This window comes from Pseudomonas viridiflava, assembly GCF_001642795.1.
Classification (GTDB): domain Bacteria; phylum Pseudomonadota; class Gammaproteobacteria; order Pseudomonadales; family Pseudomonadaceae; genus Aquipseudomonas; species Aquipseudomonas viridiflava.
The window spans coordinates 97,806-154,265 of sequence record NZ_LKEH01000043.1 but is presented as its reverse complement, the minus strand read 5'-3'; the positions used below and the strand labels follow the sequence as shown (position 1 = coordinate 154,265).

At 61.3% G+C, this 56,460-nt stretch carries 53 protein-coding genes (1 of these 53 cut by a window edge); 28 read left to right on the top strand and 25 right to left on the bottom strand.

Annotated features, from left to right (window positions below; all coding sequences use genetic code 11):
* A protein-coding gene (gene fliK, locus AO065_RS21055) for a flagellar hook-length control protein FliK (RefSeq protein WP_004888137.1) crosses the window boundary here: on the bottom strand, positions 1–521 show its 5' end (the start). 1,099 nt of this gene lie to the left of the window's left edge; 521 of the gene's 1,620 nt are visible here — the first part of the coding sequence; its start codon is at positions 519–521; its stop codon lies beyond the left edge, outside the window.
* Between the two features lie 190 nt (positions 522–711).
* On the opposite strand from fliK, the gene ccmA reads away from it, so the two are divergent.
* The 10 genes from ccmA to AO065_RS21005 are packed head-to-tail and all read left to right on the top strand — an operon-like array spanning position 712 to position 8,115.
* The gene (gene ccmA, locus AO065_RS21050) at positions 712–1,353 is read left to right on the top strand and encodes a cytochrome c biogenesis heme-transporting ATPase CcmA (protein ID WP_004888138.1); all 642 of its coding nucleotides are present in this window, start codon (positions 712–714) and stop codon (positions 1,351–1,353) included.
* Positions 1,350–2,021: a heme exporter protein CcmB gene (ccmB, locus tag AO065_RS21045; RefSeq protein ID WP_004888140.1), complete on the top strand. Its 672-nt coding sequence runs from the start codon at positions 1,350–1,352 to the stop codon at positions 2,019–2,021. Before ccmA ends, ccmB begins: the two co-directional genes overlap by 4 nt.
* Positions 2,022–2,076: 55 nt before the next feature.
* Positions 2,077–2,871, top strand: a complete 795-nt coding sequence (locus AO065_RS21040) for a heme ABC transporter permease (RefSeq protein ID WP_004888142.1) — start codon at positions 2,077–2,079, stop codon at positions 2,869–2,871.
* The gene (gene ccmD, locus AO065_RS21035) at positions 2,868–3,044 is read left to right on the top strand and encodes a heme exporter protein CcmD (protein WP_004888143.1); all 177 of its coding nucleotides are present in this window, start codon (positions 2,868–2,870) and stop codon (positions 3,042–3,044) included. The genes AO065_RS21040 and ccmD overlap by 4 nt, the downstream gene beginning before the upstream one ends.
* Positions 3,041–3,511 (top strand): cytochrome c maturation protein CcmE, encoded by a 471-nt coding sequence (gene ccmE / locus AO065_RS21030; protein ID WP_004888145.1) that lies wholly within the window; start codon positions 3,041–3,043, stop codon positions 3,509–3,511. Before ccmD ends, ccmE begins: the two co-directional genes overlap by 4 nt.
* On the top strand, positions 3,511–5,484 hold the full coding sequence (locus AO065_RS21025; RefSeq protein ID WP_004888146.1) for a heme lyase CcmF/NrfE family subunit: 1,974 nt from the start codon (positions 3,511–3,513) through the stop codon (positions 5,482–5,484). Before ccmE ends, AO065_RS21025 begins: the two co-directional genes overlap by 1 nt.
* Positions 5,481–6,017 (top strand): DsbE family thiol:disulfide interchange protein, encoded by a 537-nt coding sequence (locus tag AO065_RS21020; protein WP_004888148.1) that lies wholly within the window; start codon positions 5,481–5,483, stop codon positions 6,015–6,017. The genes AO065_RS21025 and AO065_RS21020 overlap by 4 nt, the downstream gene beginning before the upstream one ends.
* Positions 6,014–6,490 carry a cytochrome c-type biogenesis protein gene (locus AO065_RS21015; protein WP_004888150.1) on the top strand — a complete coding sequence of 159 codons (477 nt, stop codon included), beginning with the start codon at positions 6,014–6,016 and terminating at the stop codon, positions 6,488–6,490. The genes AO065_RS21020 and AO065_RS21015 overlap by 4 nt, the downstream gene beginning before the upstream one ends.
* Entirely contained in the window at positions 6,487–7,680 is a 1,194-nt protein-coding gene (ccmI, locus tag AO065_RS21010; protein WP_004888151.1) for a c-type cytochrome biogenesis protein CcmI, read from the top strand. The genes AO065_RS21015 and ccmI overlap by 4 nt, the downstream gene beginning before the upstream one ends.
* Before the next feature lie 27 nt (positions 7,681–7,707).
* Positions 7,708–8,115 (top strand): hypothetical protein, encoded by a 408-nt coding sequence (locus AO065_RS21005; RefSeq protein ID WP_004888154.1) that lies wholly within the window; start codon positions 7,708–7,710, stop codon positions 8,113–8,115.
* A gap of 58 nt (positions 8,116–8,173) precedes the next feature.
* Here AO065_RS21005 and AO065_RS21000 read toward each other — a convergent pair whose 3' ends face one another.
* The 7 genes from AO065_RS21000 to AO065_RS20970 all read right to left on the bottom strand — a co-directional run bounded on the left by AO065_RS21000 (position 8,174) and on the right by AO065_RS20970 (position 15,514).
* Entirely contained in the window at positions 8,174–9,172 is a 999-nt protein-coding gene (locus tag AO065_RS21000) for a sulfate ABC transporter substrate-binding protein (protein WP_004888155.1), read from the bottom strand.
* 100 nt (positions 9,173–9,272) lie between these two features.
* Positions 9,273–10,106 carry an ion transporter gene (locus AO065_RS20995; protein ID WP_004888158.1) on the bottom strand — a complete coding sequence of 278 codons (834 nt, stop codon included), beginning with the start codon at positions 10,104–10,106 and terminating at the stop codon, positions 9,273–9,275.
* A 354-nt stretch (positions 10,107–10,460) separates the two neighbouring features.
* On the bottom strand, positions 10,461–11,894 hold the full coding sequence (locus AO065_RS20990; RefSeq protein WP_004883851.1) for an efflux transporter outer membrane subunit: 1,434 nt from the start codon (positions 11,892–11,894) through the stop codon (positions 10,461–10,463).
* Complete coding sequence (locus AO065_RS20985; RefSeq protein WP_004883850.1) at positions 11,891–12,775, bottom strand: efflux RND transporter periplasmic adaptor subunit; 885 nt, start codon at positions 12,773–12,775, stop codon at positions 11,891–11,893. Before AO065_RS20985 ends, AO065_RS20990 begins: the two co-directional genes overlap by 4 nt.
* Positions 12,772–12,981: a DUF1656 domain-containing protein gene (locus AO065_RS20980; protein WP_003378219.1), complete on the bottom strand. Its 210-nt coding sequence runs from the start codon at positions 12,979–12,981 to the stop codon at positions 12,772–12,774. The genes AO065_RS20985 and AO065_RS20980 overlap by 4 nt, the downstream gene beginning before the upstream one ends.
* Positions 12,978–15,065 carry an FUSC family protein gene (locus AO065_RS20975; RefSeq protein WP_004883849.1) on the bottom strand — a complete coding sequence of 696 codons (2,088 nt, stop codon included), beginning with the start codon at positions 15,063–15,065 and terminating at the stop codon, positions 12,978–12,980. Before AO065_RS20975 ends, AO065_RS20980 begins: the two co-directional genes overlap by 4 nt.
* Positions 15,062–15,514: a MarR family winged helix-turn-helix transcriptional regulator gene (locus AO065_RS20970; protein WP_004883848.1), complete on the bottom strand. Its 453-nt coding sequence runs from the start codon at positions 15,512–15,514 to the stop codon at positions 15,062–15,064. The genes AO065_RS20975 and AO065_RS20970 overlap by 4 nt, the downstream gene beginning before the upstream one ends.
* Before the next feature lie 543 nt (positions 15,515–16,057).
* Between AO065_RS20970 and AO065_RS20965 the strand changes: the two genes are divergently transcribed.
* The gene (locus AO065_RS20965) at positions 16,058–16,723 is read left to right on the top strand and encodes a polysaccharide lyase family 7 protein (RefSeq protein WP_032651577.1); all 666 of its coding nucleotides are present in this window, start codon (positions 16,058–16,060) and stop codon (positions 16,721–16,723) included.
* Positions 16,724–16,741: 18 nt separating this feature from the next.
* Here the strand turns inward: AO065_RS20965 and AO065_RS20960 are convergent, their stop codons facing one another.
* Positions 16,742–18,136, bottom strand: a complete 1,395-nt coding sequence (locus AO065_RS20960) for a heavy metal sensor histidine kinase (protein WP_004883846.1) — start codon at positions 18,134–18,136, stop codon at positions 16,742–16,744.
* Entirely contained in the window at positions 18,109–18,804 is a 696-nt protein-coding gene (locus AO065_RS20955; RefSeq protein WP_004883845.1) for a heavy metal response regulator transcription factor, read from the bottom strand. Before AO065_RS20955 ends, AO065_RS20960 begins: the two co-directional genes overlap by 28 nt.
* 167 nt (positions 18,805–18,971) lie before the next feature.
* Here AO065_RS20955 and AO065_RS20950 point away from each other — a divergent pair, with 167 nt between their 5' ends.
* From AO065_RS20950 to AO065_RS20940, 3 genes are all read left to right on the top strand, one after another.
* On the top strand, positions 18,972–19,577 hold the full coding sequence (locus AO065_RS20950) for a hypothetical protein (RefSeq protein WP_004883844.1): 606 nt from the start codon (positions 18,972–18,974) through the stop codon (positions 19,575–19,577).
* A gap of 86 nt (positions 19,578–19,663) precedes the next feature.
* Positions 19,664–20,284: a cytochrome b/b6 domain-containing protein gene (locus AO065_RS20945; RefSeq protein WP_004883843.1), complete on the top strand. Its 621-nt coding sequence runs from the start codon at positions 19,664–19,666 to the stop codon at positions 20,282–20,284.
* Positions 20,281–21,051, top strand: coding sequence for a molybdopterin-dependent oxidoreductase (locus tag AO065_RS20940; RefSeq protein WP_004883842.1), 771 nt, complete (start codon positions 20,281–20,283; stop codon positions 21,049–21,051). The genes AO065_RS20945 and AO065_RS20940 overlap by 4 nt, the downstream gene beginning before the upstream one ends.
* Before the next feature lie 175 nt (positions 21,052–21,226).
* On the opposite strand, the gene efeO (AO065_RS20935) is transcribed toward AO065_RS20940, so the two are convergent.
* Genes efeO (AO065_RS20935) through efeU form a run of 4 tightly spaced genes read right to left on the bottom strand, consistent with a single transcriptional unit; the run spans position 21,227 to position 25,503 of the window.
* Positions 21,227–22,051, bottom strand: a complete 825-nt coding sequence (gene efeO, locus AO065_RS20935; protein WP_004883841.1) for an iron uptake system protein EfeO — start codon at positions 22,049–22,051, stop codon at positions 21,227–21,229.
* A gap of 29 nt (positions 22,052–22,080) precedes the next feature.
* Positions 22,081–23,391 carry an iron uptake transporter deferrochelatase/peroxidase subunit gene (gene efeB / locus AO065_RS20930; RefSeq protein ID WP_004883840.1) on the bottom strand — a complete coding sequence of 437 codons (1,311 nt, stop codon included), beginning with the start codon at positions 23,389–23,391 and terminating at the stop codon, positions 22,081–22,083.
* Between the two features lie 40 nt (positions 23,392–23,431).
* A complete protein-coding gene (gene efeO / locus AO065_RS20925; RefSeq protein WP_032651565.1) occupies positions 23,432–24,640 on the bottom strand; it encodes an iron uptake system protein EfeO in 1,209 nt (402 codons plus the stop codon).
* A gap of 8 nt (positions 24,641–24,648) precedes the next feature.
* Complete coding sequence (gene efeU / locus AO065_RS20920) at positions 24,649–25,503, bottom strand: iron uptake transporter permease EfeU (RefSeq protein ID WP_004883838.1); 855 nt, start codon at positions 25,501–25,503, stop codon at positions 24,649–24,651.
* Between the two features lie 318 nt (positions 25,504–25,821).
* On the opposite strand from efeU, the gene AO065_RS20915 reads away from it, so the two are divergent.
* Positions 25,822–26,439 carry a DNA-3-methyladenine glycosylase family protein gene (locus AO065_RS20915; protein ID WP_100225934.1) on the top strand — a complete coding sequence of 206 codons (618 nt, stop codon included), beginning with the start codon at positions 25,822–25,824 and terminating at the stop codon, positions 26,437–26,439.
* Here the strand turns inward: AO065_RS20915 and ampC are convergent.
* Together ampC and AO065_RS20905 are read right to left on the bottom strand one after the other, a co-directional pair.
* Complete coding sequence (ampC, locus tag AO065_RS20910; RefSeq protein ID WP_004883836.1) at positions 26,436–27,614, bottom strand: class C beta-lactamase; 1,179 nt, start codon at positions 27,612–27,614, stop codon at positions 26,436–26,438. The genes AO065_RS20915 and ampC overlap by 4 nt on opposite strands.
* A 107-nt stretch (positions 27,615–27,721) precedes the next feature.
* Positions 27,722–28,615, bottom strand: a complete 894-nt coding sequence (locus AO065_RS20905; RefSeq protein WP_032651573.1) for a LysR family transcriptional regulator — start codon at positions 28,613–28,615, stop codon at positions 27,722–27,724.
* A 9-nt stretch (positions 28,616–28,624) separates the two neighbouring features.
* Between AO065_RS20905 and AO065_RS20900 the strand changes: the two genes are divergently transcribed.
* From AO065_RS20900 to zapE, 5 genes are all read left to right on the top strand, one after another.
* Entirely contained in the window at positions 28,625–30,061 is a 1,437-nt protein-coding gene (locus AO065_RS20900) for a CitMHS family transporter (RefSeq protein ID WP_338012473.1), read from the top strand.
* Complete coding sequence (locus AO065_RS20895) at positions 30,062–31,420, top strand: acyclic terpene utilization AtuA family protein (protein WP_004883833.1); 1,359 nt, start codon at positions 30,062–30,064, stop codon at positions 31,418–31,420.
* A complete protein-coding gene (locus tag AO065_RS20890) occupies positions 31,417–31,740 on the top strand; it encodes an AtuA-related protein (RefSeq protein ID WP_004883832.1) in 324 nt (107 codons plus the stop codon). The genes AO065_RS20895 and AO065_RS20890 overlap by 4 nt, the downstream gene beginning before the upstream one ends.
* A gap of 124 nt (positions 31,741–31,864) precedes the next feature.
* Complete coding sequence (locus AO065_RS20885; RefSeq protein ID WP_004883831.1) at positions 31,865–33,310, top strand: SulP family inorganic anion transporter; 1,446 nt, start codon at positions 31,865–31,867, stop codon at positions 33,308–33,310.
* A 47-nt stretch (positions 33,311–33,357) separates the two neighbouring features.
* Positions 33,358–34,473, top strand: a complete 1,116-nt coding sequence (zapE, locus tag AO065_RS20880; RefSeq protein ID WP_004883830.1) for a cell division protein ZapE — start codon at positions 33,358–33,360, stop codon at positions 34,471–34,473.
* Between the two features lie 3 nt (positions 34,474–34,476).
* Here the strand turns inward: zapE and rarD are convergent, their stop codons facing one another.
* Both rarD and nudK read right to left on the bottom strand, forming a co-directional pair.
* Positions 34,477–35,361 (bottom strand): EamA family transporter RarD, encoded by an 885-nt coding sequence (gene rarD / locus AO065_RS20875; protein WP_004883829.1) that lies wholly within the window; start codon positions 35,359–35,361, stop codon positions 34,477–34,479.
* Between the two features lie 130 nt (positions 35,362–35,491).
* Complete coding sequence (gene nudK / locus AO065_RS20870) at positions 35,492–36,088, bottom strand: GDP-mannose pyrophosphatase NudK (RefSeq protein WP_004883828.1); 597 nt, start codon at positions 36,086–36,088, stop codon at positions 35,492–35,494.
* A gap of 392 nt (positions 36,089–36,480) precedes the next feature.
* On the opposite strand from nudK, the gene AO065_RS20865 reads away from it, so the two are divergent.
* Positions 36,481–37,632 carry an MFS transporter gene (locus AO065_RS20865; RefSeq protein WP_004883827.1) on the top strand — a complete coding sequence of 384 codons (1,152 nt, stop codon included), beginning with the start codon at positions 36,481–36,483 and terminating at the stop codon, positions 37,630–37,632.
* A gap of 3 nt (positions 37,633–37,635) precedes the next feature.
* Here the strand turns inward: AO065_RS20865 and AO065_RS20860 are convergent, their stop codons facing one another.
* Both AO065_RS20860 and AO065_RS20855 read right to left on the bottom strand, forming a co-directional pair.
* Positions 37,636–38,469, bottom strand: coding sequence for a PhzF family phenazine biosynthesis protein (locus tag AO065_RS20860; protein WP_004883826.1), 834 nt, complete (start codon positions 38,467–38,469; stop codon positions 37,636–37,638).
* A 114-nt stretch (positions 38,470–38,583) separates the two neighbouring features.
* Positions 38,584–39,066 (bottom strand): multidrug/biocide efflux PACE transporter, encoded by a 483-nt coding sequence (locus AO065_RS20855; protein WP_004883825.1) that lies wholly within the window; start codon positions 39,064–39,066, stop codon positions 38,584–38,586.
* A gap of 99 nt (positions 39,067–39,165) precedes the next feature.
* Between AO065_RS20855 and AO065_RS20850 the strand changes: the two genes are divergently transcribed.
* The 5 genes from AO065_RS20850 (at position 39,166) to pvdP (ending at position 44,612) form a co-directional block, all read left to right on the top strand.
* Positions 39,166–40,050: a LysR family transcriptional regulator gene (locus tag AO065_RS20850; protein WP_004883824.1), complete on the top strand. Its 885-nt coding sequence runs from the start codon at positions 39,166–39,168 to the stop codon at positions 40,048–40,050.
* Between the two features lie 120 nt (positions 40,051–40,170).
* Positions 40,171–41,322, top strand: a complete 1,152-nt coding sequence (locus AO065_RS20845; RefSeq protein WP_004883823.1) for a polymorphic toxin type 44 domain-containing protein — start codon at positions 40,171–40,173, stop codon at positions 41,320–41,322.
* Positions 41,323–41,867: 545 nt separating this feature from the next.
* Positions 41,868–42,245: a hypothetical protein gene (locus tag AO065_RS20835; protein WP_032651567.1), complete on the top strand. Its 378-nt coding sequence runs from the start codon at positions 41,868–41,870 to the stop codon at positions 42,243–42,245.
* A gap of 208 nt (positions 42,246–42,453) precedes the next feature.
* The gene (locus AO065_RS20830) at positions 42,454–42,669 is read left to right on the top strand and encodes a DUF6434 domain-containing protein (RefSeq protein WP_004883820.1); all 216 of its coding nucleotides are present in this window, start codon (positions 42,454–42,456) and stop codon (positions 42,667–42,669) included.
* A gap of 308 nt (positions 42,670–42,977) precedes the next feature.
* Positions 42,978–44,612 carry a pyoverdine maturation tyrosinase PvdP gene (gene pvdP, locus AO065_RS20825; protein ID WP_032651562.1) on the top strand — a complete coding sequence of 545 codons (1,635 nt, stop codon included), beginning with the start codon at positions 42,978–42,980 and terminating at the stop codon, positions 44,610–44,612.
* A 271-nt stretch (positions 44,613–44,883) separates the two neighbouring features.
* On the opposite strand, the gene AO065_RS20820 is transcribed toward pvdP, so the two are convergent.
* Genes AO065_RS20820 through AO065_RS20810 form a run of 3 tightly spaced genes read right to left on the bottom strand, consistent with a single transcriptional unit; the run spans position 44,884 to position 49,424 of the window.
* Positions 44,884–46,272 (bottom strand): efflux transporter outer membrane subunit, encoded by a 1,389-nt coding sequence (locus tag AO065_RS20820; RefSeq protein ID WP_004883818.1) that lies wholly within the window; start codon positions 46,270–46,272, stop codon positions 44,884–44,886.
* Between the two features lie 11 nt (positions 46,273–46,283).
* Positions 46,284–48,251, bottom strand: coding sequence for a MacB family efflux pump subunit (locus tag AO065_RS20815; protein ID WP_004883817.1), 1,968 nt, complete (start codon positions 48,249–48,251; stop codon positions 46,284–46,286).
* A complete protein-coding gene (locus AO065_RS20810; protein ID WP_004883816.1) occupies positions 48,252–49,424 on the bottom strand; it encodes an efflux RND transporter periplasmic adaptor subunit in 1,173 nt (390 codons plus the stop codon). It abuts the gene before it with no gap.
* Positions 49,425–49,621: 197 nt separating this feature from the next.
* On the opposite strand from AO065_RS20810, the gene pvdQ reads away from it, so the two are divergent.
* Positions 49,622–51,970, top strand: coding sequence for a bifunctional acylase PvdQ (gene pvdQ / locus AO065_RS20805; protein WP_004883815.1), 2,349 nt, complete (start codon positions 49,622–49,624; stop codon positions 51,968–51,970).
* 57 nt (positions 51,971–52,027) lie between these two features.
* Here the strand turns inward: pvdQ and AO065_RS20800 are convergent, their stop codons facing one another.
* Positions 52,028–52,330, bottom strand: coding sequence for a hypothetical protein (locus tag AO065_RS20800; RefSeq protein WP_032651559.1), 303 nt, complete (start codon positions 52,328–52,330; stop codon positions 52,028–52,030).
* A gap of 317 nt (positions 52,331–52,647) precedes the next feature.
* Positions 52,648–53,844, bottom strand: coding sequence for an amino acid aminotransferase (locus AO065_RS20795; RefSeq protein WP_004883813.1), 1,197 nt, complete (start codon positions 53,842–53,844; stop codon positions 52,648–52,650).
* Positions 53,845–54,229: 385 nt separating this feature from the next.
* Between AO065_RS20795 and uvrB the strand changes: the two genes are divergently transcribed.
* Entirely contained in the window at positions 54,230–56,245 is a 2,016-nt protein-coding gene (uvrB, locus tag AO065_RS20790; protein WP_004883812.1) for an excinuclease ABC subunit UvrB, read from the top strand.
* Positions 56,246–56,460: the final 215 nt, after the last annotated feature.

The following is a 56,460-nucleotide window of genomic DNA, read 5'->3' as shown; positions in this document are numbered from 1 at the left end:
CTGGCGCCTGCCTGTACGGTGTTCAGCAGCATCACGATCGAGCGATAAGTGGCTGGCGCAGCGGCTGCGGTGGTCGCGGGCATGTTGGCCAGTTGGCTGACCGCCTGAGCGATGACCTGAGTGGTCAACACCTTGCCCTGCAATAGCGTGCCGACCGGCAGTTGTCGGGTGTCGATACTGGTCAGCGAATTTTTCAGAGCGCTGTTGAGCTGCTGCAAAGTCAGTGTCAATTCGTTGGGCGAGGCCTGTGTCAGTTGTAACAGGCTGCCGGGCGTGAACGGCACGGCGCTGCTGACGGGCAGGTTGGTCTGGGTGCCGTTGGCGAGGATCAGTTTGAGCAGCAACTGGAAATTCTGGTCGACTTGCTTGAGGGTCAGCACTTCGGCTTCGGCGGTCTGGCCTTCGGGTATCAGCTGGGCCGACGCCTGCAGCAATGTCAGGACCTGTGCCTGGGTGATGTTGGCGCGTAGCTGTGCAGTCGTCGGGACCGCTGCGGGAACGCTGGTGATATCGCCTGTCATTGAATATCCGACCTGAGGAAATTGCCCCTTGGGTGTCAGGACTCGTATGTATAATACCGACCCAAAGCGGTCTGGCCGTCATTAAGTTCCCTTCATGTAACGGCCGCTTCATGCTCGACTTGAACTGCCATTTCCTCCGTTTGTGCTGTTATCGGCGCATTTCGAGACAACGCGATACTGGAAGCGCTCGATGACTGCTGTGACTCCACTTCTGCACGCCACTGCGCTGACTTGCGAGCGCGACGGACGGCTGTTGTTCGAGAACCTTGATCTCGCGCTGAAGGCTGGCGACCTGTTGCAGGTCAGCGGTCCCAATGGCAGCGGCAAGACCAGCCTGTTGCGCATGCTGTGCGGGCTGATGCAGCCCACAGAGGGGCAGGTGATGTTCAACGGCCATGCGCTGGGCCGTCAGCGTCCGCAGCTGACCGGTCTGTTGGTGTGGATCGGCCATGCGTCAGGGCTCAAGGAATTGCTGACGCCGCTGGAAAACCTGTCCTGGCTGTATGCGTTGCAGGGGAATGGCGAGCCTGCCGATTTCGAGCAGGCGCTGGAGACGGTCGGGTTGAGCGGTTTTGAAGACGTGCCTTGCCACGCCTTGTCGGCCGGACAGCAGCGTCGCGTTGCACTGGCTCGCCTTTATTTGCCGGGTCCTCCGATCTGGATACTCGACGAACCCTTCACTGCGCTGGACCAGCAGGGCATCAGTCAGCTGGAAGCCTGTCTGACTGAACACTGTGCGCGGGGCGGCGTCGTGGTGCTGACCACTCATCATGTGCTGGGCCTAAAGCCTGCCGGTTATCGACAACTGGATCTGGGAAACAGACCGGCATGAGCAATGTGTTCATTCTGTTGCTGCAGCGCGAGGCACTACTGTTGGCGCGGCGTCCGGCAGAGCTGGCCAATCCGCTGGTGTTCTTTGCCATCGTGATTGCGTTGTTCCCGCTGGCCGTCGGGCCGGAGACGCAATTGTTGCAAACCTTGTCGCCGGGGCTGGTCTGGGTAGCGGCGCTGTTAGCCGTGCTGCTCTCGCTGGACGGGCTGTTTCGCAGTGATTTCGAGGACGGATCGCTGGAACAGTGGGTCCTTTCGCCGCACCCTCTGGCCCTTCTGGTTCTGGTCAAGGTACTGGCACACTGGGTCTTTTCCGGGCTGGCGCTGGTGCTGGTGGCGCCCGTGTTGGCCTTGATGCTGGGGTTGCCGGGACACTGCGTGCCGGTGCTGATGCTGTCGCTGCTGCTGGGCACGCCGGTGTTGAGCCTGCTGGGTGCGGTGGGTGCCGCGCTGACCGTCGGGCTCAAGCGTGGCGGACTGTTGCTGGCGCTGCTGATTCTGCCGCTGTACATCCCGGTGCTGATTCTGGGCAGCGGGGCGTTGCAGGCGGCCTTGCAAGGTATGCCCGCGACCGGTCATCTGCTGTGGTTGGGCAGCCTGACGGCACTTGCGGTTACCCTGACACCCTTTGCGATAGCCGCTGGCCTGAAGATCAGTGTCGGCGAATAATTGAGGTTCCGGGGCCTGCCCGTCAGGCGCCCGGTAAAACCCTGGATGCACCGTGATGAAAAGCGCTTCCCTCAAAAAGAGCAGCATCGGTTGGGCCTGGTTGCACCGGCTCGGCTCGCCGAAAGTTTTCTACGGCCTCAGCACGCGCCTGTTGCCGTGGCTGAGCATCGCGGCGCTGTTGCTGATCGGCATCGGAGTGGTCTGGGGACTGGCGTTCGCGCCGCCGGACTATCAGCAGGGCAACAGCTTTCGCATCATCTATATCCACGTGCCTGCGGCGATGCTGGCGCAATCCTGTTACGTGATGCTGGCGATCTGTGGCGTGATCGGGCTGGTGTGGAAGATCAAACTGGCGGACGTCGCGCTGCAGTCGGCCGCGCCTATCGGCGCATGGATGACCGCTTTGGCGCTGGCGACCGGTGCGATCTGGGGCAAACCGACCTGGGGCGCCTGGTGGGTGTGGGATGCTCGCCTGACATCCATGCTGATTCTGCTGTTTCTGTATTTCGGGCTCATTGCCTTGGGCAACGCGATCAATAACCGTGACAGCGCGGCCAAGGCCTGTGCGGTGCTGGCGATTGTCGGGGTGGTGAACATCCCGATCATCAAATATTCGGTCGAATGGTGGAACACGCTGCATCAGGGCGCGACGTTCAGCTTCACTGAAAAGCCGGCCATGCCCGCCGAAATGTGGCTGCCGCTGCTGCTCACCGTCTTGGGTTTCTATTGCTTCTTTGGTGCGGTACTGCTCATGCGCATGCGCCTTGAAGTGTTGAAGCGCGAGTCGCGAACTCAGTGGGTGCAGGCCGAAGTCCTGCGTAGCCTGGGTCCGTCGGAGCGCCTTTCATGAGTTTTGATTCGTTCGGCGATTTCCTGGCGATGGGCCGCCATGGACTGTTCGTCTGGTCGGCGTATGGCCTCTGTGTGCTGGTGCTGCTCGTCAACGTCGCGCTGCCGGTGGCGGCGCGTCGTCGCTATCTGCAACAGGAGGCGCGTCGTATGCGTCGGGAGAAACGCACGTGAATCCGCTGCGCAGAAAGCGTCTGTTGATCATCCTGGCCATCGTGGCGGGGATAGGCCTGGCCCTGACGCTGGCCCTCAGCGCGCTGCAGGAAAACATCAATTTGTTCTACACCCCGAGCCAGATTGCCAACGGCGAAGCGCCTGTCGATACCCGCATTCGGGCGGGTGGCATGGTCGAGAAGGGCTCGTTGCAACGCTCGGCGGACTCGCTCGACGTACGCTTCGTCGTCACCGACTTCAACAAGTCGGTGACCATCACCTACCGGGGCATCCTGCCGGACCTGTTCCGTGAAGGGCAGGGCATCGTCGCGCTGGGCAGGCTGAACGCACGAGGCGAGGTGGTGGCCGATGAAGTGCTGGCCAAGCACGACGAGAAGTACATGCCGCCGGAAGTGACCAAAGCGTTGCGCGACAGCGGCCAGGCCGCACCGGCTGCGTCTTCCACCTCATCGAAGCAGGTTGACTGATGATTCCCGAACTCGGCCATCTGGCCATGATTCTGGCGCTGTGCTTTGCCCTTGTGCAGAGCAGCGTGCCGCTGATCGGTGCCTGGCGCGGTGATCCACTGTGGATGAGTCTGGCGCGTCCTGCGGCGTGGGGCCAGTTCAGCTTTCTGATCTTTGCCTTCGGTTGTCTGACTTACGCCTTCATGATCGACGACTTCTCGGTCGCTTACGTTGCACAGAACTCCAACACGGCGCTGCCCTGGTTCTACAAATTCAGTGCCGTGTGGGGCGCGCATGAAGGCTCGCTGCTGCTCTGGGCGCTGATCCTGGGCGGCTGGACCTTTGCCGTATCGGTATTTTCCCGACAATTGCCACAAGTGATGCTGGCGCGAGTGCTGGCAGTGATGGGCATGATCAGCCTCGGCTTTCTGTCGTTCCTGATCCTCACCTCCAACCCGTTTGCGCGAATCCTGCCGCAGATGCCTGTCAACGGTCGCGATCTCAACCCGTTGTTGCAGGACATCGGCCTGATCGTGCACCCGCCGATGCTCTACATGGGCTACGTCGGTTTTTCCGTGGCCTTCGCCTTTGCCATCGCCGCCTTGCTCGGCGGGCGACTGGATGCCGCCTGGGCGCGCTGGTCGCGACCCTGGACGCTGGTGGCCTGGGCGTTTCTCGGCGTCGGCATCACCCTGGGTTCGTGGTGGGCCTACTACGAGCTGGGCTGGGGCGGCTGGTGGTTCTGGGACCCGGTGGAAAACGCCTCGTTCATGCCCTGGCTGGTGGGCACTGCCTTGATCCACTCGCTGGCGGTCACGGAAAAGCGCGGCGTGTTCAAGAGCTGGACCGTGCTGCTGGCCATCGCGGCGTTTTCCCTGAGCCTGTTGGGGACCTTTCTGGTGCGCTCCGGGGTGTTGACCTCGGTGCATGCGTTTGCCTCCGATCCGGCACGTGGCGTGTTCATCCTGATCTTCCTGTTGATGGTTGTCGGCGGCTCGCTGACCTTGTTCGCCATCCGCGCACCCGTGGTGAAAAGTCAGGTCGGCTTTGGTCTGTGGTCGCGGGAGACGCTGCTGCTGGGCAACAATCTGGTGCTGGTGGTCGCGGCGTCGATGATTCTGCTCGGCACGCTGTACCCGCTGGTGGTCGATGCCATGAGCGGCGCGAAGATGTCGGTAGGGCCGCCGTATTTCAATGCGCTGTTCGTGCCGTTGATGGCCCTGCTGATGGTGGTGATGGCGGTGGGGGTGCTGGTGCGCTGGAAAGATACGCCGGTCAAATGGCTGCTGGGCATGCTGACCCCGGTATTGATCGGCAGCGCGGTACTGGCGGTGATCGCCGGGCTGGCGCTGGGTGATTTCCAGTGGGCGGTGCTGGCCACCTTCATGCTGGCGGCCTGGGTGCTGCTGGCCGGGGTGCGAGATCTGCTGGACAAGACGCGTCACAAGGGCCTGATCAATGGCGCACGCGGCCTGCATCGCAGTTACTGGGGCATGCAACTGGCGCACCTCGGCATTGCCGTGTGCGCGCTGGGTGTGGTGCTGTCGAGCCAGAACAGTGCCGAGCGCGACCTGCGCCTTGCACCCGGCCAGTCCGTCGAGTTGGGTGGCTACGTATTCGTGTTCGAAGGCGCAAAGCACCATGAGGGGCCGAATTTCACCTCGGATCGCGGCACGATCCGGGTTTTGCGGGATGGCGAACAGGTCACGGAGTTGCACCCGGAGAAACGCCTGTACACCGTGCAGCAATCGGTGATGACTGAGGCGGGTATCGATGCCGGTTTCAGCCGTGACCTTTACGTTGCGCTGGGCGAGCCGCTGGCCGATGGCGCGTGGGCGGTGCGGGTGCATGTGAAACCCTTCGTGCGCTGGATCTGGTTCGGCGGCCTGTTGACCGGATTGGGCGGCGTGCTGGCGGCCACTGATCGGCGTTATCGCGTCAAAGTCAAAGGCCGGGTGCGTGACGCGCTGGGCCTGTCGGAGGCCGCCGCATGAGGCGCTGGATCATGGTGTTGCCGCTGGTGGTCTTTCTCGGCGTGGCAGCCGTTCTGTTTCGAGGCTTGTACCTGGACCCTGCCGAGTTGCCATCGGCGCTGATCGACAAGCCGTTCCCCGACTTCACCCTGCGTGAAGTACAAAGCGAACGCACGTTGACCCGCGCCGACCTGCTGGGCAAACCCGCGCTGGTCAACGTCTGGGCGACCTGGTGCATCGCCTGTCGCGTGGAGCATCCGGTGCTCAATCGGCTGGCGCAGCAGGGCGTGCTGATCTACGGCGTCAACTACAAGGACACCAACGCCGACGCGCTGAAATGGCTGAAGGATTTTCATGATCCTTATCGCCTCAATATCCGCGACGACGAAGGCTCGCTGGGCTTGAACCTTGGCGTGTACGGCGCGCCGGAAACCTTTCTGATCGATGCCAAGGGTGTCATTCGTCACAAGTACGTCGGCGTAATCGATGACACGGTCTGGCGCGAGCAACTGGCCGGGCTGTATCAGGCGCTGGTGGACGAGGCCAGACCATGAACCGCTCATTAAGCGCTGTGCTGTTGGTGCTTGGCCTTGCGATCAGTGGTCTCGCTCACGCTGCCATTGACGCCTATACCTTTCGCGACGAAGCCGAGCGCGCCCGCTATGCCGAACTGACCCGCGAGTTGCGTTGCCCCAAGTGCCAGAATCAGGACATCGCCGATTCCAACGCGCCGATCGCCGCAGACCTGCGCAAGGAAATCTACCGCATGCTGGGGGAGGGCCGGAGCAATCAGCAGATCATCGATTTCATGGTGGATCGCTATGGCGACTTCGTGCGCTATAAACCGGCGCTGACCGCCAGAACTTGGTTGTTGTGGTTCGGTCCGGCAGGCTTGCTGCTTGGAGGGCTGGTGGTGATGGCGGTGATCGTCAGACGACGTCGCAACCTGACTGCCGGGCAGGTCGATACGCTGTCCGATGAGGAGCGGCAACGCCTCGCCCATTTGCTGGATGAACACCGAAAATGATCGATTTCTGGATGGCGACCGGACTCTTGCTACTGGTGGCGCTGGGCTTCCTGCTGATCCCGGTGTTGCGCGGTCAGCGTGCGCAGCGCGAGGAAGACCGCACGGCGCTGAACGTTGCCCTGTATCAGGAACGGCTCAGCGAGCTGCAAGGCCAGCAGGAAGAAGGCGTTCTTTCAGCGATGCAGATCCAGAGCGCCCGTGACGAAGCGGCGCGGGAGTTGCTGGCTGACACCGAGGGGGCTGAAAAGGCCCGAATCGCGCGGCTTGGCAAACCCTGGCTGTTGCTGGCGGCAGTGCTGGTTCCGGTGTTGGGCATGGGGGCTTATCTGCAGCTTGGCGCCAGCGACAAGGTCGAACTGAGTCGCGAATTCTCTCAACCGCCCACCTCGCTCGCCGACATGACCCAGCGTCTGGAGCGAACCGTACAGGCTCAGCCCGATTCGTCCGAAAGCCTGTATTTTCTGGCGCGCAGCTATATGGCGCAGAATCGTCCGGGCGATGCGGCGCAGATGTTCGAGCGTGCTGCTGGCCTCGCCGGGCGTCCACCGGAACTGCTCGGACAATGGGCGCAGGCGTTGTACTTCGCCAGCGACAAGCATTTCACGCCGCAGGTGCAGGCCCTGACCGACGAAGCGCTGAAGGCCGATCCCAAAGAAGTCACCAGCCTGGGCTTGCTGGGCATCGCGGCATTTGAAACCGAGCGCTATCAGGCGGCAGTCGATTACTGGACCCGGCTTCTTAACGTACTGCCTGCGCAGGACCCGTCGCGCTCGGCACTGGAAGGCGGCATCGCCCGTGCCAGGGAAAACCTGAAAACCGGCGCGAAACCGGCGCTGGCTGCAAGCAGGGCTGCTTCTATAAAAGTACGGGTCGATCTGGCGCCTGCCTTGAAAGACAAGGTCCAGCCACGTGACAGCGTGTTCATTTTCGCCCGTGCTGTCGATGGCCCGCCCGCGCCGCTGGCGGTCAAGCGCATCACGGTTGCCGAGCTGCCCGCCGAGGTCGAACTCAGCGATGCCGACGCAATGATGCCGCAGCTGAAACTGTCGAACTTTCCGCAAGTCCAACTGGTAGCTCGCGTGTCCCGCGCAGGGCAACCGACCACCGGTGAGTGGGTCGGCCGCAGCCAGCCCTTGGCCAGCGACAGCGGGACGCAGCAGGCGTTGATCATCGACAGCCCTGATAAATAGACAGCCAGAGAAGAAGAGAGCCCGCTTATGTACCGCACTGCACGTATCACGTTGTTGGGTCTGGCCCTGGGCTTGAGCGCCTGTGCGGTTCAGCCACCGGCGCCGACGAGTCAGGAACCGATTCAGTCATTGCCCGGTGGCCAGCAGCCCGGCGCTCCGCGTCCCGCGCCGACACCGAACAAGCCACCCGTCAAGGCGCCGTCCAGCGGTCCGAAAACCTCGGCCAGCTTCGCGCCACCACCGGGCGGCAACAGCCATTGGGATGCGCGCATGGGCGTGTATGTGATGGATGACCAGAGCAACACGTTCTATCGCCAGCGTACCTATTACCAGTGGAACAACGGCTGGAGCTGGGCGACCAGCCCGAACGGACCGTGGCAGCCGACCGATGCCAGCGGCGTGCCGGCAGGGCTGGGGCGTCAGTTCAGCAACTGAGTTCCGCAAATGAAAACGGCGACCCTGAGGGTCGCCGTTTTGTTTCGCATGGGACGGGTTATTTGCCCGAATAGATCTGGTCGAACACGCCGCCGTCGATGAAGTGGGTCTTCTGCACGGTGCGCCAGTCACCGAAGGTTTTCTCCACCGACAGGAAATCGACCTTCGGGAAGCGGTCCTTGTACTTGGCCAGAATCGCCGGGTCACGCGGACGCAGGTAGTTGTTGGCGGCGATTTCCTGGCCTTCTGGCGACCAGAGGTACTTCAGGTATTCTTCGGCCAGAACGCGCGACTTCTTGCGGTCCACGACCTTGTCCACCACGCTCACCGGCGGCTCGGCTTCTGCCGATACGGACGGGTAGACCACTTCGAATTGATCACGGCCGAACTCGCGGGCGATCATCTCGGCCTCGTTTTCAAAGGTCACCAGTACATCGCCGATCTGATTGGTCATGAAGGTCGTCGTTGCGCCACGGCCACCGGTGTCGAGTACCGGCACATGCTTGAACAGCTTGCCGACAAAGTCTTTTGCAGCTGCTTCATCGCCACCGTTTTTCAGGGTGTAACCCCACGCCGACAGGTAGGTGTAACGGCCGTTACCCGAGGTCTTGGGGTTGGGCACGATGACTTCCACGCCGTCCTTGATCAGGTCCGGCCAGTCTTTCAGCGCTTTCGGGTTGCCCTTGCGCACGATGAACACCGTGGCGGAAGTGAAGGGTGCGCTGTTGTTCGGCAGACGGCTGACCCAGTCCTTGGGCACCAGCTCACCGTTGTCAGCCAGGGCATTGATGTCGGTGGCCATGTTCATGGTAATCACGTCAGCCGGCAGGCCGTCGATGACCGAACGCGCCTGCTTGCTCGATCCGCCGAAGGACATCTGCACCGTCACGTCTTCGTTTTTCTCGGCTTTCCAGTGCTTCTGGAAGGCGCTGTTGTAGTCCTTGTAGAAGTCGCGCATCACGTCATAGGAGACGTTGAGCAGCGTCGGTGCAGCCTGGGCGGCGCTGGAAAGGGCCAGGCCTGCAGCCAGTAGCGAAGCGGCGAAAAGTCTGTTCACTGCAAATTCCTTTGAGGGTGGATCATTGTTGTCTGATGGCTTAATGCCGCGACACTAGCAGTCGCGCATCGCTGAGCCTAAATACCAAAAACGTCTGTGCTTATGCCTGATTTACTTCCCTGGGGAACAGCTGATTGCCGCACCGTGAGCAGAACGCGGCGCCATGCTCGTGGAATTTCTTCGCGCACACCGGGCAGTCATGCTTGAGTTGCTCGCCGCGCATGGCATTGGCCAGCTCGGCCGTGAATATACCGGTGGGCACAGCGATGATCGAGTAACCGGTGATCATCACCAGCGAAGAGAGCATCTGACCGACCGGCGTCTTGGGCACGATATCGCCGAAGCCTACGGTCGTCAGGGTGACGATAGCCCAGTAGATGCCCTTGGGAATGCTGGTAAAGCCGTGTTCCGGGCCTTCGATCACATACATCAGGGTGCCGAATACTGTGACCAGCGTCGAAACCGTCACCAGAAACACGATGATCTTCTGTTTGCTGCCGCGCAACGCCGCCAGCAGGTAGTTGGCCTGACGCAGGTACGTACCGAGCTTCAAGACCCTGAAGATTCGCAGCATGCGCACGATCCGCACGATCAGCAGGTACTGCGCATCGCTGTAATAGATCGCCAGCACGCCCGGCACGATGGCCAGCAGGTCCACCAGCCCGTAGAAGCTGAACGCGTACTTGAGCGGTCGCGGCGAGCAGTACAGCCGCAGAATGTACTCAATGGCAAAAATCGCGGTGAAGCCCCATTCCACCCAGGCAAACACCTGCGAGTAATCGCGGTGAATGCTCTCGATGCTGTCAATGATCGTGACCAGCAGACTGAGCAGGATGAGGACCAGCAAGACCTTGTCGAAGCGCCGCCCGGCAGGCGTGTCAGCCTCGAAAATAACGATATGCAGCCGCTCGCGGCGGCTGAGAGAGGCGTCCATGGTGCATTCCGAGTCTGAAGATCGGGTGAGCCTAGGAGCATTGGGGGTTGGAGTGCAAGCTGTGGTGTCAGATGACTGATTTGCGTCGCACTCTGGAGCTTCCTGAGAGGCGTTACCACGCTGGAGTATGGGAACGATCGGTGGTCTCAAGCACACTGATCGTGTTCATCGCTCCTCGCTCATCGTTATACACAAGTCATCTGGCTATCCAGAGAGACAGCGGCACTGGNCGGAACCGGAGCAGCGGGCTTTGCCTACTTTGGCCCCTCAAAGTAGGTCGCCGAGGGGCGAAAAGGTGACTTAAGCCATGCGCTCGGCTCACTGAGTCCGCAATCTGCGTCACATTCTCACAGGTTATTTGCCTGCCACTTGATCCTTCTCCCAACCCCCACCCAGCGCCAGGAACAGGTTGATCTGGCCCATGGCGACCTGGGTGTTGGCTTCGGCCAGTTGGGCACGGACATCGGTGTAGGTGCGGGTGGCCTGCAGGTCGGCCAGGAATGATGCGCGGCCGGCCTGGTAGAAACGGTGGGTCTGGTCGGCGGCCTCCTTGGCCGATTGCTCGGCGTCTTTCAGGGCGTCGCGGCGGTCGAGCAGGGCGGTGTACTGGGCCAGGCCGGTCTGGGTTTCGCGGATGGCGTTGAGCACCACGCCGTCAAAGCGGGCCAATGACGCTTGTGCCGAGGCTTCAGCCTGATGGATGCGGGCGCGTGAGCCGTTGGACGGGATGGTCCAGCTCAGCAGCGGCCCGAAGCCCCAGCGATTGGCCGCCGGTTTGCCCAGGTTCTCGATCATGCCCACGGTGCCGATATTCGCGCCGATGCTGATGTCCGGGTACAGCTCGCCCGTCGCAACGCCGATCTGTGCGGTGGACATCGCCAGATGCCGTTCCGCCTGACGAATATCCGGGCGGCGCTTGAGCAGCGCGGCGCCATCGCCTACCGGCATGACCTGTGCGATGTGCGGCAACTCATTGCAGGTGCTGACGCCCGCAGGCAACTGCTCGACAGGCCGGGCCAGCAGCATCGACAGACGGAACAGCGCCGCCTGACGCTGCGCTTCGTAGCGCGGCAGTTCGGCGCGCAGGGACTTGAACTGGGTCTGGGAGCGGGTGACCTGGGTTTCATCGCCACGCCCGGCATCGCGCAGGCGCTGGTTCAGCTTCACGCTCTGCTGTTGCAGGTCCAGCGACTCGCGGGCGATGTCGTGCTCTTCATTGGCGGCGCACACCTGCGTATAGGCGCGCACCACGTCGGCGACCACGGTGATGCGGGCGGTATCTGCCGCCGCCTGAGTGGCATCGATGTTGGCCTGCGCGGCTTCGATGCCACGCTGCAGGGTGCCGAACAGGTCGAACTGATAGGACGTGGTCAGGCCGATATCGCCGACATTGGCCACCGGCACTTTGTCGGGCAGCAGAAAGGCTTCTCCCGACTCCTGCAAACGCTGTGCGCCGATCTTGGCGCTGTTGGTAAAGCCCCCTGCGGCGTCAGCTTCGGCACCCTGATAGCGCGAGCGTTGCAGGTTGGCGGCGGCAATGCGCAGGTCGGTGTTCGACGCCATGGCCTGACGCACCAGCTCATCCAGTTTCGGGTCCTGATACAGCCGCCACCAGTGCGCAGGCACCGGTGCCGACACGCTGTTCACCGACTGGCCTGCCAGTTGGCCCTGCAAGTCCGGGCGGTTGATCGCGCTGTCTTTCGGCAACTCATAGTCTGGCCCGACCATCTGGCAGGCCGACAGCAGGGCGCTGAAACCCAGCACCATCAGGCGAGGAGCCCGTTTCATCGTGTGGCCTCCGGAGTGTCTTCGATGATCGACACGGTCGCCGTCCGCCCGGCGATCATGCGGAAATCCCTGGGCACATCGTCAAAGGCAATCCGCACCGGAATGCGCTGGGCCAGTCGCACCCAACTGAACGCCGGGTTGACGTTGGGCAGCAGGTTCGAGCCGCTGGTGCGGTCGCGGTCTTCGATGCCCGCGACGATGCTGACCACGTGCCCGGTCAGCCGCGCGTTGTCGCCGATGACCCGAATATCCACGCCCTGGCCGACATGAATGCCGTCCAGTTTGGTTTCTTCGAAATAGCCGTCGATGTGGAACGACGCAGCATCGACCACCGACAGCACCGGGCGTCCGGCGCTGACGAACTCGTGTTCGCGAGGTGCGCGGTCGTTGAGGTAGCCGTCCACCGGGCTCTTGATCACCGAGCGATCCAGGTTCAGTTGCGCGGCGTCGACCGCCACGCGTGCTTCGCCCAGTGCTGACAATGCGCGTGCTTCGCGGGACTGGCTTTCTTCCAGTTGCTCGCGTGCCACCAGATTGCCGAGACCACGGTTGCGTTTGTTCTCGCGGCGCGCCTGTTCCCAGGTTTCCTGACGTTCGGCGACAGTGGCCTGGGCCTGACGCAAGGCCAGGCGGAAGCGGTCCTGGTCGATGGTGAACAGCACCTGGCCTTTGTGCACCGGCTGGTTGTCGGTGACCTCGACCTTCTGGATCAGCCCGGACACGTCCGGAGCGATTTGCACGATGTCAGCGCGAATGTGACCGTCGCGGGTCCAGGGTGCGTACATGTAGTACATCACCATGCGCCAGACGACGACGGCAGCCAGAATCACCACCAGCAGGGTCAGGACCACGCGGCCCAGAGTCAGTATCGGTTTTTTCATGTCATCAGGTATCGACTGAGAGTATCCACGGCGCCGAGCAACAAAGCGTATAGACCTACGTTGAACAAAGCCCGGTGCCAGACCAGACGGTAGAAGTGGGCGCGCGACAGTACGGCATGCACGCCGAGAAACAGCAGATAGGCGATGCCCATCATGGCCAGAAAAGTGGGGATGAAGATCCCGCTGATGTCCAGATCGCCGATCATAAAGGCGCTCCATCGATGTTATGCGGCAGTTGTTCGGTCAGCTCGTCGGCCACGGTGACGATCTCCACGCCCGGCAGCAGGGCCAGACGCAGACCGCTGAGCGCGTGCAGCAGGTGGACGCGGGCCGGGTTGTCGCCCATGTCCTGATCGGTCAGCGAACGGCGTGCGCGGTCCATGAGTATCAACAGGCCCCGTGGTGCAGGCAGACGCTCACCGGCCTTGGTGCAGTGTCGGAAATAGCCGCTGACTTCGTCGATGACCTGGCGCAGCAGCACCTGAGCCTGCGGTGTCGCGCGGCGGGTGTAGGCGAGCAGGTCGAGCATGTTCAGCGCGACGCGCAGTTCACGCAGGGCGATGCCGGTGTCCTGCGCGGTCAGGGTCAGGCGCGGCAGTTGCTGCATCAGACGATCAAGCATTTGCACGCCCATGCGCCGGTGTTCGGCCAGGGTCGAGTCTTCGCTGAGGCTGGCGATGTCGCGCCAGCTGAAGCGGGTCAGGCGCTTGACTGCGAGGTCCACACCGAACGGACGGAACACCAGGGTCCAGATAAACGCAAACAGCAGACCCGCCGGTCCGGCCAGATTGGAGTTGAGGAAGTTCAGGAAGTCCGCATCGTAGGCGCTCTGGATGCTGATGAATGACGAGGTGTTGACGATGGTCAGCAGCGTGCCCAGAAAGAAGCGTGGCTGTACGGTCAGCGTGCCGACGCAGATGAAGGGCACCGAAAACGCCAGCACCAGCATCGGAAAGTCATGCAGGTTGGGCAGCACCACGAACAGGTACAGGCTGGCGAACACTACCGACAGCATGGTCCAGAAAAAGAAACGATAGATCTGCGGCGCAGGGTCGTCCATGGCGGCAAAGAAGCTGCACGACACGGCGGCCAGCGCCACGGCACTCGCGCCATCCTTCCAGCCCAGCAGAATCCACAGCACCGACGCGACGATGATCGCCAGCACGGTCGAGGCCACTGAATAGAGCATCAGGCCACGATCCAGAAAGGGTGTCAGCCGACCCAGACGCCAGTGGCGATAAACCGCACGCCATTGCGACTGATCGTCGGTCTTGATCGCGTATTGCAAGGTGCGGCAGTCCTGCCACAGGTCAATCCATTCGCCCAGCCGGAACAGCACATTGGACAGCAGCAGTTGATCACGGTCGTCCAGTTGCGCTGAGTCCGGTTGCAGTCGCTCCATGGATCGATGCAACTGCTGCCATTGTTCCTGTTGCGGACCGTTGGCGGTGTTTTCCAGCCAGTTGCGGGTTTCCAGCAGCAGCGGCGACAGGCTGGCGAGCAGTTCCGGCGTGCGCCGTTCCAGCGCCCACAGCGCATCGTCGAGGGCGTCGATGACCGGCAGCAAGTGAATCATGCGGCCGCGCAATTCGTGGGCATTGCGCACGGTCTGTTTGCGAGCACCTTCGTGGCTCAACTGGCCGATCATCATTTCCAGCGAGTTGAAGCTGCCGACCATCGAATTGCGCAGGGTGCCGATCTCTTCAGGCTCGCAGGTGCGGCTCAGGAAACGTTCGCTATAGCTCGCAGCATCGCTGAACCACTTTTCCGTGGTCGCCTGAAACACCGGTGCCAGGCGTCTGGGCCAGAACATGGCACCAACCACGGCGGCGCAGATGATGCCCAGAAAGATCTCTTCGGTACGCGACACCGCGATCTCGAACACCGCTTGCGGGTTGTCCACCACGGGTAACGAGATCAACGGCATGGTGTAGCCCGCCAGCATCAGCGCGTAACTGTTGGCGGTGCGCAGGTGCAGCGACAGAAACAGCAGCGTGCCGGTCCATAGCCCGACCACCACCGCGAGCAGAAAAGGCGTCTGCACGAACATCGGCACCAGCAGCACCGACGCCGCAGCACCTGCCAGCGTACCGGCAGCGCGGTACAGCGCCTTGGAGCTGGTCGGACCCACGAACGGGCTGGACACGATGTAGACGGTGGCCATGGCCCAGTAGGGGCGTGGCATTTCCATCAGGAACGCAATGTAGAGCGCCAGCATCGAGGCGCCGAAGGTGCGCACGCCATAAAACCAGTCGCGTGCCGGCGGCACACTGGAGAAAAAGCCCTTCATGACTGTGCCCCGTGATCAGCGCCTGCCGCCTCGGAAAACGCTTGGAACACACGCAACGCAGCGTCAAGGTCTTCAGGGTCGAGATTCTTCAGTACGTCGGCACGCAAACGCGTCAGCTCGGTTTCAATCGAACCAGCCAGTTCGCGGCCCTTGTCGGTGAGGCTCAAGGCCTTGGCGCGACGGTCGTTGGGGTCTTCAGTGCGGCAGACGATACCGGCCTTGCACAACTGATCCAGCAGGCGGACCAGGGTCGGGCTCTCCATTCCGGCGGCGTGCGCCACTTTGACCTGATGCACGCCGTCTCCCAGCCGCGCAATGGCCAGCAACGGCCCCGCGCAGGCTTCGGAAATACCGTAGGTGACCAGCGTGGTCTGGCAGTTGCGTCGCCAGTGGCGTGATGCCGCAACCAGACCGCTGCTGATCGCCCTGTGAAGCGCATCGACAGACATGGAAAACAACCTGAAATTTAGTTAGGAGCGATATTGTTAGCAAGGATATTAGTAGCTTGCTAACTAATATCCCGTAACAACTTGTTTCAGTCAACCTCGGATCGCTCAACGGTGTTTTTCAGATAACGGAGGAATCGGGGATGTGATGTCGACCGTAATACCTCGATAAACGGTCGTGCGTAGTAAGCCAAAACCAGGAAAAGTTCCTTGCCATCGAAAATAATCGATACCGTTCGTCGGTAAATGGCGCTTCAAATCATCAATTTTCGGGGTCTTCTTTCAAAAAAATGACGCCATGCCGAAATGACAAGGTCCGCTCAGACCGATGCGTTCAGGTCAAAGCTGGCAAATGGCTTTCTTTCAGAAATTGACATCAAAATAGTGGCTTTGACCCCTGAATGACGTTTTGTTGGCGCCAATGCTTTGTCGAGCCTGTTTAAAAAATAAACGATTCAGCCGATAGTCTGGATGAACCGAACGGGCCAGGGCGCCCGTTCCAGAGCCCTTCTGCTGATGCGCGACGCGCACCTTGCGAGCAACGCCATGATCGATCTTGCCACTTGGAATCTGTCCGTCCCTGTCGGGACGCCTGCGACCATCATCGAAACCCCGAAATTGATGAAGGGCTATCAGGACGGTTATTTTCGCTCCGGCGATACGCTGTTCTTCTGGGCGCCCGTGACCGGTTCCACCACCGAGAACGCCAAGTACCCCCGTTCTGAGCTGCGTGAAACGACGGCCGACGGCAGGGCGTTCAACTGGAACTACTCAAGCGCCGACAATTTCCTGCGTGCCACACTGGAAGTGGACCAGGTGCCGTCCAGCGGCAAGATCGTGATCGGTCAGATTCACTGCTACCAGAGCACCGAGCCATTGCTGAAGGTGGAGTATCAGTACAAGGAAAAATTGCAGACCGGCAACATCGTCGCCAAGTTTCGACGGACCCCGGATTCGGAAATCGAGGTCATCACTATTGCCCAGGGCGTGCCACTCAATCAGCGTTTCAATTATGCGATCAACCTGTCGCCTTCAGGTGATCTGACGGTCAACGCCTATGATGCCGTCTGGGTGGCCAAGCTCGATTCAGCGTGGAGCACCAAGCTGTTCTACTTCAAGGCCGGGGTCTACACCCAGGACAATACCGGCTACACCACCGAAGGGGGTTCGGCGACGTTCTACAAGCTGGCCATCGCTCACGAGAAGAAATGATCCAGCCTGCGGGTCCAGTCACGTTGCCGGGAATATCAGGCTGAAACAGATACGCCCGGCGGCGGGTTGCGCGACCTCGACCCGCCCGCCGTGCAGGTGCATGATTGCGGCCACAATGGCCAGCCCCAGGCCGTTGGAGTCCGAGCGTTGATGGCGTGAGGCATCGCCACGGTAGAAGCGGTCGAACAGGCGCGACAGACTGGCTTGCGGCAATTGCGGCCCCTGATTTTCCACATCGATTTTCCATTCCCCGTCCAGCGCAGCAACGCGCATCAGGACCTCGCTGTTCTCGTCGGCATAGCGGATGGCATTGGCGACCAGATTGCTCAACGCACGGCGCAGCAGAATCGGGTCGGCCTGAACGGTGCCCTGGCCGCTGGGGACCAGGGTCATGTTGCGTTCTTCGGCCAGTCCTTCGAAATAACCGGCCACTCGGTGCAGTTCTTCGTTCAGGTCCAGCGATTTGCGCTCCAGCGCAGACTGGGCTTCGTCGGCACGGGCCAGAAACAGAATGCTTTCCACCAGCCGGGAAATCCGCTCCAGTTCTTCCAGGTTCGAGGCCAGCAATGCCTGATAGTCGTCGGCGCTGCGGTTCTGGCGCAGTGCGACCTGACAATGCCCCATCAGCGAGCCCACCGGCGTGCGGATCTCGTGTGCCAGGTCGGCGGAAAACTGGGTCAGGCGACGATAGCCGTCATCCAGCCGGTCGAGCATGGCGTTGAAGGCGTCGCTCAACTGTTGCAACTCGACGGGGGTGTCCTGGCTGTCCAGTCGACTGTGCAGGCTGGCTGGCGTGATGGCGGCCGCATGGGCTGCCATACGGCGCAGTGGCCGCAGACCCCGCCGAAGCAGCAGGTAGCCGAGCAGGGCCGTGACCAGAAAGGCCAGCGCCATTGCTGCGTAGATACGCTCGCGGAAGGTCGCAAGCATGGCCATTTCCTTGACCATCAGGTGCGCGGCCTGCAAACGCACTTCGACCCCGTTGGACATCACTTGCACGGCCGCCGCACGCAGAGGCACACCCTGCAGGCTCAGGCCGCTGCGCAGGTCTTCGACGCGCAGGGCTTGATCCTGGGCAACGGTTGGCAGCTCCGGTAAAGGCGCTCGTTGCGGGTTGACCGAGATCACCGGCGTCTTGCCGGGTTCGCCAATGATGAAAATGTCTTCCTCGCTGTCGAGCATGTTCTCGAACAGTTGCGGGCTGCCCTTGAGGTTGTCCATGGTCAGGTCGTAGCGCAGCAGCTTGCGAAAATGATCCAGGCGCGCCAGCACCGCGTGGTCGGAGCGCTGCATCACGGTCTGCTCGATGGATTGATACAGATAAAGTCCGGCACCGCCGACCGTGAGCATCGCCACCAGCGCGAACGCCAGGGTCGAGCGCAGCGTCAGGGAAGGTTGGCGTCTGCGCTGCATGGCCGCACCTCGCACACGTAACCGATGCCGCGCACGGTGTGGATGAGCTTGACCGGGTAGGGCAGGTCAATCTTGCTGCGCAGGCGTTTGATGGCGACATCCACCACGTTGGTATCGCTGTCGAAATTCATGTCCCAGACTTCGGAGGCGATCTGGGTGCGCGACAGCACATCGCCTTCGCGGCGCAGGAACAGGTGCAGCAGGGCGAACTCCTTGTTGGTCAGCACGATCACCTGTTGCTGACGCGTGACCCGACGACGCAGCAGGTCCAGTTCGAGGTCGGCCAGGTGGAAATGATCGGCCTCACGCACCACGCCACGGCGCAGGATGGTGCGAATGCGCAGCAGCAGTTCGGTGAACGAGAACGGCTTGACCAGATAGTCGTCGGCACCCAGTTCCAGTCCGCGAATGCGGTCCTGCAACTGATCGCGGGCGGTCAGAAACAGCACCGGCACGTCCTGCCGGGCGCGCAGCACTTCGATGATCTGCCAGCCGTCGATGCCGGGCAGCATCACGTCGAGCACGATCAGGTCGTAGCGGTTTTCCAGCGCAAGGTGCAGGCCGTCGGCACCGTGCTGGGTCCAGTCGACCTTATAACCGGATTCGCCCAGGCCCTTCTTCAGGTACTCCCCGGTCTTGGTGTCGTCTTCGATCAGAAGGATATGCATCTCAATGTCCGCTACGCTCTGCAGGCGCCCTCAGCGCGCCGATGCCGAAGTCTAACCAGTTGCCGGGAAGGTGTCCGGCGAATGACAAAAATGTCATTGCCCGGTCATTCTGCGGTGCCGGTAGCGGTGTAAAGATGCGTCCAGACCCCTCTGCCAAGGAATTACCGATGAAGACTGCACTGTCCACTACGTTCGGCCTGTTGCTGCTCAGCGCCGCTGTCATGACTCAGGCCGCCGACATGCCGGTGGTCAAGCCGATGCGCGGCACCGTCGACAGCCTCCAGGCCGATACGCTGAATTTCACCACCCGCGCCGGTCAGCATCAGAGCATCCAGTTGACCGACAAGACCGGCATCCGCCTGGTCTCCAAGGCTGATCTGGAAAGCATCAAGGCTGACAGCTTTGTCGGCTCGGCAGCCATTCCTCAGGCTGACGGCACGCTGAAAGCACTGGAAGTGACCGTCTTCGAAGCCAGCCTCAAAGGCAGCGGCGAAGGTCACTACGGTTGGGAAAACGCCGACGGCAGCACCGGCACCATGACCAACGGCACCGTCGGCACGCTGTCCAAGGCCAATGGCCGCACGCTGACCGTTCAGTACAAGGGCGGCGAGAAGCAACTGGTGGTGCCGGAAGACGTGCCGATCGCCTACGTTGAACCGGGCCAGCGCAGCGAGCTGAAAGCCGGTGCCAAGGTTGTGCTGTTCCCGGCCGATGACGGCAAATCCGCACGCGGCGTCGCGGTGGGCAAGGACGGGTTCACGCCTCCTATGTAATCGCCTTTGACGAGCACGACGGCAGGCGACTTCGGTCGCCTGTCTGCCTTGTCGTTCTGCATCGCCTCATGTCGAGGAACACTGATATGAAAACCCGCCCGATCCATCCCTGGCCGGTGCGCCTCACGCACTGGGTCAACGCCGTGGGCATGGTCTGCATGTTCATGAGCGGCTGGGCCATCTACAACGCGGCACCGCTGATGCCGTTCACCTTTCCCAAATCCCTGACCCTCGGCGGATGGCTGGGCGGTTCCATTGCCTGGCATTTCGCGGTGATGTGGCTGTTGGTCATCAACGGTCTGATCTACGTGCTGTATGGCCTGTTCAGTCGGCACTTCAAGCGCGACCTGCTGCCGGTACGTCCCAGCGAAGTGAAGCGCGACGTAGTGGACGCCTTGCGTTTCAAGCTGGCGCACATCAAAGGTCAATACAACGCCGTGCAACGCCTGATGTACTGGCTGGTGCTGGCCATGGGTGTGCTGGTGGTGGTGTCGGGTCTGGCGCTGTGGAAACCGGTGCAGTTTCAGGAACTGGCCAATCTGCTGGGCGGTTATGACTTTGCCCGCTGGGTGCACTTCGGTGCCATGACGGCGATCGGCGCGTTTGTCGTCGTCCACCTGGCGCTGGTGTTGCTGGTGCCGCGAACCCTGTTGCCGATGATCACCGGCGGCCGCCAGCCGAACGAAGACGGAACTGCCAAACCATGAACGAGCCACGCAAACGCATGACCCAACGCATCCGGCTGGAGCCTGCGCAACAGACGCAATTGATCGACATACAGCGCCGTTCCTTTCTGCGTGCCGGTCTGACCGTGGGTGCCATGTCGATGCTGACTGGCTGCAACCTGCAGGACGGCGATCAGGTCGACAAGGCGCTGTGGGCCATGTCGCGCTGGAACGACCGGGTCCAGGCCTGGCTGTTCAACGGCCAGAAACTGGCGCCGACCTACAGCAAGGCGCAGTTGACCAATCCGTTTCCGTTCAATGCGTTTTACCCCGAATACAACGTGCCCGAGCTTGATCTGGCCGACTACCGTCTCGCGGTGTCCGGGCTGGTGCGCGACAAGCAGCCGTGGACGATCGAAGCCTTGCGCAAGTTGCCGCAACGCACGGACATCACCCGGTTGATCTGCATTGAAGGCTGGAGCGCGATAGGGCAGTGGGGCGGCGTGCCGCTGAAGACCTTTCTGGAGTACATCGGCGCAGACACCACTGCGCGGTTTGTCGGCTTCAAGTGCGCCGACCGCTACTACTCGAGCCTGGACATGCCGACTGCATTGCACCCGCAGACGTTGCTGGCGCTGGACTTTGGTGACGTGGCCCTTTCACCTGATTACGGCTACCCGTTGCGCGTGCGGGTGCCGACCAAGCTGGGCTTCAAGAACCCCAAACACATCGTCGAGATCTTCGTCAGCAACGAGAACCCCGGCGGGTATTGGGAAGATCAGGGGTACAACTGGTTCAGCGGGATCTGAGGATTAGCGCGATGTGAGCAGGTGCTGCGTTCGCGTGAAAATGTGACGCGGAGCGTCACGGGCTGCATGCCCACGCGGAGCATGGGCACGATCGGTGTCGAGGCAGACGCTGATGATCGTTCCCACGCTCTGCGTGGGAATGCCTCTCAGGACGCTCCGCGTCCGCAGCTGAATGTCAGTTCAGCCCCAGTTTGCCGCGCAGGGTGGAAAGGTCTTCGGCCAGGGTGTTGACCGGGCCGACCAGGGCCTTGCGGTCGTTCTCCTTGACCTTGTCGTAGGTTTCAAAGCCGCCGTCCTTGGTCTTGTACTTGGCCAGGATCTTCTCCACGGTGGCGAAGTTCTTGTCGACCTTGCCGGCGAATGCCTTGTCCTGCTGTTCGATCTGCGGGCGGAACAGGTCGACGATTTTCTTCGCGCCGTCGATGTTGCCCTGGAAGTCATACAGGTCGGTGTGGCTGTAACGGTCTTCTTCGCCGGAAATCTTCGTTGCCGCCACTTCTTCCAGCAGCGCTGCTGCACCACCGACCACTTTTTCAGGCGGGAAGGTCAGGTCGGCCACGCGCTTTTCCAGGTCCTTGACGTCGCTCATCAGCTTGTCCGCGATAGGGCCCTGGTCTTTGGTGGTGTTCTGCGAGAACAGCGCGTATTCCAGACGATGGAAACCGGTGAAGTCTTCAGCCGTCACGCCTTGCTCGTGGTCGTCGACGCGTGAGTCGATGGACGCGTCCAGGTCGCTGAACAGCTCGGCAATCGGCTCGACGGATTCGTAGAACACACGCGTCGGTGCATACAGCTTCCTGGCAGTCGCCAGATCGCCTTTCTTCACCGCGTCGGTGAATTTCTGTGTGTGGCTGACCAGTTCATCGATGTTCTCGGTGACGTAGATCTTGTAATCCGAAACCGGGCCGACCAGATCCAGCGGCGCCGTGGCAGCGAAGGCGGCCAGCGGAGTCTGGAGCAGGCCAAGGGTCAGCAGCAAAGCCAGAGGCGTCTTTTTCATGGTGCTCTTCCGGGTGAGGAGGTTGAAGGTCATGCGGTTTGGGTTTTCGATACGGCCGCAAGCAAGGAGCGTCCGATGAAGTCTTTGTCGTCGGTCACGCCCGGCAGGGTGAAGAAATAGCCACCACCGACCGGCTTGAGGTATTCCTCGAGAGGCTCGCCGTTGAGGCGGTTCTGCACGGTGATGAAGCCTTTTTCCAGGTCCGCCTGATAGCAGATGAACAGCAACCCCATGTCCAGCTGACCGTTCTTGTTCACGCCGTTGGAATAGTTGAACGGGCGACGCAGGATCAGGTTGCGCTGGGTCTCTGCGGTGCGTGGGTTTGCCAGACGGATGTGTGAATCCAGACGGGTCTTCTTGCCTTCCGGGTCTGCGGCATAGTTGGGCACGTCGGTTTCGACCTTGCCGTCCATGGGCGCGCCAGTGCTTTTGGTGCGGCCGAAGATCGACTCCTGTTCCTGCAAGGGGGTCCGGTCCCAGCGCTCGACGAAGTTGCGGATGATGCGCACGGCCTGATAGCTGCCGTTGGCGGCCCAGGTCGGTTCGTCGCTGCCCGGTTGCACCCAGACCAGCTCGTTCATGGTCTTCTGGTTATTGGAATCCGGGTTGGCCGAACCGTCCCGGAAGCCCAGAAAGTTGCGGGCGCTTTCAGGTGGCTGGCCGGGTTTTTTCGGTGCCTGCGGCGGCACGGTGCCTTCCTGTTTCCAACGCACCAGCAGCAGGTCGGGCAGGTTCTTGACGATGTCGCGCAGCGCATGGATGTTGCTGTCGGCGGTGTTGGCGCAGAACTGGATGCTCAGGTCGCCATGGCAGCTGGAGGGCTCCAGCGCATCGTTGGGGAAGCCGACCATGCGGCTCAGGCGCAGAGGTTTCACGTCGGTCAGGCCGAAGCGTTCATCGAACAGCGATTCGCCCACCGACACGGTGATGGTCAGGTTATCGGGCGTGACAACCGGTCCGAGGATGCCGGAGTCCAGCGGTGGCAGTTTCGGATCGACATCCGGCACCGGGCCGCCCGTCATCAGGAAGGCGATGCGCTCGTTCAGTGTGCGGAACAGGCGCTCGAGGTCTTCGCGATCCGAGGCCAGCACGTCGAACGCCACGAACATACCCGCAGCGGGGCGCGGGTTGACGACGCCGGTCTGGTGCAGGCCGTGGAACGCGTTACGGTCCTCGGTCTTGTCGCTGTTCGGCGCTTCGGTGACTTGCGCGGGGGCTGCGGCCAGGACGTTGCCGCTCAGGCTGCTGCCGGCCAGTGCGGCTCCGGCAGCGCCGAGGCCCATCAGGACACGACGGCGCTGAATCGAGTCGGGTGCGTTGTTGGCGTCGGGAGTTTTCATGAGGCTGTGCTGTGCTCCTGATGGGCGGAATCGGTTCGGTTCAGAGGCCGGAGAGGCCGAGCGCCGGGTCGATGGTGTTCAGCGCGTCGGCCAATGCCGCCGCCTTGGTCGCGATCTGCTTGCGCTGTCCGGCATCGACCTGGTCGTAAGGGCGATAGCCGTCGTCGGTCTTCAAGAAGTCCAGCGTGGTGTCCAGATCAGCCATGGCCGCATCGATTTTCTGCAATTGATCGCCTGCGCTTTTGCTCAGCAAGGGGCGCAGCAGATCGACCACCTTGCGCGTCCCTTCCAGATTGGCGGCGAAGCCATTCAGATCGCTGTGGCTGTAACGTTCTTCTTCACCGCTGCTGCGCACATCGGCCAGGCTGCGCATGTTGCGAGTGACGATGGCGGCGAGTTGCTCCGGGGCCAACGACTGGGCCAGCAATTGTTGCTTGAGCTGGGTCACGTCGGTCTGCAGACGCTGCGCCACCGGGCTCAGGCCCTCGACACTGTGCTGCTCGAACAGGGCGTATTCGATGCGGTGGAAGCCACTGAAGCCTGGGTCCTGCTCGCGTTTTTCGTAGTAATCGGCGCGGGCGTTGATGGCGTTGTCCAGCTCGGCCAGACGCTGTGCGGCGGGGGCGATGCGCTGGTAAGCGGCACGCGCTGGCAGGTAGGCGGCTTGCGCTGCGCTCAGGTCGCCCGCATCGATGGCCTGCTGCAAGGCAGTGACGGCCTTGATCAGTGCCGAGCCCTGCAAGCTCAGGTACACGCGGTATTCGGACAGCGGACCGATGAAGGCGGTCATCGAGGGACGTGCCTTGGCCTTGGCGTCGGACTCGGCGGTAGGCGTCACGTGCAGCGTGCCGCGCGGGTTGCTCAGCAGACCGCAGGTGATCGCGTAATCGCCAGGCGCCAGATTGGCATTGATCACCTGGCTCAGGCCGGGCGCAATGTTTTCCCGTTCTTCGATCACCAGTACGCCATCCAGAATTTCCCATTCGACGGCGCGTTCCGAGCGGTTGACGATGCGAAAAGCGTTCTGGCCCGCCGCCACGGTGAGGGCATTCGGCTCGCAGTTGTGGGCGTGAATGTTGACCACGGTTTCAGTGCCTGCATTGGCGGCGCGCTTCTTGGCGGCCACTTGCGAAGCGTAATAGAACAGCCCGCCCGCAGCGATCATCAGGATCACGGAGCCTGCGACTGCCAATCGCAGGACACGGGGAGGCCGGGCTTTCTCGGAAGGCCCTGAGGGACGGTTCGACATGGGTGCCCTTATTCGTTCGTCACGGAAGATGAATGTTGCTGCAACGGTGTGCGGCCGGACGGGGCGTGCGGCAGGAAAAACAGCACCAGCGCCCCGATCAGGTAAATGAGGTAGACACTCAGGGTGCTGACCGTCGGTGCGTCCTGGTAACCGAACATGCCAGCCAGCACCGAGCCGGTCGGGCCGTCCATCGGCAGCCAGCCGCTGATGTCGAAGACCACGTCCTGCATGTGGTTCCAGAGGCCTGCTTCATGCAGGGCCTGCACCGAGTTGGCCAGGATTCCAGCCGCCACGATCAGAATGAACAGGCCGGTCCAGCGGAAAAACAGGCTCAGGTTCAGGCGCATGCTGCCGCTGTAGATCGCGACACCAAAGCCGACGGCCAGCAGCAGGCCGAGCAGCGCACCCAGCGGCGCGCCTGAACCTTCGCTCTGCTGGAAAACGGCGAGCAGGAAAAAGACGGTTTCCAGACCTTCACGGGCCACGGCGAAGAACACCATGGCGATCAGCGCGTAGGTCTGGTTTTTCGAGCCGGTGAGGGCAGCGTCCAGTGATTCATGCAGCGCGTGCTTGATTGAACGCGCCACCTTGCGCATCCAGAACACCATCGAACTGAGAATGCCTACGGCAATCAGGCCGACGATGCCTTCGAACAGTTCCTGCTGCTTCTGCGGAAACTCGGCGCTCATCAGCTCCAGGCCTCCGCCGACGAACAGCGACAGTGCGACTGCCAGGAACACACCGATCCAGACGGCGGGCATCCATTCGCCACGGCCGGTCTGCTTCAGGTAACTGGCGATGATGCCAACGATGAGCGCGGCTTCGATGCCTTCGCGCAGCATGATCAAAAACGGAACGAGCATATTTCACCGGGTTGAGACTGAAGACGCACCTGTTTCGAGAGTCTCGGCAAACGGATCGACCGGACACAATGCGTAACATAATGATACTCATTCTTGAATGGAGAAAGTTGTTTTTCGTCCGAAAGTTGTTTTTGCGATGTCGTTCAGGCGAGGTTCAGGTTTTTGAGACGGGGCGTGGGAACTCCCTGAAAACGTCCGGGTTTGCAGATTTCGGGGGCGATGCGGCACAGTGGATTGTCCTCGCATTGCGCTTTTTTATGGACTATCAGAATGTCAGTAGAACCGGAAATGCCCATTGCCCATGTTCAGGCCACTGAGATGCTCAAAGCAGTGGATGGGCGCTGGCAATCGTTGATAGACCATGTCGGCCCTTGCCTGCATCCGGTCACTGCTGCTCAGGACCCGTATCAGGCGCTGGTCAAGGGTGTCGCGTATCAGCAGTTGCACGCCAGGGCGGGTGACGCGATGGTCATGCGCCTGCGTGCGCTGTTTCCGGCTTCACGCTTTCCTGAACCGCAGGCGCTGGCTGAACTGGATGATCAGGCGTTGCGGGGCTGCGGGTTCTCGGCGTCCAAGAGCCGGGCGATCAAGGCGATTGCCGCTGCCAAAGTCAGCGGTCTGGTGCCGGACGTGGTTGAGGCGCTGACTTTGAGCGACGAGGAACTGATCACTCGTCTCACTGAACTGCCGGGAGTAGGCCGCTGGACGGTCGAGATGATGCTCATCTACGGCCTGGGCAAGCTGGACGTGATGCCCGCGAGTGATTTCGGCGTGTGCGAGGGCTATCGACGGCTGTACGGCCTGGCGCTCAAACCCACACCGAAGGCCATGACCGGTCTCGCCGAACGGTTCGCGCCATTTCGAACCGTTGCGGCGTGGTATCTGTGGCGTGTGCCGCTCGACTTCGCGGCTGGTGAGCAGGTTCGTGAAGCCTAGGGTTTGCAGTCGAAGCACTGCACCTGATTCAGAATCCGGTACGCCAGTTTCACGCGTTCTTCGTTCGGGTAGTTTCGGTTGGCCAGGATCACGATGCCCAGTTGCTGCTCGGGGATGAACGCGACGTAGCCGCCAAAGCCGTTGGTGGAACCGGTCTTGTTGACCCAAGTGTTGGATTGCGCGGCAAGGGGCGGGGTGATCGGCTCGGCTTTTTGAGTTTGTAGAATCATATTGCTGGCATTGCCTTCAAGCAGGGTGTCGAGCTTCACCGGCATCGGGTACTGCTCCCAGATCAGGTCCTGAGTCATGCCGCCGACTTTGAAGTAACCGATCCGGGTGTCCTTGAGCGCTTGTTGCAAAGGCGCGTCGTACTGGCCCCGGCCCATGTTGGCCTCGATAAAGGCCAGCACATCGCGGCTGCTGGACTTCACGCCGTAAGCTTCGGATGCCAGCACGCCCGGGTTGACCCTGACCGGTTCATCAAGCTTGTTGTAACCCTGTGCGTAGCGCGACATCTGCTCTTCGGGCACGGTGAGGAAGGTGTTCTTCAGACCCAATGCCGGAAACAGTCCTTGCTGCATGGCGTTTTCGAAAGGCACTTGCATGCTGCGTGCTGCGACCAACCCCAGCAGGCCGACGCTGGGGTTGGCGTAGCTGCGGTGAGTGCCGGGCAGGTATTCGGGTTGCCAGGCCTTGAAGTAGGCCATCATCTGTCCGGTGGTCTGGACCCTGTCGGGAAACTGCAGCGGGAAGCCGCCCGCCGTGTGGGTGCCCAGATTGAAAACCGGCACCTTGCCCAGGCGTGTGTCACGCAATTGCGGCACGTAGGTGTCGATGCGCTCGGTCAACGACAACTGCCCGTTGGCCTGCGCCCAGGTGGCGAGGGTTGCGGTGAAGGTCTTGCTGATTGAGCCCAGTTCGAACAGCGTGTCCGGGGTGATGGCTTGAACGGCATCCTTCGACGCTTTGCCGTAGGTGTAGAACTGTTGCTTACCGTTGTGGGTAATGGCAATCGACAGGCCTGCGATGCCGTTTTCCTGCATGACTTTGCTGGCGGTTTCCCGCACGAAATCGTCCAGTTTCGGGTTCTGTTCCTGGGCAAGCGCGAGCGAAGAGGTCAGCGTGAGGCTGGTCAGCAGCAGGGTCTGCAATGACCGCTTTTGATTCCATTGCATGAAAGCATTCCTTGTTTTTAGGGGTAAGTCTGTTGTTTGCGACGTACTGAAGAAACCCCGTATTTGTGGGAGGTGCCACCATAATGTGGTGTTTGCCAAGACGCGACTCAACAGGCCTCGCTACTCAAAACCTCTCTCATCATCTCCACGAACCGGTTCGCCGCGGGGCTCAGGGTCTGGCCGGTGCGGGTGATCAGGCCGATTTCCCGGCTGACGCCAGGGTGGTCGATGGACACCTGAACGGTGTCGGACCGGCCTTCGTCGGCCGACTCCGGGAGCAGGGTCATGCCCAGCCCCTGGCGCACCAGCGCCAGGACGGTCGACATGTAGTTGGCCTCAAGGCCCGGCACCAGAGCAAGCCCTTCATCGGCGAACAATTGCTCGACCCGCTCGCGCACGCTGCTGTCGCGTCCGGTCAGAATAATCGGCTGGCCCGCCAGATCGGCCAGGCTGACTGACGCTCGTGTGGCCAGCGGGTGAGCGGCGGGGACGAACAGCCGCAGCCGGTCCACCATCAGGCCTTCGAACTCCAGCCCATGGCTCATCCGGGCGCGAACGCCGAGCCCGAAATCGACTTCGCCTTCACGCACCAGCGCGTCGATACGTTGCGCCACAACATCGCGCAGGCGCACTTCGATGCCGGGAAACCGGGTGCGGAATTCGCGCAGGATGATCGGCAGCGAGCTGGAGCACATCGAGGGCAGGGCGGCGAGAGTTACTACGCCCCGGCGCAAAGCCGCCAGGTCCCGCGAACCGCTGACGATGTTGTCCAGATCCAACAGCAGCTTTTCCATGGGCTGCAAATTGTTCTGTCCCGCCGCCGTCAGGCTGACGTGGCGTGGGCTGCGTTCCAGCAGCGCAACGCCCAGCCACTCTTCCAGTTGCTGGATCTGAACGGTCAGCGCGGACGGCGAGAGGTTCAGCTCCACCGCAGCCTTGGTAAAGCTGCCGCTGTGAGCGACGGCCAGGAACGCCCGGATGTGCTGGATCGAATTCTTCATGGGCTGGCGATGCTCGCGATCAATGTTCTGTTTTTTGGAATGAGAGGTGCTGAACATTTCAATTTACAAAGCATAACGCCGTTTCGATACTCGTTGAAAACAACAACAGCTCGTCCCGCCGCACATGGGTCAGGGATGACAAGGAAATTCCCCATGCTCGCCACCCTCGGTGTCATTACCATCCTCTGCCTGCTCGCGGCTGTCATGAGCAAGCGTCTTTCGCCCCTCGTTGCTCTTATTGCGTTGCCCATCATCGCGGCCCTGATCGGCGGCTTCGGTCTGCAGACCAGCGCCTTCATCATCACCGGCATCAAAAACGTCGCGCCAGTGGTGGGCATGTTCGTGTTTGCCATCCTGTTCTTCGGGGTGATGACCGATGCGGGCATGCTCGACCCGATCATCGACCGCATTCTCAAGGCCGTCGGCACACGCCCCACGCGAATCGTCATGGGTACGGCGCTGCTGGCGTTGCTGGTGCATCTGGACGGTTCCGGCGCGGTGACCTTTCTGGTGACCATCCCGGCGATGCTGCCGCTCTACACGCGGCTGGGCATGGACAAGCGCATTCTGGCCTGCGTCACGGCAATGGCGGCGGGGGTCAACTTTCTGCCCTGGACCGGTCCGGTACTGCGCTCGTCTGCGGCTTTGCACGTGCCGGTGGCGGACCTGTTTCAGCCGCTGATTCCGGTGCAAATTGTCGGTCTCGCCTTTGTCTTCGCCTGCGCCTGGTTTCTGGGCCGACGTGAAGAGCTGCGTTTGGGCCTCGGCGCGGGAGCGCAGGTGGATGTGGTGCCCAAGCGGGTGTTGACCGAACAGGAAGAGCTGCTGCGTCGGCCGCGTCTGTTCTGGGTCAACCTGCTGCTGACTATCGCCGTGATGGGCGTGATGATCTCCGGTGTCGTCGATCCGGTGGTGATGTTCATGCTCGGCACTGTCGTTGCGCTGTGCCTCAACTACCCGAACGTCGATGCCCAGCGCACCCGCATCGATGCTCACGCCAAGACCGCGCTGACCATGGCCAGCATCCTGCTCGCGGCCGGGGTCTTCACCGGCATCATGCAGGGCACCGGCATGCTCAAGGCGATGGCCGAAGTGGCGGTGCACCAGATTCCGGCAGGCCACGGCCAATTGATCCCGATGGTGGTGGGGTTCATCTCGATGCCGCTGAGCCTGCTGTTCGACCCGGATTCGTTTTATTTCGGCGTGATGCCGGTGATTGCCGAGGTCGGCAAGGCCTTGGGCGTCGAGCCGTTGCAAGTGGCCCAGGCTTCGCTGTTGGGTGTGCACACCACCGGCTTCCCGGTCAGCCCGCTGACGCCCGCAACCTTCCTGCTGGTGGGCCTGTGCAAGATCGAGTTGGCCGATCACCAGCGCTTCACCATCCCTTTCCTGTTCGCAGCCTCGGTCCTGATGACCCTGACTGCCATGCTCCTGGGAGTGTTCTGAATGAAAACCCTGCGCATCGGCTCCGGCGCCGGTTACTCCGGCGACCGCATCGAGCCCGCCGTCGAGCTGGCCGAACACGGCGAGCTGGACTACCTGATTTTCGAATGCCTGGCCGAGCGCACCATTGCGCTGGCGCAGCAGGCCCGATTGAGCGACCCCGACACCGGTTACGATCCGCTGCTGAGCGAGCGTATGCGCCGGGTGCTGCCTTTTGTTGGGCGCACTACCGGTTCGCGCAGGTTGCGGGTCATCACCAACATGGGCGCGGCCAACCCCTTGGCGGCAGCGCGGGAGGTGCGGCGCATCGCGGCCGAACTGGGTTTGTCCGGGCTCAAGGTCGTGGCCCTGACCGGTGATGACGTACTGGCTGCGTTGCAGACCGATGCTTCCAGACTGCTGGATAACGGCATGACGCTGGCTTCACTGGGAGACCGGCTGATCTCGGCCAACGCTTATCTGGGCGCCGAAGGCATCGTGCAGGCGCTCGAAGCCGATGCCGACGTGGTGATTACCGGCCGGGTGGCCGATCCGTCGCTGTTTCTCGCGCCGCAGATGTTCGAATTCGGCTGGGCTGCCGATGACTGGACCTTGCTGGGACGCGGCACGCTGGTGGGTCACCTGCTCGAATGTGCGGGGCAGATCAGCGGGGGGTACTTCGCCGATCCGGGTTTCAAGGACGTGCCGGACCTGGCCCGGCTGGGTTTTCCGCTGGCAGAAGTCAATGCAGCAGGGCAGACGACGATCACCAAGGTTGAAGGCTCGGGCGGACGGATCGACACCGCGACCTGCACTGAGCAGCTGATCTATGAAGTGCATGACCCGGCGGCTTACCTCACGCCCGACGTGAGCGCCGATTTTTCCGGGGTCAGCTTCCACGCAGACGCAGAGAACCGGGTACAGGTTGCCGGAGCGGATGGCCGTGCGCGCCCCGAGACCCTGAAGGTGTCGGTCGGCTATCTGGATGGCTGGATCGGCGAAGGGCAGATTTCCTACGGCGGGCCCGGTGCGCTGGCGCGGGCGCAACTGGCGCGCGAAGTCGTGCTGGAGCGTTTGAGGCTGACGGGCGTGATTGTCGAAGACCTGCGTGCCGAATTGATCGGCGTCGATGCCTTGCATGGCAGCGAGTTGGGTTCGCGCGCCACGGCCGAGCCTTGGGAAGTGCGCTTGCGTATTGCTGCGCGTTGCGTTGAGCGCAGCGAGGCCGTTCGGGTCGGCAATGAAGTCGAGACCTTGTACACCAACGGACCGTATGGCGGCGGCGGGGCGACCAAGGCAGTGCGTCAAGTGGTGGCGGTCGCTTCGCTGTTTGTGCCGCGTGAAGCGGTCAATCCCGTGATTCACCTGGAGGATTCGGTATGAGTGTTCCCATCAGACTTAGAGAAGTGGCCCACTCGCGGACCGGCGACAAGGGCGATACCTCCAACATCTCGGTCATCGCTTACCGTGCAGAAGACTACGCGAGGTTGTGTCAGGCGCTGACCGTTGATCGGGTGACGGCGTACTTCTCGCAGTTGCTCGACCCGCAAGCCGGGCCGATTCGGCGTTACGAGCTGCCCAATGTGCATGCCCTGAACTTCGTGATCCCCGGCGTGCTGCGCGGCGGAGTGACCCGGTCACTGGCACTGGACGCCCATGGCAAGGCGCTGGGTGCTGCGTTGCTGGACATCGAAATCGCCTGACGTGTCTGAGCCTGAAGGGTCAGGCTGAACCCTTGCAGCAGTGGCCGATAAAGACGTGTTTGCGTAACATGCCCCCTTTTTCGCACCGCTGCGGGCTGTTCCGCAGACGTCGTTCAGGTCAGTCATGAAAACAATCCGTCTACGCGCCGAAGTCCTGGCAGGGCTCACCACATCCTTCGCGCTGGTGCCCGAGTGCATCGCCTTTGCGCTGGTGGCGCACCTCAATCCGCTGATGGGCCTGTATGGGGCGTTCATCATCTGCACGCTGACGGCGCTGTTCGGCGGGCGACCGGGAATGGTCTCCGGGGCTGCGGGGTCGATGGCCGTGGTCATCGTGGCGCTGGTGGTGCAGCAGGGCGTTCAGTATTTGCTGGCGACGGTATTGCTGGGCGGCCTGTTGATGATCCTGTTCGGCGTCTTGCGCCTTGGCAAGCTCGTGCGGCTGGTGCCCTATCCGGTGATGCTCGGCTTCGTCAACGGCCTGGCCATCGTCATCGCCATGGCCCAGCTGGAGCATTTCAAGGTCGGCGAAGCCTGGCTGAGTGGGACGCCGCTGTACGTGATGCTGGGGCTGGTCGCGCTGACCATGGCCGTGGTCTATGTGCTGCCGCGTGTGACCCGCGCCGTGCCGCCTGCGCTGGTCGCGATTCTCGGCGTCGGCCTGGCGGTGTATTTCCTTGATCTGCCGACCCGGACGCTCGGCGACATGGCCCACATCGCGGGTGGTTTGCCGATGTTCAACCTGCCGGACATTCCGTGGAATCTGGACACCCTGCGCATCATCGCGCCGTACGCGATCCTGATGGCGCTGGTCGGCCTGCTGGAAACCCTGCTGACCCTCAACCTGACGGACGAAATCACCGAAACCCGAGGCTATCCGGACCGCGAATGCGTGGCGCTGGGCGCGGCGAACATGGTGTCGGGTGCGTTCGGCGGCATGGGCGGCTGCGCGATGATCGGCCAGACCGTCATCAACCTCAGCTCCGGCGGACGGGGCAGGGTGTCCGGGATTGTCGCGGGCATGATGATTCTGATGTTCGTGCTGTTTCTGTCGCCGCTGATCGAGCGCATTCCCTTGGCGGCGCTGGTCGGTGTCATGTTCGTGGTGGCCCAGCAGACCTTCGCCTGGGCCTCGCTGCGCGTGCTGCGCAAGGTTCCGGTGAACGACGTGCTGGCGATCATTGCCGTGACCGTCGTGACGGTGCTGACCGATCTGGCGACGGCCGTGCTGTTCGGCATTGTCATCGCTGCGATCAACTTCGCCTGGCAACAGGCTCGTGAGCTATACGCCGACAGCCATGTCGAAGCCGACGGCAGCAAGATCTACCACCTGCACGGCACGCTGTTCTTCGCCTCGGCTACACCCTTTCTTGACCAGTTCAACCCGGCCGAAGACCCGGCGCAGGTCACGCTGGACTGCCGTCACCTGAGCTTCGTCGACTATTCGGCCATCGCTGCGCTCAAGACTCTGCGCGAGCGCTATGCCAAGGCGGGCAAGCATCTGCGTGTGGTGCATCTGTCCGAGCGCTGCAAACGGCTGCTCAAACGTGCGGGCGTGCAGCACGCCTGAACCTGTATATGCTGAGTGTCTTTCCTGTTGTCGAAGGTGCGTGATCGATGAGTGCCGTGTCTCCTCTGGATGCCTACGAACGTGCGGTCCAGCGTGGTTTTCAGCCCGATGAGGCGCAGTTGCAGGCGGCCCGTCAGCTTCAGGCCTGCTACCTGGCGCTGGCCGAAGGGCGTGGCCGGGCGCAGGGTGTTTATCTCTGGGGGCCGGTCGGGCGCGGCAAGACCTGGCTCATGGACCGTTTCTTCGAAAGCCTGAGCGTTCCGGCCCGGCGTCAGCATTTTCATCACTTCATGCGCTGGGTGCACAAGCGCATGTTCGAGCTGATCGGCACACCGCATCCGCTGACCGTGGTGGCGAAAGAGCTGGCGCGCGAAGTCCGGGTGATGTGCTTCGACGAGCTGTTCGTCACCGACATCGGCGATGCCGTGATTCTCGGTGGCCTGTTGCAGGTCATGTTCGAAGAAGGCGTGGTGCTGGTCTGCACCTCCAATCAGCCGCCGGAGCAACTGTACAGTCACGGTCACAACCGTGAGCGCTTCATGCCTGCGATCATCGCCATCCAGAAATACATGAACGTCGTCGCGGTCGACGGCGGCGAGGACCATCGTCTGCATCCCGGCCAGTTGCACCAGCGTTACTGGGTGGCCGAAGCCGGACGTCCCAGCGCCCTGCAAGGGATTTTCGACACGCTCAGCGCCGGGCAGCCGATCCACGATTCTCAAGTCATGCTCGGCTATCGCAGCATCAATGTGGTTCAGCATTCCGACACGGCGGTGTGGTGCCGTTATCGGGACCTGTGCGAACAACCGCTGGCGGCGATGGACTTCATTGCCCTGTGCGACCGATTTTCGGTGATCCTGATCAGCGAAGTGCCGTCCCTGAGCGCAGCGCAACGCGAATCGAAAATCGCCCGTGGCACCGAGGATGGTGTTGAGCAGGTGGCGGCGGGGGACCGCGAATTGCCGCAGTTGTCACCTCACGACGACGGCGTGCGGCGCTTCATTGCGCTGGTGGACGAGTGCTACGACCGGCGCATTCCGTTGTATGTCGAAGCGCAGGTGGCGATGGATGCGTTGTACACCGAAGGCTACCTGTCATTCGCGTTCCGCCGCACCCTGAGCCGCCTTCAGGAGATGCAACTGGAGCGTTTCACCGAGCACTGAGGCTCAGGCCGCATCCCGCCGGCGCTGGGCCAGCATGTGTTTGGCGCCTTCCAGAATCAGCACGCCCACCGCGATCCAGATGGGTATGTAGGTGAGCATTTCGTCACGGCTGATGCTTTCGCCCAGCAGCAGCGCAACGCCCACCAGCAGCACCGGCTCGACGTAGCTGAGCAGCCCGAACAGACTGAACGGCAGCAGACGACTGGCGATGATGTAACTGACCAGCGCCGAGGCACTGATGATGCCCAGCACCGGAATCAACAGATAGAGAATGGGCGTCTGCTGGATCGCGAGCGGATGCCCGTTGGCGATGAACCACAGGCCGATGGGCAGCATGAACAGCATGTCGAACCACAGCCCGCCCAGGTTATCGGTCTTGAGCCTGCGCCGCAGCACGAAATACAGCGGATAACCCCCGGCGACCAGCAGCGTTTCCCACGAGAAACTGCCCAGTCGCCACAGCTCGTGGCCGACGCCGATCGTCGCAAAGGCTGCCGCGATCTTCTGCAGATAGGACAGGTGTTCGCCGTACACAACGCGGCCGGTGAGAATCATGCTCAGCGGCAGCAGGAAATAGCCCAGCGAGACTTCGAGGCTGCGACCATGCAGCGGTGCCCACATGAAAATCAGCAGCTGTGCGCCCAGCAGCACCGACGACAACATCAGCCCGAAGAACAGCGCTGGCTGTTGGCGCAGTCTGGCGGCGAGTGCACGCACCAGCTTCCAGTCGCCACTGATCAGCATGAACAGCGTGGCGCAGGGCACGGTCAGCAGCATTCGCCAGCCGAAGATTTCCTGGCCGTCCAGTGGCTTCATCAGCGAGGTATAGAAATACATGACCCCGAACAGCACTGAAGCCAGAACCGACAGCACGACACCTTTGTACACAGCGGCCTCTTGGGTCTATCAATAAGACGCTCTGCCCCGGTTTGGGGCAAACGGCTGCCAGTTTAGTGTGCGGGCGAATAAAAAGCTTCAGTGCAGAGGGACTATCACGCCGTTGATGTCAGCGGCGACGCTAATCCAGCAGTCGATGCAGTTTGGCGTACTGCAGCAACATGATGGTTTTACCATCGCAGATTTCTCCGGTGTCGATCATGGCCAGCGCCTCGTCCAGAGGCAGTTCCAGCACCTCAATCTCTTCGCCTTCGTCCTGCAGGCCGCCGCCGGCACTGCGTTTGTCTTCATCGAAATATTCTCCGACGAAGAAATACAGTCGCTCGGTGACCGATCCCGGGCTCATGAAGGCTTCGAACACCTTGCGCACTTCCTGAATGCGATAGCCGGTCTCTTCCTGGGTCTCCTTGCGGATACAGGTGTGAGGATCATCACGATCAAGCAGGCCTGCGCAGGTTTCGATGAGCATGCCGTCGTGCTCGTTGACGAACGCGGGGAACCTGAATTGCCGAGTCAGCACGATGGTCTGTTTCAGTCTGCTGTAGAGCAGGATGGTCGCGCCGTTGCCGCGGTCATAGGTTTCACGGCTCAGCGTGCTCCAGGTACCGTCGCGGCCGAGGAAGTCATAGGTCGTCTTGCGCAATACGTACCAGTTGTCCGACAGCACCTCGACCTGTTTGATGCGTACACGGTCCTTTGTAGCGACTGGATGGGTCATGGTCTGGCTCCCGTATTAATGACGGGCAGTGGTTGTGACGAACGGTTCATAAATCACTTTTCCTTGAATAACAGGGCGTTCCATGGCGTATCTGATGCCTTATGCCGAAGCCGTTGCGGCAGACTCTTGCACCGATTACGTGCGAAACTGAATCTAGATCCATGTTCCCGGCATGGCAAGGCGGGGCCACAGGTCAAAGGACCTCTGCACCTCTGGACCTGAATGTAAAGGCGTCTGCAATTATCGAGGTTCATGATCAACAACGATTTTAACTTTCAAGGGCGCAGGGCAATAATTTTCAGACCTGTACTTGCGCTGTAAACCATCAGTCAACCCGGCTTTGCCGGATCGTCACCTGCGCTGACGGCATCCGGCCTCAACAAGGAGCATGCATGACCTCTTTCAGCACCGTAGCCCAGGATGCCAAGGCGCGGGCCGAACAGTCTTCGACGCGTATTGCGTTTTTCATTGCCGGTTTCAGCGTCGCTTCGTGGGCACCACTGGTGCCTTATGCCAAACAGCGGATGGGGCTTGATGAGGGCACGCTCGGCCTGTTGCTGTTGTGCCTGGGCGTGGGTTCCATCATCGCCATGCCGCTGGCCGGGGCGCTGGCCGCGCGATTCGGTTGTCGGCGTCTGCTGGTTATCTCGACGCTATTGATCTGTCTGTGTTTGCCGCTGCTGGCGACCGTATCGAGTCTGCCGTTATTGATCGCTGTGCTGTTTCTGTTCGGAGCCAGTATGGGCGGCGTGGACTGTACGGCCAATGTGCAGGCGGTAATTGTCGAGCGGGCCAGCGGCAGGACCATGATGTCGGGTTTTCACGGCCTGTTCAGTCTGGGCGGTATCGTCGGCGCGGCCGGTGTCAGTGGCCTGCTCAGTCTGGGCATTTCGCCGTTCGCGTCGATGCTGATCGTAGTCGCGCTGACGCTGCTGGCACTGGCGAAGGCCGCCCCCAATCTGTTGTCGTATGGCAGCCGCTCTGACGGCCCGGCGTTCGCAATCCCGCATGGCGTGGTGCTGTTCATCGGGCTGCTGTGCTTCACGGTGTTTCTGGCCGAAGGTGCAATGCTGGACTGGAGCGCGGTGTTCCTGACGTCGTTGCGCGGTGTCGAGGCTTCCTACGCCGGACTGGGCTATGCGGTGTTCGCCGCGACCATGACGCTGGGACGGCTGTTCGGCGATGCGATCGTGCGCCGGGTCGGTTCCAACCGAGTGATTATCCTTGGCGGATTGTGCGCAGCGGCAGGTCTGGCCGTGGCCACATTGATTCCGGCCTGGGAAGCGGCGTTGCTGGGGTATGCACTGGTCGGCGCAGGCTGCTCGAACATCGTGCCGGTGTGTTACAGCGCGGTTGGTCGGCAGAAAAGCATGCCGGAAAGCGTGGCAATCCCGGCAATCACCACCGTGGGTTACGCCGGGATTCTGATCGGGCCTGCTGCCATCGGCTTCATCGCCCATGTCAGCAGCCTTGAAATCGCTTTCATGATCGTCGCCGTGATGCTCCTGGGCGTGGCGATCGGCGGGAGCAAATTGAGGACCTGAGCCTCAGAGCCTGCGCGCCATGCCCGACACGCGGATCGAACTGCCGGTCTGCTGCGGTATCTCGGCGCGCAGGCGCGAACGGCTGCCCATGTCCTCGCCCTGCAGAATGTCGATCATCCCGCCGTGTGGCCAGCCGATGTCACGCAGATAGCCCGCCAGTGCCGCCGTGGCCGCGCCGGTTGCCGGGTCTTCGTATACGCCGCCGAAGGCAAACGGGTTACGGGTATGGAAAAACTGCTCGCTTTCGGCATACGCCAGCAGAATTGTGGCCCAGCTTTCGCGGACCATCAGGTCATGCCCGGCCTGCTGGTCGTACTGCATGGCCTTGAGCGTCGCCCGGCTGTTCAACGCCAGAATCAGATGTCCCGCTCCGCCATTGATGTAGGCAGGCGGAATGCGAGCGTCCAGATCGTCATGGCTGTAACCGAACAGTGCCAGTGCTTCGTCCAGCAGTTCCGTACTGACCGGCGTGCTGTGCGTGGCAGGCGACTGCAGCGCTGCCGATGTCAGCGAGCCCAGGGCATGACCTTCGACGGTGATCTGTGCGTGATTGAGCGTGAGGTTGAACACCCCGTCGCCTTGCTGAGCGGCCAGTGCAGCGCCAAGGGCGATGGTGGCGTGACCGCAGAATGGCACTTCGGCCAGCGGCGAAAAATAACGCACTCGCCAGCCACCTTCTACAGGCGCGGCAAATGCGGTTTCGGAGAAACCGACCTCGGCGGCAATCTGCTGCATGACATGATCGTCAGGCAGCGCATCGCCAATCCATACCCCAGCCGGGTTACCGCCTTTATCCCCATCGCTGAACGCAGCCAGTTTGAGTATTTCAGTCGCCATTGTTGCGGGTCCTTTGCCGTTGTCATGGCCTGACAGTGTGCTTCAGATACGAGGCGTTAATCCAACCAGAAATCCTTATCCGGTGCATCTCTGGGCTTGATGGATGACCCGCCCTCAAACCGCCTCGCATTTCGACAGACGTCTTTGCATAACCCGCTCGCGCACTTTGTCATAGGCCCAGTTGAACAGCATGGTGTAGGGCAGGAACATCAGCAGCAGACCAATATCGAGTACGAACGCTTCGAACAGGCTGATCGACAGCCACCAGGCGGCCAGCGGGACGACCGCCAGAATCAGACCGCCCTCGAAACCCAATGCATGCAGCGCACGCGTCATCAGGCTCATGGCAAACCCGAACCGGGCGCGCAGACGGTCGAACAGCGCGTTGTAAACCATGTTCCAGAGCATGGCGACGGTGGAGATCATGACCGTCATCGCGCCCATCATGGTCAGCGAGTGGTTCATTAGCCAGGCCAGCAGCGGGGCGACCAGAATCACACCGCCCAACTCGAACAGGCCGGCGTGCAGGATACGCTCCCTGAGGGATTTGTTCGGTACCTGAGTCTGTTCAGGGGTGTTGGTGAGAGTGCGGCTCATGACGCGTCGGTCCTTTGTGCTCATTCGTGACAGCATTATCATCGGTCTTTGCGTTAAGCTGAAAATCATTACCATCGGTAAAACCGATAGAGGTCGTCCATGAGTTATTCACCCGAAGCGCTTGAAGCCTTCGCCCAGATCGCCGCGCTGGGCTCGTTCAGTGCGGCGGCTCGCCGTCTGGGCAAGAGTCAGTCGACGATCAGCGAAGCGATTGCCCGACTGGAGATCGATCTGGGTCTTGAGCTGTTTGATCGCTCGTCACGTCAGCCGGTGCTGACCGAAGCAGGCAAGGTGATGCTGGGTCGGGTCGATGACGTGTTGTGCGCTGCCGACCGCTTGCGTCGGGCCGCAGGGAGACTGGTCGAGGGCGTCGAACCCAGGCTCACGCTGGTGCTGTCGGACGCCAACCAGTTTGCCGATTTCGAGCGGTTGATGGCCGAGCTGGACCAGCGCTTCCCGGAGTTGGAGATGGAATGCGTGTTTGCCGAGCATGGCGATGCGATCAGTCTGGTGCAGTCGGGAAGGGCATCGCTGGGGCTGCTCTCGGCGCAGTCCAGTTACCCGCCCGAAATCGGCCATGCGACCATCGATGAATGCGCCGACTTCGGTCTGTTCGTGTCGCACAAGCATCCGCTGGCGGCGCTGGAACGGGTCGATTATCAGCAACTGGCGCGCTATCGGGCGCTGCGCCTCAACACGCTGGTCGAGCAAAGCATACCCACCGATGACCTGCCCACCAGCGGCCATAGACACTGGTCGGCGCCCAATTACCTGCTGCTGATGGACATGGCCGCATTCGGCTTCGGCTGGTCGGCGTTGCCGCGCTGGCTGGTGTCGCGCTATTCGGGCGGGTTGCTCAAGGAACTCAACGTATCCGGCTGGCCGCGTCGTTCGGCCGTGGATGTGATCTGGTCGTTCCAACGCAGTCTGGGCCCGGCCGGTTCATGGCTGCTGGATTCGCTTGTGCCATTTGCCGGGGAATGAACAGGTCTCAATAGTGAGGCTTCGTGCATCAGGTTCGGAACCGTCTGACATATAACTTCGAGCGTGTCCTTTAGCGTCGTCACCCCTGCATCCCGCAGGTGATAAAGCAAAGGACCCCGCATGATTCCCTCCGCACGCCAGGGCGACCTGCACGTCTGCCCGATACCCGGGCACATTCCAACACCCATCGTCAGCGCATCCAGCGATGTGCTCGCCAACGTGATGAACGTCGCGCGGGTCGGCGACGTCTGTGCCTGCGGTGCCGTGATCGTCGCGGGCTTCCCGTCGATTCTGGTCAACGGCCGCCCCATGGCCCATCTGGGCAGCCCCACCAGCCATGGCGGAATGATCGTCGCCGGCAGCCCGGATGTGATGGGTGGCTTCAGTGCGGGTGGCGGCGGTGGGGCGCGCGTTGTGGATTTTTCGCGGCTTGGGATGTTGCGCGATGATGGTTCGGTGGATGAGGCCAGGCTGGATGCGTTGGTGAATGATCCTGAGTTGTTGGGCAGGGCTCAAGAGGCGAGTGCGTTTGTTGATGCCTATAGTCCAACAGAAGCACCCCGGGCGAACTTATCTGACCAGCCACTTTGTGAGCATCCGGACCAAATGGAGCAATTGGCCGGTTATATCGCGGAGGAAATGAACCGTAATATCTTCGATACCACAGTACTGAGGATCAAGGAACTGCTCAGCTACAACGTAGTTGATGAAACGGAAAGGTGGCTTGATTTACCGTGGTACGCACAGCTGGGTGCTCATAATAATCCCCAAGAAGTTGGTCGCTCTAATTCATTGGCTGCTATGGCAATGTGGACTGAAAAAGTGGGACAAAATAGACCTTGGGATCATAAGGTTGAATTGCAGAAGATATTTGGAGTTTGGCACAAGCAGGGGCCGTACGACTATTTCTATGATATTTGGTCAAATATTCATTATGGGTATATCGGTACCGCTGCGGGATTCAGTAAGGCCGTTTTGCTGGACGGAGCAGGGCTGGAGCAAATAGCCTCGGACGCCGTCAGGTTTGCATTGAATCCATCCAGGCGTAGAGGGCCTCATCGTTTTGAAAATATTGAGGGTCTTAGAGCTTGGGACGACGCGCCGGACCGTATTTCAATCACGATCGGTATGGAATTATACGAGTCTCATCCAATGGGAAGACTTACGGCAGCGGAGGTCATGAATAAGGTGCTAGGGGTGGGCGTATCGGATTGGGAATGTGGCGTGCGGGTCCATGAATGTTACGGCGGGGCAAATACCAAATGCCAGTGATCGTTGATATTCTTCATATACCGGAATTAATGTATGCGGTATAGAAAGCCAGGCTTTGGCTTTAAGCCCGTCTGCTGCATTATGTTTCTAGTCTCTCCTTTGGTCGTTGTCAGTCTTATCACCCCCGATGCATGGCTCCATTATCCGGTCGAGGCAAAAAAAACGTTAGGATTTATCTGGAATACCAATCATCGGATTTACAGAGGAACGCTTTATCCGGGCGAAAGCTCTTTTGATTGGGGCGAAATATTGCGCAATGACAGTTTTCTTATGAGGCTTGAATGGTGGGGGGGCACGGCGGGACGACATTGCGTTATAATCACCCCAACATTGTGGGGTACCGATATCTATCTTGATGCCGAAGGCGCTGTCGACACGAGCGCCGGGAGTGACACTGATCTGGAGTTGCTTAAGCCTTGCCCGTATGAGAAAAGTCCATGGTGATTCGCGCCTTTCCGATAGCGGGTCTCCATTTGGTTTGAAGTTGGGGTTGTCCGAGTGCTATTCAAAAAATGTATATGCAACAATCCGAACCACACACGCTGATGGACGCCAGATTCAAATGCCTGATGCTGCTTTCACCTTTCGCGGTGTGGCAAGTATCTACGCCAGATGTGACGCTTCATTACTCTGAAAACGCAACGAGCGAGTTGAGTTATATCTGGAATACCCATCACCGTACCTTCAAACGCCGTTTGCTTCCGGGCGAAACGACGGGTGATTACGGAGCGATTTTTCAGGACGAGGACTTCTTCATGGAGGTTTATTGGTGGGACAGCGGGAATATCAGCGGCTGTGTCCGAATCGATCCCAAGTGGCCTGAGACGCATATCTACCTGAAAGCTGATGGTCGAGTCGATACATCGCCTGCAGGTGGTACGGATGTGGATCGCCTGTCTCCGTGCCTCGGGAGCGATGTTTAGCGTACGGAATTGTATTCGCAGGTGTGCCCGGTTTCGTCACGGGGCTCTCTGTCGGTGACCACCGCCATTCGCTACCAAGAGCCTGAAATCAACTGACGATTTGGCCCTGATCGGGCGGCTTTCGGCCTGATTCGAGCAATGGCCGACTCGTGACCACTTCTGAATCGCGTTATAACGGGGTGGAGTTTCCTTCATGAGTGAATCGGACATGGCATTCGACTGGCACAGCGATCTGATTACCCGCGACACCGCAGTAGATGCGCACTATCGAAATACCCAGAACGTACGGCGTTTCATGACCGAACAGTGCGGGCCGCAGTTCAGGTTTGATCGCGCCTTCATGGCCTGGATCATCGACGGCGAACCCAAGCGCATGGGGCAGGTGGTGGACGAGTGGCTGCGCAGGCGTTCGGTGATTGACTGAAGACCTGTGGTCGCTCGGAAATGTGACGCAGAGCGTCACGGCTGCATGCCTACGCGATGGGCACGATCAGTGTCGAGGCCGACTTGTGCATAACGATGAGCGCTCTGCGTGGGAATGCCTCCCAGGACGCTCCGCGTCCGCTCTCGAATGTGGCGCAGATGCGTGGATAAGCTCCAGCGTTATCCACGTCATGCGCTCGGCTCACTGAGTCGGCAATCTGTGCCACTTGTGACGAGAAGTAAATTTATCCTCAGGCTTTACGTTCTAGCTGGATACCCGGCGTCTCGGGGGCTGTAACAGGTAGGGTGATGACGATTTCTCGACGAGGGTTCATGGCAGGGCTGGCGCTGACCGGCGCGGCAGTACCGGCTGCCTGGTATGCACATCGGGAACTCACGCGCGTCGAGGAACCCATCACACCCGGCGAGGCCACCGCAGGCCCGGCCGACGTCGCCACCCAGCGTCTGGCCGACAAGTTGCGCGGCGTGTGGACGTTGCGCTTCGAGGGGCGCGATGCAGGGCTGCGTAATGCGCCGTTGCAAGGCCTGGAACTGTTCCTCGACATCGCCCCGCGCGGTCGTGGAATACGCGGTTACATCGATACCGCTGACAACCTGCGCGGCGAGGCAATGCCGCGCTTTCGAGTGATTGGCGACCTGCAACCGGCCAATGCCGCCAAACTGTACCTGCGGGTCATGGACGGGCACGCAGGCGACGACCCCCACAGCGATACACCGGATTACGAATTCAGCCTGATCCTCGATGAGGTGTGGGGCGGATTCGGCAACGCGGGCAGTGGCACGCTGAGTGGCCGTATCGAACGCCTTGACCGACCGCTGGCCCTGCCGGAGCTGGAAAATCGGGTGATCGCGATCAAGCAATTGTTCCCGGAAGCGCGGGAGCGGGTCAGTCTGACGCCTGAGTTTCACGCCTGGCTGATTTCAAAGGAACATCGTCTGTTCCACCAGCTCTGGCATGCGTCCCGGGACAAATGGCACAAACTGCCCACCGACAAGCAGGAAGCCTTGCGCGGTATCGGCTGGCAGCCAGGGCCGCGGGACAAGGAGCGCGATGCTCGCGGACCGCGCAAGGACCGGAACGGCTCGGGCGTGGACTTCTTCTTCATGCACCGGCACATGCTGATTCAGGCGCGGCAGATTCAGGACCTGCCATCGTGGCCGCGTTTTCCAATGCCGCAGCCAGAACTTGAGCGCGACCGGCTGGGCTTTGCACGCTACTTCGACAACCACGACGGCTGTTCACTGCCGCCGAACTGGCTGGCGCAGGGCGACGAGGAATACACCCTGCTGGTCAGCGACATCAAAAGCCCCGAGACCTATCACACCCATTTTCAGGTCTGGGAATCCCAGTACCGTGACCCGCGCTTTCTGTCGAAGCTGACGCTGGGTCAGTTCGGTTCGCAGGTCGAACTGGAACTGCACGACTGGCTGCACATGCGCTGGGCCTCGGTGGCCCGCGACCCGGCCAACGGCCAGCCGGTACCGATGGCAAGGCGTTCGGATGACTTTGCCGAGCGCTGGTTCGGCCCGGAAAACGACTTTCTGGCCGACCCGTTTTCGTCCCACGTGAACCCGGTGTTCTGGATGTTCCATGGCTGGATCGACGACCGTATCGATGACTGGTTCCGGGCGCACGAGCGTTTTCATCCGGGTGAAGTGAAGCGCCTCGAGGTCAACGGCGTGCCCTGGTTCGCGCCGGGTCGCTGGGTGGAAGTCAGCGACCCGTGGCTGGGGCCGGTGACCCACGGTTGCAGCACCACGCCGGGCCTGCAGGCCGGGACCTCCATGGAGATGGACCCGGAAGTCATGAAGCTCGCGCTGCGCATTACCTTCGCCGCCGACGACAAACTCGGCGACCTGGTCCGCCGCGTGCCGCGTCGCCCGTGGTATGCGCGCAATCTGCTGCCGGAGAAGTGGTTTTAGATCGATATACGCAGTCTTGCAGCTCACCGGACTGTGGGAGGCGCCACCACTTCTTCGACGTAGCGCTGTCGCGCAGCAAACACCGGACCGTGGGAGGCGGCTTGCCGGCGATGAACGATGACGCGATTTTCCTGACATACCGCGTCGACTGCATCGCCGGCAAGCCGCCTCCCACGCGGAGCGATGGGCACGATCAGTGTCGTACCTCGGATCGTTCCCAACGCTCCAGCGTGGGAACGCCTCTCAGGACGCTCCGCGTCCGCCATGCAACTCAATGCACCTGCCAGCCACCGCCCAGCGCTTTGTACAGCGCGATACTCGCCTGCATCCTCGATAACCTTAACTGCACGCTGATGTCCTGCGCCTGATACAGGGTGCGTTGGGTCTCCAGTACGGTCAGCAGGTCCTCGGCACCTTCCTGATAACGACTCTGGGCGATGCGAAACGCGGTCTGCGCCTGTTTCAGTTCTTCTTCATGCCAGCCACGCTGTCGATCAAGGCCGTCGATGCTGTTGAGTGCCTTTTCCACGTCGGCGAAGCTGTTGATGATTGCGCCGCGATAGGTTTCCAGCAGTTCTTCCTGCCGCGCCGTGGCCCGGTCGCGCTCGGCACCGAGGCGGCCATTGTTGAAGATCGGCCCGACCAGACCTGCCGCCAGGCTGCTGAACGGTGCGCGCAGCCAGTCTTCGGCGCGGACCGATTCGGTGCCGACGCGGGCACTCAGGGTCAACTTGGGCAGCATCGCGGCGCGGGCGACCGTGACGTCGGCGTGCGCGGCTGCCAGCTCGGCTTCGGCCTTGGCCAGGTCAGGACGGCGGGTGAGAAGGTCGCTGGGCACACCGCTGCCGATGTCCGGCCAGCTCAGTGTGTCGAACGGCTGATCACCGAGTTTGAGGTTCTGCACCGGTTGGCCCAGCAGGGCGGCGAGGGTGATCAACTGCTCGTTGGCCAGTTGTTGAATGCGTGGCAGTTCGCGTTGCTGGGTGGCGACCAGATTCTTTTGTTGCGCGAGTTCCAGTGCCGTTGCCGATCCCGAGTCGTAACGGGTCTGCACCAGTCGCAAAACATCCTGCGCGTTGGCCAGGTTGAGCGCGGCGATACGGCCCTGTTCGCGGGCTGACAGGGTCTGCGCGTAGCGGTCGGCCACATTGCTGAGCAGTGTCAGCTCCACGGTCGCCTGATCGAACTGGCTGGCACGCAAACGCTGCACGGCGCTGTCACGGCCGGCCGCCACGCCGCCCCAGAAGTCCACTTCATAGCTGGCGGTAAGGGCGGCGGTGAAACTGTCGGTGTTGTTGTCGTCGGACGGATTGGCCTTGCGATCGCTGCTGCGCATGAATGTGTTGCGCTCGCCGCGCAGGTCATAACCCAGTTCGGGCAATAGCGGTGCGCCACCGATGATGGCTGTCGCCTGGGCCTGACGCACTCGCGCCATGGCCGCGCCGACTTCATGGCTGTCACGGCTGGCCTGTTCGATCAGGCGGTTGAGTGTCGGGCTGCCGAAATGTTGCCACCAGCTGGCGTCGTTGCGCTGAGTCGCCGCGCTCTGGGCAAATGCCCAGGTTGGCGGTGGCTGGACGCCGATGTCCGGGACGGGCGCGGACGTGCCGCAGGCGGCCAGCAACAGGCACGTGGTCAACAGCGTGAGGCGTGGTTTCATGGATTGCCCCTTCATTGACTGGTAAGGGCCGCCACCGGGTCGAGGCGGGCAGCTTTGCGGGCGGGCATGAAGCCGAAGATCACCCCGGTGATCAGCGCGCAGCCAAAGGCACCGACCACGGCCGACAGGGAAAAGGCCACGGCCACATTGCTCAGCAACAGCACCGTGCCCATGCCCAGTGCGAGGACGATACCGGCCAGACCGCCGACCACCGAGAGCATCACCGCTTCGGTGAGGAACTGACGGAGAATGTCGCTCTGGCGCGCACCGGTGGCCATGCGGATGCCGATTTCACGGGTTCGCTCGCGCACTGTCATCAGCATAATGTTCATCACGCCAATGCCGCCGACCAGCAGCGAGATCGCCGCAATCGAGCCGAGCATCAACGACAGCGTATTCTGGGTGCGGGCCTCGGCCTGGATCATCGCTGCGTTGTTGGTCAGCTCGTAATCCTGCTTGCCGTTGTGCAGCTGGTTCAGCAAATTGCGAATCGCTGCCTCGGCCTGTTTGACGTTGTCGGCGTCGCGGGTGGCGATGGTGATGTACTCGGGATCCTGCGAGCCGAACAAACGAATGCTGGCCGCCGAATAGGGAATCGCGATGCGGTTGTCGCTGTCCAGATCGCCCGAACTGGCGCCTTTTTCCTGAAGCACGCCGACCACCTGAAACGGTACGTTCTCGATCAGGATGTACTGGCCGATGGGGTCGATGCGCTCGCCGAACAGTTTCTGCCGGACCTTGTGTCCGATCACGGCCACTGCCGCTGCGCTCTGTTCATCGGCTTCGGTGAAGTAACTGCCTTCCACCACCGGCCAGTTGAAAATGGCCGAGAAGTGCGTGTCATTGCCGCCCACGTAGCTGGAATGGTCGACATTGCCGAAGCGCACACCTGCCTGTCCGCCGTTGACCGGCATGATCATGCGGACCTCGGGCAAATCGCCCAGCGCGGCGACCTCTTCCAGCGTGATGATGCCTTTCGGCGCGCGCGGACTGGGGGCCTTGCCATTAAGGTAAATAATGTTGGAACCGAACGACGACATCTGCGCCATGACCTGACGCTTGCTGCCTTCACCGACCGCCAGCATCACCACCACCGAGGCGACGCCGATGACAATGCCCAGCAGCGTCAGTGCAGTGCGAAACCGGTTGATCCACATTACTCGCCACGCTGCCTGGACGGCGTCGAGCAGCTCGCCTTTCCACGCGCTGCGGGCGTTGCTGCCCTGGGCCAGTCGTGCCCGCAGATCCACCGCTTGCAGAGCCCCCGTTGGCTGAGCATCCCCAGTGGTCTCGCTGAGCGTATCGCTGACAATCCGCCCGTCGCTGATTTCGATGACGCGCCTGGCGCGGGCGGCGACGTCGCGGTCGTGGGTAATCAGAATGACGACGTGGCCCTGACTGGCCAGCTCGTCCAGCAACGTCATCACTTCCGCGCCACTGTGACTGTCCAGCGCGCCGGTCGGCTCATCGGCCAGGATGATGTGGCCGCCGTTCATCAAGGCGCGGGCAATGGACACTCGTTGCTGCTGGCCGCCGGAGAGTTGATGCGGGCGATTGCCGGTGCGCGAACCAAGCCCCAGCCGGTCCAGCAAGGCGGCGGCCCGGGCATGGCGTTGCGCAGCGGGTGTGCCAGCGTAGATCGCCGGCATCTCGACGTTTTCCTGTGCCGAGCCGGACGGGATCAGGTGATAGCCCTGAAACACGAAGCCGAACGCCTCGCGGCGCAGCCAGGCCAGCTCGTCGCTGCCCAGTTCGGCGACGTTTTCGCCGGCAAACAGGTATTCACCCGAGGTAGGGCGATCCAGGCAGCCCAGAATATTCATCAGCGTCGATTTGCCGGAGCCGGACGCGCCGACAATCGCGACGAACTCTCCTGCGTGAATCGACAGGTCGATGCCCTGCAGGACGTTGACCTGCGGGCTGTCGCCTCCGCCGTAGGATTTTCGAATGGCCCGCAGGTCGATCAGCGGCGTCTGCATTCAGCCTCCGCTGCCAGGCGCGGAGGGCATCAGAAGGCGGTCGCCTTCTTCCAGACCGTCAAGGATCTGCACTCGTAGACGGTCGCTGATCCCGGTGCGCACCTGACGGTTCTGCACTTCGCCGCTGGCGGTCAGCACCTGCGCGGTCTGCAGATCGCCTTGCGTACCGTTTTTCAACGCTGACAGCGGCGCGGTCAGGGTGTTCTGCGCGCTGCCTGCAACGAAAAAGATCTGCGCCGTCATCTCGGCCATCAGCGCCTGATCGTCGTTGTCGACGTCCAGCAGCACGGTGTACAGCACCACTCGGCCGCCGCCGTTCTTGCGCGAACTGCTCGGGCTGCCGCCGCCCTGATTGGCCTGCTCCAGAGGTTTGGGTGGCACGGGCAGGATCTGCCGTACGGTGCTTTTCCAGCGCCGACTGCCGCCGCTCAGGGTCGTGAAGTAAGCGCTCATGCCCGGTTTCACATGGCCGATGTCGGCTTCGGACACTTCGGCCCACACCGTCATCGGCGACAGGCGGGCGATGCGCAGGATCAGCGGGGTCTGTTGCTGTGCATTGAGGGTCTGGCCTTCGCGGGCGTCCAGCGCGACCACCGTGCCGCTCATGGGCGCGTAGATGCGGGTGTAGCCCAGCGCGGCCTCGTCACTGCGCAACGCCGCCTGGGCTTCAAGGATCTGCGCCTTGAACATGTCGACCCTGGCCTGAGTAGCGCGAAACTCGGACTCGGCCGCCTGCACGTCTTCGGCCCGTGTCGCACCTCCGGCCGCCAGACGTTGCTGACGTTGCTGCTTCTGCTGCGCCAGTTCGTGCAGCGCGCGCTGCTCCTGAAGCTGGGCCTTGAGGTTGTCGATGGCGTAGCGCGCTGCATCGAGCCTGGCTTTTTGCGTGGACGGATCGATCTCGACCAACAGTTGACCTTCCTTGACCTGATCACCCACCTGCACATGGATCTTCATGATCTGCCCGGTTGCCTGCGAGCCCACGTCTACATAACTGCGCGGTTGCAGCGTGCCCAGCGCCGTCACGCTGTTTTCAATGCTGCTGCGCGTGACGGTGACGGTAGGCGTCCTGTTGTGGTCGCCCGGCAGGATCTGCCACGCGCACAAGGCAATGACCGGAAACAGGCACAGTGCCGCGAGGACAGTGCGTCGAGGGAGTCGAGAGCGTTTCATGCAGGGTTCCTGCCTGGAAAAAATCGGCCGGTCGACGGGCGACGGCTACTGGGGCTGTCATTAAGACGAGGGGAGTGCGGCGGAATTTAGCGCTGTCAATTAATTGGCTTTGTTCACTAAATTTTGTTCTGCCGAATCGTTTAAGGGGAGCGGCTCATTCCAGCCGTGTTCCGTTTTCCTTTCGAGGTGAAGTCAGCATGATCATGTCCAGGCCGTTGTCCGGTTTCCTTGTCGCGGGTCTGTCGTTCGGGCTGGTTTTGCCCGCCCAGGCACTGATTGCCCCCGAGCATCAGAACGCCTCGGCGCAGGTGCGTCGCACGACATTTGGCGTGCCGCATATTGTGGCTGCTGACGAGTGCGGGCTGGGTTATGGCATCGGTTACGCCTATGCCCAGGACAACCTGTGCCTACTGGCGAGCGAGATCGTCACGGTCAATGGCGAGCGCTCCCGCTATTTCGGGCCGAACAAGGCGACCCTCGAACAGCGCAACAATATGGCCAGCGACCTGCTGTTCAAATGGTTGAACACGCCTGAAGCACTCGCGGATTTCTGGAAGGCCCAGCCGCCCGAGATTCGTCAATTGATGCAGGGTTACGCGGCTGGCTATAACCGCTCGCTGGACGAGCAGAATGCCAAAGGTCTGCCCACAGCCTGCGCCGCCGAATGGGTACGACCGATCAGTACCGACGATCTGGTGCGCCTGACCCGCCGATTGCTGGTCGAGGGTGGCGTGGGGCAGTTCACTGAAGCGCTGGCTGGTGCCAGACCGCCGCAAGCGGGTGCTCAGGCCGGGTTGCAGAGCGAGCAGCGTGAAGCCCTGCAACTGGCCGCCGCGCGCAATGAACAATTTGCGCTGGAGCGTGGCAGCAATGCAGTGGCGATAGGACGCGAACTGTCTGCCAACGGACGCGGCATGTTGCTGGCCAACCCGCATTTTCCGTGGGGCGGTGGCATGCGTTTCTACCAGATGCACCTGACCATTCCCGGCAAACTGGACGTGATGGGTGCTGCGTTGCCGGGTCTGCCGCTGATCAACATCGGCTTCAACCAGCACTTGGCCTGGACCCACACTGTCGATACGTCCAAACACTTCACGCTGCATCGACTGACGCTTGACCCCAGGGATTCGACGCGTTACATGCTCGACGGCAAATCAGTGGCGATGGGCAAGCAACAGGTGAGTGTCGAGGCGAAACAGGCGGACGGCAGCATCAAGCCTGTAACCCGCACGATCTATTCGTCGAAATTCGGCCCTGTGGTGCAATGGCCGGGCAGGATGGACTGGGACGACAAGTACGCCTTCAGCCTGCGCGACGCGAACCTCAAGAATGACCGCGTGCTGCAACAGTGGTACGCCATGGATCAGGCGAAAAACCTCAAGGCGTTTCAGGATTCGGTGCGCAGCATTCAGGGCATCCCATGGGTGAACACCGTGGCGGTCGATGCCAAGGGGCAGGCGCTGTACATGAACCTGTCGGTGGTGCCGAATGTGGATGCGGTCAAGCTCGCCAAGTGCAGTGACCCGCGTATCGGCACCGAGCTGATCATCCTCGACGGTTCGCGCAGCGACTGTAACTGGGACATCGCGCCCGAGGCAGCGCAACCCGGCATCTATCCGTCATCGCGTCAGCCGCAACTGCTGCGGACCGACTTTGTGCAGCATTCCAATGACTCGGCCTGGATGGTCAATCCGGCGGTACCGCAGAAAAACTTTTCGCCGCTGATCAGTCAGGAAGGCCAGCCGCTCGGGCTGCGTGCGCGTTTTGCGCTGGATCGACTCGGCAAACTGCAGCAGTTGGGTAAGGTCAGCGTCGAGAACCTGCAGGCCATGGTGATGGACAACGAGGTGTATCAGGCCGGGCAGGTGTTGCCGGATCTTTTGCAGTTCTGTGCGACGGGACTGGGTGATGATGAAAAGCGCCTGGCACCGCTGTGCACGGCATTGAAAGCCTGGGACGGTCGGGTCGACGTGAGCAGTGGTTTGGGCTTCGTGTACTTCCAGAAAATCATGGCCGCGATGCAGTCCGTCGGCTCGCGCTGGCGGGTGGCGTTCGACGCCAAGGACCCGATTCACACGCCCCGTGGTCTGGCTATCGAGTACCCGGAAGTCGCCACGGCGTTACGCGCTGCGATGCTGACGGCGCAGGACGAGGTGAGCAAGACAGGCCTGACGGCGAAGACGACCTGGGGTGATATTCAGGTATCGAGCCAAAGCGGTGTACCGGTTCCGATCCACGGCGGTCCCGCAGCACTGGGCGTCTACAACGCCATGCAGACAGTGGCGGGCAAGGATGGCAAGCGCGAAGTAGTCAGCGGCACCAGCTACCTGCAAGTGGTGACATTCGACGAAAATGGACCGCAGGCCAAGGGATTACTGGCGTTCTCCGAATCGAGCAATCCGCAGTCGGCCCATTCGCGGGATCAAACCGAGGCGTTCTCTAACAAGCAGTGGGCTGACTTGCCGTTCACCGAGCAGCAGATCAAGGCTGATCCGGCGTATCAGGTGCAGGAAATCAAAGAGCAGCTTTCTCCGTCCGTACGCTGATCAGGCTGAAGCAGTGATTGGGCCACATGGCCCAATTCACTTGGTGATTACGAGGTTTCAGCCGCCCTGAGTATCGATGTCTGCATCAACGCCCTGAGTCGGCTGATGATTGCGTTGAGTCCGGGGCTTTTCCTGCGGCTCATAGTCAGGCACGTAGGCACTTTTTTCAGACGATCCTTGCGATTGGCTCTGGCTCTGACTTTGCTGTTGATTCTGACGTTGACCATCATGCCCGCTCGAATCCGGCACAGCATCCGGCTCCTGCGGATCGATGGCCGGATCGTTGCGTTCCGTGCCCTGGTCCGGAGGCGTGTGCTGACCGGGTGCCTGTTCTTTTTGCCGTTGCGGTTCGGTAGACATGAATACCTCGAAAGTCTGCTTCAAAAAATGGCTGACAGACTTTCGAGGTGCGGGGAAGAGGGATCGTTCGATCGGATTGCCGAGTGGTATGAGCGGGCTGACTGGGCACGATCAGGACGAAGGAACCGCGGCGAAGCCGGGGCCGGAACCGGAGCGAAGGACTTTGGCTACTTTGGTCCCCCAAAGTAGCGCGCCGTAAGGGCGCAAAGGTGACCTGAACCGGGCGCTCGGCTCACTGAGCCCACAATCTGTGCCAATTGTGACGCAGCGCGTTACAGGATGCATGCTCACGCGGAGTGAGCATTGTCGGTTCCCTCTTACAACACCTTCTTGATCGCGTCGCACACAGCGTCGATGTTTTTCTGGTTCAACGCCGCGACACAGATACGACCGGTGTCCAGCGCATAGATGCCGAACTCGCTGCGCAGGCGCTGGGCCTGTTCGGCGGTCAGGCCGGAGTAGGAGAACATGCCGCACTGACGGCCGACGAAGCTGAAGTCCTGACCGGCCGGGTTGTCGGCCAGACGCTCGACCATCGCCTTGCGCATGCCCTGGATCCTCACACGCATTTCGCCCAATTCCTCTTCCCACATGGCACGCAGCGCCGGGTCGTTGAGCACGGCCGCGGAGATGATTGCGCCGTGGGTCGGCGGGTTGGAATAGTTGGTGCGGATCACACGCTTGACCTGGGACAGCACGCGGGCGGTCTCTTCTTTCGATTCAGTGATGATCGACAGCGCACCGACGCGCTCGCCGTACAGCGACAGCGACTTGGAGAACGAGCTGGAGGCGAAGAAGGTCATGCCGGACTCGGCGAACAGGCGCACGGCGATGGCGTCTTCCTGAATACCCTGGCCGAAACCCTGATAGGCCATGTCCAGAAACGGTACGTGACCCTTGGCCTTGACCACTTCCAGGACCTTTTTCCAGTCTTCCAGATTCAGGTCGACGCCGGTTGGATTGTGGCAGCAGGCGTGCAGCACGATCACGGAATGGTCAGGCAGGTTTTTCAGGTCTTCGAGCATGCCGCCACGGTTCACGTCGTGGGAGGCAGCGTCGTAGTAGCGATAGTTCTGAACCGGGAAGCCTGCGGTTTCGAACAGCGCACGGTGGTTTTCCCAGCTCGGGTCGCTGATGGCCACAACGGCGTTGGGCAGCAGTTGCTTGAGGAAGTCTGCGCCGATCTTCAGCGCGCCAGTGCCACCGACCGATTGGGTGGTCAGAACACGGCCCGACGCGATCAATGGCGAGTCGGCGCCCAGCAACAGCTTCTGCACGGCCAGGTCGTAGGCCGCAATACCGTCGATCGGCAAATAGCCACGTGGCGCGTGCTGTGCAACACGGATCTTCTCGGCTTCGGCCACTGCGCGCAGCAGAGGAATGCGCCCGTCTTCGTCACAGTAGACGCCCACACCAAGGTTGACCTTGGTGGTGCGGGTGTCGGCGTTGAATGCTTCGTTGATACCCAGGATAGGATCGCGGGGCGCCATTTCGACAGCGGAGAAGAGGCTCATTTTTGCGGCAGCTCTGAATGAAGGAGGGAGGGGTATGCACGCCGCGGCCGAATGCGCCAAAGCGGTGCACAAACGGGGACCTAGTATAAAGAGCATCCCCCTGAGGGGCGACAGGGCAGGGCGGGTTTTTTCAAGGTTTTTCGGTTTATTTGCAGAACGTTCGTCCCGTTGAAACCTCAATGATGTAGCCACTGGTGAAATGAGCGCCTTGAAACATGCGCAAACGTCTCCATTTAATGTGTATCACTTCAAGCACTGCCACTGCCGCACGTCGTCTCCCATTGACGGGATGAGTCGTCGGTGGTGTTTTCGTCATTGCCGGTACAGGCCGCGCAGACGAGTCCTTGTCGCGAACCCCGACGCGAACGAATTCAAGAGGTAGGTTATGTCCGAGTTCCAGCTCGTTACCCGTTTTGAGCCCGCTGGTGATCAGCCCGAGGCCATTCGCCAACTGGTCGAAGGGATCGACGCCGGACTTGCGCACCAGACCCTGCTGGGTGTGACGGGGTCGGGCAAGACGTTCAGCATCGCCAACGTCATCTCTCAGGTGCAGCGCCCGACCCTGGTGCTGGCGCCGAACAAGACCCTGGCGGCGCAGTTGTATGGCGAATTCAAGGCGTTCTTTCCGAACAACGCCGTCGAATATTTCGTCTCGTACTACGACTACTACCAGCCGGAAGCCTATGTGCCGTCGTCCGACACCTTCATCGAGAAGGATGCGTCGATCAACGACCACATCGAGCAGATGCGTCTGTCCGCGACCAAGGCACTGCTGGAACGCAAGGACGCGATCATCGTCACCACGGTGTCGTGCATTTATGGTCTCGGCAGCCCCGAAACCTACCTGCGCATGGTCTTGCACATCGACCGGGGCGACAAACTGGATCAGCGCGCCTTGCTGCGCCGTCTGGCTGACCTGCAATACACCCGCAACGACATGGACTTTGCCCGCGCCACCTTTCGGGTGCGGGGCGATGTGATCGACATCTATCCGGCCGAATCGGACCTGGAAGCGATTCGCGTCGAGCTGTTCGACGACGAGGTCGAGAGCCTGTCGGCGTTCGATCCGCTGACCGGCGAGGTGATTCGCAAGCTGCCGCGCTTCACCTTTTACCCCAAGAGCCACTACGTCACGCCCCGCGAAACGCTGCTGGACGCGATGGAAGGCATCAAGGTCGAGCTTGGTGAGCGTCTGGAATACCTGCGCAGCCAGAACAAGCTGGTCGAAGCCCAGCGTCTGGAGCAGCGCACCCGATTCGACCTTGAGATGATTCTGGAGCTGGGCTACTGCAATGGTATCGAGAACTACTCACGCTACCTGTCGGGCCGTCCGACAGGCGCGCCGCCGCCAACACTGTACGACTACCTGCCGCCGGACGCCTTGCTGGTGATCGACGAGTCCCACGTCAGCGTGCCGCAGGTCGGCGCCATGTATAAAGGCGACCGCTCACGCAAGGAAACCCTGGTGGAGTACGGTTTCCGGCTGCCATCGGCGCTGGACAATAGGCCGATGCGTTTCGAAGAGTGGGAGAACGTCAGCCCGCAGACCATCTTCGTTTCGGCGACTCCCGGCAAGTACGAAGCCGAGCATGCCGGGCGTGTGGTCGAGCAGGTCGTGCGCCCGACCGGTCTGGTGGACCCGCAGATCGAGATTCGCCCGGCGCTGACCCAGGTCGATGACCTGCTGTCGGAAATCAACAAGCGTGCCTCCATCGACGAGCGGGTGCTGGTGACCACGTTGACCAAACGCATGGCCGAGGATCTGACCGATTACCTCAGCGACCATGGCGTGCGGGTGCGTTACCTGCACTCGGACATCGACACGGTGGAGCGGGTCGAGATCATTCGTGACCTGCGTCTGGGCACTTTTGACGTGCTGGTGGGCATCAACCTGCTGCGCGAAGGTCTGGACATGCCGGAAGTGTCGCTGGTGGCAATTCTCGATGCCGACAAGGAAGGCTTCCTGCGTTCCGACCGTTCGTTGATCCAGACCATCGGTCGGGCGGCGCGTAACCTCAATGGCCGGGCGATTCTGTATGCCGACCGGATCACCGGCTCCATGGAGCGGGCGATCAACGAGACTGAACGTCGTCGAGAAAAACAGATCGCGTTCAACCTTGAGCATGGCATCACGCCAAAAGGTGTGTTCAAGGACGTGGCCGATATCATGGAAGGCGCCACCGTGCCGGGCTCGCGCAGCAAGAAGCGCAAAGGCATGGCCAAGGCAGCCGAGGAAAACGCCAAGTACGAAAACGAACTGCGCTCGCCCAGCGAAATCACCAAGCGCATCCGTCAATTGGAAGAGAAAATGTACCAGCTGGCCCGCGACCTGGAGTTCGAGGCCGCAGCACAGATGCGCGACGAAATCGGCAAACTGCGCGAGCGCTTGCTGACGGTGTGATGCAGCGATGGCTCGCTGCATCCAGCACGCTCCGCGTCCGCTCTCGAACGTGGCGCAGAGTATCGTGGGACGCATGCCCACGCGAAGCGCTCATCGTTATACACAAGTCATCTGGCTATCCAGTGAGACAGCGGAACTGCCGTGCTTTTTTGCGCGATAGTGCGGACGCAGCCGATTGCGACGTGGGTGAAGGCTGAGTCCTGGCGCTGATTCGA

Coding starts and splice junctions, on each gene's coding strand:
- AO065_RS20865 (WP_004883827.1), top strand. CDS start 36,481: ATGACCTCTTTCAGCACCGTAGCCCAGGATGCCAAGGCGCGGGCCGAA.
- AO065_RS20950 (WP_004883844.1), top strand. CDS start 18,972: ATGAAGACTGCACTGTCCACTACGTTCGGCCTGTTGCTGCTCAGCGCC.
- efeO (WP_004883841.1), bottom strand. CDS start 22,051: ATGAAAAAGACGCCTCTGGCTTTGCTGCTGACCCTTGGCCTGCTCCAG.
- efeB (WP_004883840.1), bottom strand. CDS start 23,391: ATGAAAACTCCCGACGCCAACAACGCACCCGACTCGATTCAGCGCCGT.
- pvdQ (WP_004883815.1), top strand. CDS start 49,622: ATGATCATGTCCAGGCCGTTGTCCGGTTTCCTTGTCGCGGGTCTGTCG.
- ccmA (WP_004888138.1), top strand. CDS start 712: ATGACTGCTGTGACTCCACTTCTGCACGCCACTGCGCTGACTTGCGAG.
- AO065_RS20855 (WP_004883825.1), bottom strand. CDS start 39,066: ATGAGCCGCACTCTCACCAACACCCCTGAACAGACTCAGGTACCGAAC.
- AO065_RS20795 (WP_004883813.1), bottom strand. CDS start 53,844: ATGAGCCTCTTCTCCGCTGTCGAAATGGCGCCCCGCGATCCTATCCTG.
- AO065_RS21015 (WP_004888150.1), top strand. CDS start 6,014: ATGAACCGCTCATTAAGCGCTGTGCTGTTGGTGCTTGGCCTTGCGATC.
- AO065_RS20990 (WP_004883851.1), bottom strand. CDS start 11,894: ATGAAACGGGCTCCTCGCCTGATGGTGCTGGGTTTCAGCGCCCTGCTG.
- AO065_RS20955 (WP_004883845.1), bottom strand. CDS start 18,804: ATGCATATCCTTCTGATCGAAGACGACACCAAGACCGGGGAGTACCTG.
- AO065_RS20905 (WP_032651573.1), bottom strand. CDS start 28,615: ATGAAGAATTCGATCCAGCACATCCGGGCGTTCCTGGCCGTCGCTCAC.
- AO065_RS20900 (WP_338012473.1), top strand. CDS start 28,625: ATGCTCGCGATCAATGTTCTGTTTTTTGGAATGAGAGGTGCTGAACAT.
- AO065_RS20985 (WP_004883850.1), bottom strand. CDS start 12,775: ATGAAAAAACCGATACTGACTCTGGGCCGCGTGGTCCTGACCCTGCTG.
- AO065_RS20970 (WP_004883848.1), bottom strand. CDS start 15,514: ATGTCTGTCGATGCGCTTCACAGGGCGATCAGCAGCGGTCTGGTTGCG.
- efeU (WP_004883838.1), bottom strand. CDS start 25,503: ATGCTCGTTCCGTTTTTGATCATGCTGCGCGAAGGCATCGAAGCCGCG.
- AO065_RS20885 (WP_004883831.1), top strand. CDS start 31,865: ATGAAAACAATCCGTCTACGCGCCGAAGTCCTGGCAGGGCTCACCACA.
- AO065_RS20960 (WP_004883846.1), bottom strand. CDS start 18,136: ATGCAGCGCAGACGCCAACCTTCCCTGACGCTGCGCTCGACCCTGGCG.
- AO065_RS20890 (WP_004883832.1), top strand. CDS start 31,417: ATGAGTGTTCCCATCAGACTTAGAGAAGTGGCCCACTCGCGGACCGGC.
- AO065_RS20980 (WP_003378219.1), bottom strand. CDS start 12,981: ATGATCGGCGATCTGGACATCAGCGGGATCTTCATCCCCACTTTTCTG.
- AO065_RS20915 (WP_100225934.1), top strand. CDS start 25,822: ATGCTCAAAGCAGTGGATGGGCGCTGGCAATCGTTGATAGACCATGTC.
- AO065_RS21040 (WP_004888142.1), top strand. CDS start 2,077: ATGAAAAGCGCTTCCCTCAAAAAGAGCAGCATCGGTTGGGCCTGGTTG.
- AO065_RS20965 (WP_032651577.1), top strand. CDS start 16,058: ATGATCGATCTTGCCACTTGGAATCTGTCCGTCCCTGTCGGGACGCCT.
- zapE (WP_004883830.1), top strand. CDS start 33,358: ATGAGTGCCGTGTCTCCTCTGGATGCCTACGAACGTGCGGTCCAGCGT.
- AO065_RS21025 (WP_004888146.1), top strand. CDS start 3,511: ATGATTCCCGAACTCGGCCATCTGGCCATGATTCTGGCGCTGTGCTTT.
- AO065_RS20835 (WP_032651567.1), top strand. CDS start 41,868: ATGGACGCCAGATTCAAATGCCTGATGCTGCTTTCACCTTTCGCGGTG.
- ccmD (WP_004888143.1), top strand. CDS start 2,868: ATGAGTTTTGATTCGTTCGGCGATTTCCTGGCGATGGGCCGCCATGGA.
- AO065_RS20975 (WP_004883849.1), bottom strand. CDS start 15,065: ATGAAGGGCTTTTTCTCCAGTGTGCCGCCGGCACGCGACTGGTTTTAT.
- AO065_RS20810 (WP_004883816.1), bottom strand. CDS start 49,424: ATGAAACGCTCTCGACTCCCTCGACGCACTGTCCTCGCGGCACTGTGC.
- AO065_RS20860 (WP_004883826.1), bottom strand. CDS start 38,469: ATGGCGACTGAAATACTCAAACTGGCTGCGTTCAGCGATGGGGATAAA.
- ampC (WP_004883836.1), bottom strand. CDS start 27,614: ATGCAATGGAATCAAAAGCGGTCATTGCAGACCCTGCTGCTGACCAGC.
- AO065_RS21020 (WP_004888148.1), top strand. CDS start 5,481: ATGAGGCGCTGGATCATGGTGTTGCCGCTGGTGGTCTTTCTCGGCGTG.
- AO065_RS21005 (WP_004888154.1), top strand. CDS start 7,708: ATGTACCGCACTGCACGTATCACGTTGTTGGGTCTGGCCCTGGGCTTG.
- uvrB (WP_004883812.1), top strand. CDS start 54,230: ATGTCCGAGTTCCAGCTCGTTACCCGTTTTGAGCCCGCTGGTGATCAG.
- AO065_RS20830 (WP_004883820.1), top strand. CDS start 42,454: ATGGCATTCGACTGGCACAGCGATCTGATTACCCGCGACACCGCAGTA.
- AO065_RS20940 (WP_004883842.1), top strand. CDS start 20,281: ATGAACGAGCCACGCAAACGCATGACCCAACGCATCCGGCTGGAGCCT.
- AO065_RS20820 (WP_004883818.1), bottom strand. CDS start 46,272: ATGAAACCACGCCTCACGCTGTTGACCACGTGCCTGTTGCTGGCCGCC.
- ccmB (WP_004888140.1), top strand. CDS start 1,350: ATGAGCAATGTGTTCATTCTGTTGCTGCAGCGCGAGGCACTACTGTTG.
- AO065_RS20895 (WP_004883833.1), top strand. CDS start 30,062: ATGAAAACCCTGCGCATCGGCTCCGGCGCCGGTTACTCCGGCGACCGC.
- AO065_RS20945 (WP_004883843.1), top strand. CDS start 19,664: ATGAAAACCCGCCCGATCCATCCCTGGCCGGTGCGCCTCACGCACTGG.
- AO065_RS20800 (WP_032651559.1), bottom strand. CDS start 52,330: ATGTCTACCGAACCGCAACGGCAAAAAGAACAGGCACCCGGTCAGCAC.
- ccmI (WP_004888151.1), top strand. CDS start 6,487: ATGATCGATTTCTGGATGGCGACCGGACTCTTGCTACTGGTGGCGCTG.
- pvdP (WP_032651562.1), top strand. CDS start 42,978: ATGACGATTTCTCGACGAGGGTTCATGGCAGGGCTGGCGCTGACCGGC.
- AO065_RS20850 (WP_004883824.1), top strand. CDS start 39,166: ATGAGTTATTCACCCGAAGCGCTTGAAGCCTTCGCCCAGATCGCCGCG.
- nudK (WP_004883828.1), bottom strand. CDS start 36,088: ATGACCCATCCAGTCGCTACAAAGGACCGTGTACGCATCAAACAGGTC.
- AO065_RS20995 (WP_004888158.1), bottom strand. CDS start 10,106: ATGGACGCCTCTCTCAGCCGCCGCGAGCGGCTGCATATCGTTATTTTC.
- AO065_RS20845 (WP_004883823.1), top strand. CDS start 40,171: ATGATTCCCTCCGCACGCCAGGGCGACCTGCACGTCTGCCCGATACCC.
- AO065_RS20815 (WP_004883817.1), bottom strand. CDS start 48,251: ATGCAGACGCCGCTGATCGACCTGCGGGCCATTCGAAAATCCTACGGC.
- efeO (WP_032651565.1), bottom strand. CDS start 24,640: ATGTCGAACCGTCCCTCAGGGCCTTCCGAGAAAGCCCGGCCTCCCCGT.